Source organism: Pseudomonas germanica, from assembly GCF_019614655.1.
GTDB lineage: Bacteria > Pseudomonadota > Gammaproteobacteria > Pseudomonadales > Pseudomonadaceae > Aquipseudomonas > Aquipseudomonas neuropathica.
Genome location: NZ_CP071586.1, coordinates 5,922,501 through 5,978,979, shown reverse-complemented (window position 1 = coordinate 5,978,979; position 56,479 = coordinate 5,922,501). Strand labels below are relative to the sequence as shown.

The window sequence follows — 56,479 nt, the reverse complement described above, 5'->3', positions numbered from 1 at the left end:
GAGGGTGGCGTCAGCGAGGCGCCGTTCGACAGCCTCAATCTGGGCGATCATGTCGATGATCGTCCTGAGGCTGTGGCCGAGAACCGTCGGCGCCTCACCGATCACTTCTCTATACAGCCTGCCTGGTTGCAGCAAGTGCACGGAATTGCCGTGGCGCATGCGGATCCGGGCATTGTTGCGACCGCAGACGCCAGCTGGACAGCAACGCCGGGTATCGCCTGCGCGGCGATGACGGCGGATTGCCTGCCAGCATTGTTCTGCGATCGTGCCGGCACTCGTGTAGCGGCGGCTCATGCCGGTTGGCGGGGTCTGGCGGCGGGTGTGCTGGAAGCTACCCTCGACAGTCTCGATGTTCCGGCCGCAGAAGTGCTGGTCTGGCTCGGCCCTGCCATTGGCCCCAAAGCCTTTGAAGTCGGCCCGGAAGTACGGGAAGTCTTCATCAATCAACTGCCTGAAGCAGCAGAAGCCTTCGTACCGAGCGACAATGCCGGCAAGTTCATGGCTGACATCTATAAGCTGGCGCGCCTGCGTCTGGCTGAACGTGGTGTCACAGCGGTTTACGGCGGTGGTTTCTGCACCGTGACCGATCCACGCTTCTTCTCCTATCGCCGTGCGTCACGCACCGGTCGCTTTGCCTCCCTCGTTTGGCTCACCCGCTAAACTGTCTGATCTGCATCAACCCTCTGACGCTTGAATCTTGCAGAATCGACCGCATCTATAGCGGTATCTGGCAGGTTTCTTTATTCAGGATGGTTTTTAGGTCCGGCCTGCTCAAAAGGAAGGTGACTTATGCGAATAGACCGTTTAACCAGCAAATTACAGTTGGCCTTGTCCGACGCCCAGTCGTTGGCTGTCGGCCACGATCATCCGGCGATTGAGCCGGCGCACTTGATGCAAGCCATGCTTGAACAGCAGGGTGGTTCGATCAAGCCTCTGCTGATGCAGGTGGGCTTCGACGTCAACAGCTTGCGTAAAGAGCTGACCAAAGAGCTCGACCAATTACCGAAAATCCAGAACCCGACCGGCGACGTCAACATGTCGCAGGATCTGGCGCGCCTGCTCAATCAGGCTGACCGTCTGGCCCAGCAGAAGGGCGACCAGTTCATCTCCAGCGAACTGGTGCTGCTCGCCGCAATGGACGAGAACAGCAAGCTCGGCAAGTTGCTGCTCGGCCAAGGCGTGAGCAAGAAGGCCCTGGAAAACGCGATCAACAACCTGCGTGGCGGCGAAGCGGTAAACGACGCCAACCACGAAGAGTCGCGGCAGGCGCTGGATAAATACACCGTCGACCTGACCAAGCGCGCCGAAGACGGCAAGCTTGACCCGGTGATTGGCCGTGACGACGAAATTCGTCGCACCATTCAGGTTCTGCAACGCCGCACCAAGAACAACCCGGTGCTGATCGGTGAGCCTGGTGTGGGTAAAACCGCGATTGCCGAAGGTCTGGCCCAGCGCATCATCAACGGCGAAGTCCCGGACGGCCTTAAAGGCAAGCGTCTGCTCTCGCTGGACATGGGCGCGCTGATTGCCGGTGCCAAGTATCGCGGTGAGTTCGAAGAGCGCCTGAAATCGTTGCTCAACGAACTGTCGAAGCAGGAAGGGCAGATCATTCTGTTCATCGACGAACTGCATACCATGGTCGGCGCCGGTAAAGGCGAAGGCTCGATGGATGCCGGCAACATGCTCAAGCCTGCGCTGGCTCGCGGTGAGTTGCACTGCGTTGGCGCGACCACGCTCAACGAGTACCGCCAATATATAGAGAAGGATGCGGCCCTCGAGCGACGCTTCCAGAAAGTTCTGGTGGATGAGCCGAGCGAAGAAGACACCATTGCCATCCTGCGTGGCCTTAAAGAGCGTTACGAGGTTCACCACAAGGTGGCAATCACCGACGGTGCGATCATTGCTGCTGCCAAGCTCAGCCATCGCTACATCACTGACCGGCAGTTACCGGACAAGGCCATCGATCTGATCGACGAGGCCGCCAGCCGCATCCGCATGGAAATCGACTCCAAGCCGGAAGTGCTCGATCGTCTGGAACGTCGCCTGATTCAGTTGAAGGTGGAATCCCAGGCGCTGAAGAAAGAAAGCGACGAAGCGGCGATGAAACGTCTGGAGAAACTCCAGGAAGAAATCGTCCGCCTCGAACGCGAGTATTCCGATCTGGAAGAAATCTGGAACTCGGAAAAAGCCGAGGTGCAGGGTTCTGCGCAGATTCAGCAGAAGATCGAGCAGTCGCGGCAGGAACTGGAAGCCGCGCGCCGTAAAGGTGACCTCAACCGTATGGCTGAATTGCAGTACGGGGTGATCCCGGATCTGGAACGCAGCCTGCAAATGGTCGACCAGCACGGCAAGAGCGAGAACCAGTTGCTGCGCAGCAAGGTGACTGAAGAAGAAATCGCTGAAGTTGTGTCGAAGTGGACCGGCATCCCGGTGTCGAAAATGCTCGAAGGCGAGCGCGACAAGCTGATGAAGATGGAAAGCCTGTTGCACAAACGGGTGATCGGTCAGGAAGAGGCCGTGGTCGCCGTCGCCAACGCGGTACGCCGTTCGCGTGCCGGGTTGTCCGACCCGAATCGTCCGAGCGGCTCGTTCATGTTCCTCGGCCCGACCGGTGTCGGTAAAACCGAGCTGTGCAAGGCGCTGGCCGAATTCCTCTTTGATACGGAAGAGGCGATGGTGCGGATCGACATGTCCGAGTTCATGGAGAAACATTCCGTGGCTCGCCTGATCGGTGCACCACCGGGATACGTCGGCTACGAAGAGGGTGGTTACCTGACTGAGGCGGTGCGTCGCAAGCCTTATTCGGTGATCCTGCTGGACGAAGTCGAGAAGGCGCACCCGGATGTGTTCAACATCTTGCTGCAAGTGCTCGAGGATGGTCGCCTGACCGACAGCCATGGCCGTACGGTGGATTTCCGCAACACCGTGATCGTCATGACTTCGAACCTGGGGTCGGTACAGATCCAGGAACTGGTCGGTGATCGTGAGGCTCAACGTGCTGCAGTCATGGATGCGCTGACGTCGCACTTCCGTCCGGAGTTCATCAACCGGGTCGACGAAGTGGTGATCTTCGAGCCTTTGGCGCGGGATCAGATCGCGGGCATTACCGAGATCCAGTTGGGCCGTCTGCGCAGCCGTCTGGCCGAGCGCGAGCTGAAGCTGGAACTCAGTCCAGAGACGATGGATAAGCTGATCGCCGTTGGCTACGACCCGGTGTATGGCGCACGTCCTTTGAAACGGGCAATTCAGCGCTGGATCGAAAACCCGCTGGCGCAGTTGATCCTCTCGGGTCACTTCATGCCGGGCGACACGGCAACCGGCACTGTCGAGAACGACGAAATCGTTTTCAACTAAGCCTGAGCGCCAATGAAAAAAGGAGGGCCCCACATTGTGGGGCCTTTTTTTTCGTTAGGCTGTTGAACTCAAAGGAAAAGGCTTGTAAAGTGCGCCCCGCAGTCAGTCGCCAAGACGGTCTCAGCTCACTGAGTTGAAATCTGAAATAAGTTGCAAATCATTAACTTGAAAGCAATTTAGGGGGTTGACAGAGGTGTTCTAGGTTGTAGAATAGCGCGCCTCAGACACACGAACGCAGCGATGCGAACGAGTGGCTAGATGCAGTAAGTTTCACCGTTGTAAATTGAAATATGTAGTTCCGTGATAGCTCAGTCGGTAGAGCAAATGACTGTTAATCATTGGGTCCCAGGTTCGAGTCCTGGTCACGGAGCCAATTTCAAGCCGGGGTATAGCGCAGTCCGGTAGCGCGCCTGCTTTGGGAGCAGGATGTCAGGAGTTCGAATCCCCTTACCCCGACCATTTTTGGGTCGTTAGCTCAGTTGGTAGAGCAGTTGGCTTTTAACCAATTGGTCGTAGGTTCGAATCCCACACGACCCACCATTTTTGAAACCAGTTTGCGCTGGGATCGAATCTTAAGATCAGAGGCCAAAAGCGCTGATCGAAGAAGGCGATCTTTGAAAGGTCGCCTTTTTTTTACCGGGGTATAGCGCAGTCCGGTAGCGCGCCTGCTTTGGGAGCAGGATGTCAGGAGTTCGAATCCCCTTACCCCGACCATATTAAAAATCCTCGTATCGAAAGATACGGGGATTTTTTTTGTCCGACAAAAACTCATTTCCCCTTCAAGTCATCATACAACCTGCCGATAGCCCGCTAACACGAGGGGACTGCCATGGCTTTCGCCCCTTGAATCTGGCCAATACAAGAATAAGGGCGTTCGTCATGTTGCTTCGTCAGTTGAATATTGCTCCCCGGGCGGCCCTGGGGTTCGCCCTGATCGCGGTGTTGGTGGCCTTGCTCGGCGTGTTTGCGCTCGGGCAGATGTCGAGTATTCGCGACAGTGAAGTCGCGGTGGAAAATCAGTGGCTGCCGAGTATTCGTGGCGGCGACGAGATTCGCGAGATCATGCTGCGCATCCGCACCATCTCGCTGCGCATGGCGCTGGATCAGGATCCGGCCAACATTGCGACTTACCGCAGCCAGATGGACACCCGCGACAAGGAGCTGAGCGAGAAAATCGCCGCCTACGACAAACTGGTCAACACCCCGGAAGGCCAGCAGCTATATGACCAATTCAAAAAGACCTTCGCCGCTTATCGCAGCGGTATCGCTCAATCCTTCGCCCTCGCCGAGCAAGGCAAACGTGATGAGTTGACCCGGTTGTTGCTGGTCGACATGAAAACCGTCGTCGATGGCTCCGGCAAGCAACTCAACGACCTGGCAGACCTGTTCGCCAAACAGGTCGCCGCCGAAAGCCAGAAGTCCGCTGCGCACTATGAAAACTCGCGCACGATTGTCAGTTTGTTTATTGCGTTGGCCGCGCTGGCCACGGTGGCACTGGCGATGATGCTCACCCGCAGTATCGTTCGTCCGCTCAGCAGCGCCGTCAGCGCAGCTGAAAGTGTCGCGCAGGGGGATCTGACCCGGCCGATCGAAACCCATGGCAACGATGAAGTCAGTCGCTTGCTCAAAGCCTTGGCGACCATGCAGCAAAACCTGCGAGAGACGCTGCAAGGCATCAGCGGTTCGGCCACGCAACTGGCGACCGCTGCCGATGAACTCAATGCGGTGACGCTCGACAGCACCCAGGGACTGCAACAACAGAACAACGAAATCGAACAAGCCGCGACGGCCGTCAACCAGATGACGGCAGCAGTGGAAGAGGTCGCACGCAATGCGGTGTCGACGTCTGACGCGACCCGTCAATCCAGCGAGTCGGCGCATCTGGGCCAGGTGCGGGTCAGTGAGACTGCCACGGCCATCAATGCACTGGCCAGCGATGTGCAACAGACCGGTGAGTTGGTGCAATCACTGGCCAATCAATCGCAGGACATCGGCAAAGTGCTGGACGTGATTCGGGCGATTGCCGAGCAGACCAATTTGCTGGCGCTCAACGCGGCGATTGAGGCGGCGCGGGCCGGTGAGAGCGGGCGAGGCTTTGCCGTAGTCGCCGATGAAGTGCGGGCCCTGGCGTATCGCACGCAGCAATCGACGCAGGAGATCGAGCAGATGGTCCAGGGCATGCGCAGCGGTTCGAGCCTGGCGCTGGATTCGATGCAGGCCAGTACCGCGCGGGCGACGACCACGCTGGCCTTGGCTGAGCGCGCCGGTGAGGCGCTGCAAACCATTACCGCGTCGGTGCATGAGATCCATGAACGCAATCTGGTGATCGCCAGCGCAGCTGAAGAACAAGCGCAAGTAGCCCGGGAAGTGGATCGCAACCTGGTGAATATTCGTGATTTATCGGTACGTTCTGCCGCAGGTGCTGACCAGACCAGCGCGTCCAGCCATGAGTTATCGCAACTGGCCAATGCCTTGCAGGGCATGGTACGGCGCTTCCAGTTGTAAACGGGCAGACGTGAAAAAGCCGCGTTTCTTTCAGGAGAAGCGCGGCTTGTTTTTTATTGTCGATCAGGCGCCGTCTTGGTCTTTCAGGTGTTCGAACAGGCCTTTCGGCATCTTCTTGCCGTTGGCTTCAAAGTTGGCCTTCACGTTGTTGTAGGCCTCTTGCTCGTCGATGAAACCGTCATGGTTGGTGTCGATCTTGTCGAAGTCGGACTTCGGCGCGACTTTCAGAAATTCGGCGCGCGAGACCTTGCCGTCACCGTCGCTGTCCGTCTTGGCCATCGAAGCATCGCCACATTTGCCTTCACCGCATTTGCCTTCCGGCGCTTTCAGCGAGGTTTCCGCCGAGGCAACCATGTAGCCCTGCGCCAGTGGCTGAGCGGCAAACACCGAACCGGACAACATCAGGCCGCCCGCCAGCGCGGCGCCGATCAGGCCAATGGATTTTTTACCGAGGGTCGAAGTACGGGACATTTACATTCTCCTGGGCTGCACTGCGCAACCACACGTTAAGGACGATTGCCTGAGCAGGTGTTGCTCGGGTGTGGCCATTAAGCGGTGGCGGTGTATCGCGACTGTGTCGCGGAGCGGGGGAGTTTGTAAGCGAAGGAGGGAAAAGCGGGGCGGGGATACAGTAAGAAACAGATCTTTCGATCAACACAAAACATTGTGGGAGCGAGCCGGCTCCGGGCAGCGATCCGACGAAGATGTTGTATCAGTCGACATTTTTGTCGTTTGACACGCCGCATTCGTCGGATCGCCGCCCGGAGCCGGCTCGCTCCCACAGGTTTTAGTGCAGTTTCAGACGCGGTTCAGTACCACGGCCAATCTTGCTGCCCAGCATCAGCATCGCTGTGCGGAATGGCCCGTACAGCGCCATCTGGTGCATGCGATACAGCGACACGTAAAACATCCGCGCCAGCCAGCCTTCGAGCATCACGCTGCCGGTCAGGTTGCCCATCAAGTTACCCACCGCCGAAAAACGCGACAGCGAGATCAGCGAGCCGTAGTCGGTGTACTTGTACTCCGGCAAGGTCTTGCCTTCGATGCGCAGTTTCAGCGATTTGGCCAGCAGCGACGCCTGTTGGTGTGCGGCTTGGGCACGCGGCGGCACATTGCGATCGGTACCCGGTTGCGGGCACGCGGCGCAGTCACCGAAAGCAAAGATGTTCTCGTCGCGGGTGGTTTGCAGTGTCGGCAGCACTTGCAGTTGATTGATGCGGTTGGTTTCCAGGCCGTCGATGTCCTTGAGGAAACCCGGCGCGCGAATGCCCGCTGCCCAGACTTTCAGGCTGGCCTTGATCTCGTTGCCATCGGCGGTGATCAGGCTGTCGGCGGTCACTTCGCTGACCGAAGCGTTGGTCATCACGTTGACCCCGAGTTTTTCCAGGGTCTTGTGCACCGGCCCGCTGATGCGCTCCGGCAGGGCGGGCAACACCCGTGGACCGGCTTCGATCAGGGTGATATGCATGTTTTCCGGTTTGATCCGGTCCAGGCCATAAGCCGCCAGTTCATGGGCGGCGTTGTGCAGTTCTGCCGCCAGTTCAACGCCTGTGGCGCCGGCACCGACAATCGCCACGCTGATCTGCTCGACCACATCGGTTTGCCCGGCGTGTGCACGCAGATAGTGATTAAGCAATTGCTGGTGGAAGCGCTCGGCCTGTTTGCGTGTGTCGAGGAACAGGCAGTGCTGCGCCGCGCCCTGAGTGCCGAAGTCGTTGGTGGTGCTGCCGACGCTGATCACCAGCGAGTCGTATTGCACTTCACGTGCAGGCACCAGTTCTACGCCGTTTTCGTCGTAGGTGGCGGCGAGCTGGATTTTCTTCTGTGCGCGATCGAGCCCGCTCATGCGCCCTAGCTGGAACTCGAAGTGGTTCCATTTTGCCTGGGCAACATAGTTGAGTTCGTCTTCGGAGGAGTTCAGCGATCCGGCGGCTACTTCGTGCAGCAGGGGCTTCCAGATGTGCGTCAGGTTCGCGTCGACCAGCATCACACTGGCCGTGCCGCGCTTGCCCAGAGTCTTACCCAGACGGGTAGCCAACTCCAGACCGCCGGCGCCGCCGCCGACAATAACAATACGATGGGACATAGGGATAACTCGCAAGGTTTTTAAAGGAAATCTTTGTCGTCATTACCCAAGCGAGCGCCAGGCTGCTCATAGCGTCAGGTAACTGATAAATCGGCTCAACAGGCCCAGACCAATGGTCACTGCCAGCACCAGCACGAGGAGCATCCACGGCCGGAAAGGCCGGCGCTCGACTCGGTGTTGGGACAGTTGCAGGTACTCTTCGACATGTTTCTGGTCTTCGGGGTTCAGGCGGCTGGTCATATTTGCCTCGTCAGGTAGACGTTGCTGAATGGGCAGAAGCTACAGCGGTTTTTATCCGGGGTTGAACGCAGCATAGCCGCTGTCCGGAACCGGTTCGACGCTCACCCGATCTTCGAGGCGAATGATCCCGCTTTGTAACACCCGCGCGGTAATTCCGCCATGGCCGCGCACCGCTTGAAAGGTGCCCGGGCCGAGGTTGTTCTGCAGGCGTGCGCAGGGCTGACACCAGCCCGTGGTTTCGAATATTGCCTGACCGATGCGAAAGCGCCGACCCTTGAGGCTAAACAAATTGATACCGCTGACAACCAGATTGCGCCGCAGATCTTCAGGCCTGACGGGTTGATCGTCGGGGCGACCCATCAAGGCGCTGATTACCGCCAGATGTTCCCACTGGATCAGGGTCACCTGTCGCGCGTTACGCACACCGGGACGGGCGTGATCGCCGGTCAGTCCAGCTTCCAGCCGCGCCTCGACGGCATCGAGTTCGATCATCGGCCCGCGCGACTCGGGGCGCACGCCAATCCAGCGCACACATCCGGTCTGCGGTACATCGGCGATCAATTGCTGAAGGGGGGTCACAGGCTGATTCCCACATCAAAAACGATGCTGCGACCGAGGTTGCTGCGCAGAAAATCCGGCGCGTCCGGGTGGGCGAACAGCACGCGGGCGAAGGTCGGGCCGACGAGCGACAGCGAGCGCCAGCCCTGACGTAGGTATTCGGTGGGCGGGGGGAAATGGCTGTTCAAATCCAGTACTTCTCGTTTGAGGCTGGCGAAGGCGATGATGTCCAGTTCGCCGAGATCCATGCCGCGCTCTTTGTAGTTGTGTGCTTTTTTGCGCAGGGTCGGCGCCAGTCGCAGCAGGAATTCATTGGCCGGGATTCGTTTCGGCTTGGCTTCACGGCGGACCAACTGACTGAGAGAAAAGGCGCTACGCCGCCGCTGCAATTCATCGCGCCATTCGTCGTTGAGCCGGCGCCCCTCGTCGAGCACGAAGAACACCTCGAAATTGGCATCGCGAAACAATACGTCCGGCGGCTCGCCGGCCGGCGCGAATTCATCGGCGCGGTAGGGAATGTTCAGGCCTTGCAGCAGGCGCTGGCAAACCCAACGCTCACGCTCCCATTTGCGGGCATTGGACAGAAAGGCGTTGGCCTGCTCGGCCGCGATGGTCAGCAGGCGTAAATAATCTGAGTCATCCATAAGCCCAAGCTTAGCGTTCAAATGCGACAAGCTGAAAGCGTTCCGCGGCAAAGTGCATCAGTGGGTAGTGGAGAAGGGCGGTGTAGACTCATGGAAATCGATTATTTGCGCCAAACCGTGAGGACTCATCGTGAAATTTCGCTGGCTGCTGCTGTTTGCTGTTTTTCCGCTGTGTGCCCATGCACTCGAAACCGGTGAGCAACTGGCTCCCTGGACGTTGCTCGATCAGTACGAGCAACCCTTCACCCTCGACAACAGCACCACCACGCTGCTGGTGGCACGGGATATGGACGGCGCCAAGCTGATCAAGGAAGCGTTGAAGGACCAACCCAAGGGCTATCTGGAGGCCCGTCACGCGGTGTTCGTTGCCGACATCCAGCGCATGCCGGCGCTGATTGCCAAAATGTTTGCCGTACCGGCCATGCGCGACTACCACTATCGGGTCATGCTGGATCGAGAAGGACGGGTTGCGTCGCGCTATCCCGGCGCGGAAGGCCAGGTGTTGTGGTTGCAACTCAAGGACGGTCGATTGCTCTCGCAACGTGAGTACGCCAACGCGGGTGACCTGCGCGAGGCACTGGAGAAGGCGCGCCCATGATCGGCGTTGAGGTGCTGGCGACCGAAAGTCTGTTGCTGGGCTGGCTGATTTATCTGCCGGTGCTGCTTTGGGCGATCGTGCGGGCGCCGTGGGTCGAGTTGTTCAGCGACAGCCGGCGTCAGCATCTGCTGTTCGGCACCGTGTTTGCGTTGTTTCTCTTGTGGTTGATGCGCAGGGATTTCGACACAGGCGTGTCGTATCACTTCCTCGGCATGACGGCGGTAACCCTGTTGCTGGACTGGCCGCTGGCGATCGTTGGCGGACTGGTGGCGCAAATCGGCCTGGTACTGCTCGGGCGTCAGGATCTTGCGGCGATGGGGGTCAATGGCGCCTTGTTCATTTTGCTGCCGGTGCTGGTCACCGAGTGCGTGGCAATCCTTGTCGAGCGTGCTCAACCGCGCAACCCGTTCGTGTACATCTTCTGTTCCGGTTTTTTTGCCGCCGCGTTGTCGGCCTTGTTGTGCCTGATCCTCAGCCTGACGCTGCTGTGGTACGACGGCCTTTTCGCCATGCCGGAGTGGCTGGAAGACTTCATCGGTTACGTGTGGCTGATCATTTTCCCCGAAGCGTTCATCAACGGCATGATCATCAGTGCGCTGGTGGTATTCAGCCCGGAGTGGCTGGAGACCTTCAACCGCACGCGCTACCTTTCGGCGCCGTGGAAGGACGACGATCCGAAGTCTTGATCCACATCAAATCCGCCACGCGCGGGAAATTTCATGCTCGCGCAAATCCCTTCAGGAGCAGCGGCATGAGTGTTTACGAGTGGGCAAGGCAGGAGACCCGGCAGAGTCTGGACATGGCGCAGGAGGTGGGCTTTGACCCGGGGTTGAGTTTGCGTGCCTTGCTCAGTGCGGTGGTGCAGCAGAGCAAGGCCGTGCGCAACGCCGAAGACCTGGCCGACGAGTTGCGCTTTCTGGCGGAAAACCTCGACGACGATCAGGACTACGGCTTTATGCGGCCCTGATCGAGATCAGTGACGCGGATCGAAGTCGCCGGAAAACAGTTCGTCCTCGGCATCCGGTGCGACCGGAATCTTGTGTTCTTCCGACGCCCAGGCGCCGAGGTCGATCAGCTTGCAGCGATCAGAGCAGAACGGCCGAAACTTGTTTTCGGGGATGAATTCCACGGGGGCGCCGCAGGTCGGGCATTCAACGGTGGGGATCTGGCTCATGCTTGGCCTCCGGATAAAGTCAGGTAAAAGTGATGCAGACGCTCGACTTCGCTGTGCAGCCAGGCGAGGTCGCGGTCGTTGACGACCACGTCGTCGGCGCGGCTCACACGCTCTTCGCGGCTCGACTGGGCCTTGAGGATCGCCTGAACCTGCTGCTCGCTGGTCTGGTCACGCTGCAAAGTGCGTTCGATCTGCAATTGTTGCGGAGCGTCGATCACCAGAATGCGCTGGGTCATCGCGTATTGCCCGGATTCGATCAGCAGCGGCGACACAAGAATCGCATAAGGCGATTTTGCCTGCGCCAGGTGATGAGCGATTTCCTCGGCGATCAACGGATGCAGCAGGGCTTCGAGCCAACGGCGTTGCTCCGGCTCTTCGAAGATCAGTTTGCGCAGGGCAGCGCGATCCAGCGTGCCATCGGCCTGCAACACGTCGGGGCCGAAGTGTTCGGCAATCTTCGCCAGCGCCGGGCGCCCCGGTTCAACCACCCAGCGCGCCGCGTGATCGGCATCCACCACGTGGATACCCAGATCAATGAAGTGCTGAGCCGCCGCGCTTTTGCCGCTGCCAATGCCGCCGGTGAGGCCGAGAATCCAGGGTTTTTGCACAGGGGTATTCATTTCAAACCGACAAACTGCCAATAGAAGGCGGTTATTTGACCACCCCAGAGCAAGGCAATCCAGCCGGCAATTGCCAGATAAGGGCCGAAGGGGATTGGCGTCGAGGTTTTTTGCTCTCGCAGGCGCAACAAAATCACCCCGATAATGGCGCCGACCAGTGATGACAACAGAATCGTCAGCGGCAGAATCTGCCAGCCGCCCCATGCCCCCAGCAGCGCCAACAGCTTGAAGTCACCATGACCGATGCCATCCTTGCCGGTCAGCAGCTTGAACAGCCAGAACACTGACCACAGCGCCAGATAACCGGCCACCGCGCCCCACAACGCATCGTGCAAGGTCACGAACAGGCCGAAACTGTTGACGATCAACCCCAGCCACAGCAACGGCAACACCAGCACATCAGGCAATAGTTGATGCTCGGTGTCGATCAGACTCATCGCCAGCAGACCCCAGGTGAGGACGATCAGCAAGCACGCCGGCCAACCGAAACCCAAGTGCCAGGCGATGAAGGCCGAGAGCAGCCCACAGGCCAGCTCGGTCAACGGATAACGTTTGCTGATCGGTGCGGAGCACGCTGAGCAGCGCCCACGCAGCCACAGATAACTGAGCAGGGGAATGTTTTCCCACGGGCGAATACGGTGGGCGCAATGGGGGCATTCGGAGTGCGGCAGCATCAGGTTGTAGACGGGTTGCGAGGCTTCGCCGGGCAAACCGAGCACATCGTGTGCCTGCTGGCGCCAGTCGCGTTCGAGCATTTTCGGCAGGCGCCATATCAGCACATTGAGGAAGCTGCCGACCACCAGGCCCAGCAGCAGGGCGGTGCCGACAAACGCTAGCGGATACACGGCAAACAGTTCGTCGATAGGCATGTCAGATCGCTGAGCCGAGTTGGAAGATCGGCAGGTACATGGCCACCACCAGCCCGCCGACGATTACCCCCAGCACGACCATGATGAACGGCTCCATGAGGCTGGTGAGGTTGTCGACCATGTTATCCACTTCTTCCTCGTAAAAGCCCGCAACCTTGTCGAGCATGTCATCCAGGGCGCCGGACTCTTCGCCAATCGCGGTCATTTGCACGGCCATGCTGGGAAAGACCCCGGTGCTGCGCATCGAGAAATTCAGCTGCATACCGGTGGACACGTCCTGGCGAATGCGCAGCACGGCTCGCTTGAAGACCACGTTGCCGGTGGCGCCGGCCACCGAGTCAAGCGCTTCGACCAACGGCACACCGGCGGCAAACGTGGTGGACAAGGTTCGAGCGAATCGCGCCACGGCGGACTTGTACATCAGCGTGCCCACCAGTGGCAGTTTCAGCAGCCAAGTGTCTTTGCGATCGCGCAGTGCCTGGGAGGTTTTCAGCGCGTGGCGGGTGCCGAAAATGGCCGCGACCAGCGCAGCGAGAATGGCCCACCACCATTGCTGCATGAATTCCGACAGGCTGATCACCATCAGGGTGAACGCCGGCAGTTCGGCGCCGAAACCGGAAAACACTGACTGAAATTGTGGCACTACTTTGACCAGCAGAATCCCGGTGACAACAGCCGCGACCAGCACCACGGCGGTGGGATAGGTCATGGCTTTCTTGATCTTGGCTTTGAGGCTTTCGCTTTTTTCCTTATAGGTCGCGACGCGTTCGAGCAAGGTGTCGAGGGCGCCGGACTGTTCGCCGGCATCGACCAGGTTGCAATACAACTCGTCGAAATACTGCGGTTTCTTGCGCAGGGCTGCGGCGAAGCTGTTACCGGCCGCGACCTCCTGTTTCACGTCGTCCACCAGTTTGCGCATGGCCGGGTTATCAAAGCCTTCGCCAATAATGTCGAACGACTGCAACAGCGGTACGCCGGCTTTCATCATGGTCGCCATCTGCCGGGTGAACAGGGCAATGTCCCGGGCCTTGATGCGTTTGCCAAAGCTCAACAATGACGCGGATTTCTTGCGCACCTTGCCGGGATTGATCCCCTGTTTACGCAATTGTGCCTTGATCAGCGCCGGGTTCTGTCCGCTCAATTCACCGGTGACTTTGCTGCCTTTTCTGTCCGTGCCTTCCCAGGCATAAATACTGATTTTTGCTGCCTTGACCGCCATGTTCAGTCCTTGGTGACCCGGTTGATTTCTTCAAGACTGGTGATGCCTTGCATGGCCTTGTGCAGTCCGGAGGTGCGCAGGTCGTCGAAGCCGTCGCGGCGCATCTGCAGGTCGATTTCCAGCGAATTGCCTTCGGCCATGATCAAGCGTTGCAGCTCCGGTGTGTTTTTCACCACTTCATAAATCCCCACGCGTCCTTTGTAACCGCCGTTGCAGTGATCGCAACCGACCGGCTCGTAGATCGTGAAATGGCCGATGCGTTCCTCGGGGAAGCCTTCCTTGAGTAAGGTTTCGCGCGGGATCTCGATGGCTTTTTTGCAGTGGCTGCACAGTTTGCGCGCCAGGCGCTGGGCGATGATCAGGCTGACCGAGGTAGCGATGTTGAAACCGGGAATACCCATGTTGTGCAGGCGCGTCAGGGTTTCCGCAGCGCTGTTGGTGTGCAGGGTCGAGAGCACCAGGTGACCGGTCTGCGCAGCCTTGATCGCAATCTCGGCAGTTTCCAGATCACGAATCTCGCCGACCATGATCACGTCCGGGTCCTGACGCAGAAACGAGCGCAGTGCCTGGGCAAAGTCGAGCCCTTGCTTGGGATTGACGTTGACCTGGTTGATGCCTTCCATGTTGATTTCCACCGGGTCTTCGGCGGTGGAGATATTGATGTCGACGGTGTTGAGGATGTTCAGGCCGGTATACAGCGAAACGGTTTTACCCGAACCGGTCGGCCCGGTGACCAGAATCATGCCCTGTGGCTGCTTGAGTGCGGCCATGTACAGGTCTTTCTGCTCTGGCTCATAGCCGAGCGCGTCGATACCGATCTGCGCGCTGGACGGGTCGAGAATCCGGATCACCACTTTTTCGCCCCACAGGGTCGGCAGCGTGTTGACCCGGAAATCGATCGACTTGCTTTTCGACAGGCGCATCTTGATCCGCCCGTCCTGAGGTTTGCGCCGTTCCGAAATATCCAGGCTGGCCATGACTTTCAGGCGTGCGGCGATGCGCCCGGCCAATTGAATCGGCGGTTTGGCAACCTCGCGCAGGATGCCGTCGGTGCGCACCCGCACCCGGTAGTTTTTTTCGTAAGGCTCGAAGTGCAAGTCGGAAGAGCCACTCTTGATCGCATCCAGCAACATCTTGTGCACGAAGCGCACCACCGGCGCATCGTCGGCGTCGAGCCCGCCGATGGCGTCCTGCTTGCTGTCGTCGACGGATTCGACATCGACCCCGTCGAGATCGACATCGGCCATGTCCTCCAGACCGCTGGTGTGGGTGTCGAAGAATTTCTCGATGGCATCGGTAAGTTTGTCGTCCTCGACCAGAATGGCTTCGGTGCTCAGCCCGGTACTGAACTGGATGTCGTTGATTGCTTGATGATTGCTCGGGTCGGAAATGCCCACGAACAGCTTGTTGCCGCGACGCCACAAGGGCATGGCGTGATGCTGACGCACGAGTTTTTCGCTGACCAGGCCTTTGGGCTGGGTTTCCTTGTCCAGGCAGTTGAGATCAAGCAAGGCCATGCCGAAATGCTCGGAGGCGATCTCGGCGACCTGTGAGCTCTTGACCAGTTTGTTCTGCACCAGATAGCTGACCAGCGACAGACGATTGCGTTGGGCCTGTTGCCAAGCTTGCTGGGCGCTTTTTTCCGTGAGCAGTTCGGCCTGGACCAATTGCTTGGCCAGACCGCTCAGAGCGATGTCATTCATGGGGATTCCGCACGCTTGCCGTTCATGACTTATAGCCTAGTCAAGTGACAGCGCCAAACACGGCGGGTGCAGGTGACAAAAAGTGTCAGATAGTGCGGTTGCAGGTTGTAGGAATTGGCGTTGCAAGCGCTTCGCGCCCCAATGGGCGGGTCTTGAAGGCATTGGCATGGCCTATGCTGCGTCACTTTCAGATCATGAGATTTCGACTCATGCATGGAGCGTGTCTATGAAAAAACAACAAGGGTTTACGCTGATCGAACTGCTGATCGTGGTGGCAATCATCGGGATTCTGGCGACCATCGCCTTGCCGCAGTATTCCAAGTATCAGGCGCGGTCGAAGGTGACGGCGGGGCTGGCGGAAATCAGTGCGATGAAAGTGCCGTTTGAGGATGTGATCAATCAGGGCACCGATCCTACCAATACAAACGTGGCTGGCAGTGCAACTGTTTTAACCTCCAACTGCTCAGTGTCTGCAACAGGTACCGCATCTTCGGGTGCAGGTTCGATCGTCTGCACGATTAAAAATGCGCCAGGTCCGGTGCTGGATAAAACCATCACGCTTACTCGTTCCTCCGGAACCGGTGCGGGCGTATGGACTTGCGGTACGACCGTTGCACCGGACTATTCGCCAAAAGGATGTACTGCCAGCGGTACCTGAGTTGTTGATGGACTGCCAAATGCCCCGCAATGCGGGGCATTTTTCTTGGTTCACACTTCTAAAAAGCTTCAATAATTTCAGCGTCTTAGGAACTTTCCCAAAAACCGCAACTTGCATGCGAACATTGGCCAGTTCATGCAAATTGCATGATTTCGGAAATTGGTGATATCTGTAAGTTATTGATTATTAAGAATATTGTTCGTTCGAAAAAGTTGGCACAGCGTTCGCAACTACCTTGGTAACCCTGCTGACAAGACAACCAGCAGACTTTCCAGAAAAACAGGAGTTACTCGTATGAAGAAGTTCGCTATCACTGCCGCTGCTGCTACCGCGCTGACCCTGACCATGGCTTCCGGTGCATTCGCACAATCCACTCAGGCTACCCAGGCTCCAATGACTCTGGCTGCCGGTGAAGTCACCCAGGCGAAAGAAGCTACTTCCGACACTTGGATCACTACCAAAGTCAAAGCTGACCTGGTAACCGAAAAAGGCATTCCAGGTACTGACATCAAAGTAGAAACCAACAAAGGCGTTGTATCGCTTTCGTCGACTACTGCTGTAACTGAATCGCAGAAAGACGTTGCTGTTGCGATCGCTAAGAAAATCAAAGGCGTTAAAGCGGTCTCCGCTGACGGCCTGAAAGCCGAGTAAGGCATGACTTCTCGCCTGGACCGGGAGAAGGCGCGACAGACGGGCCGAGCAATACGTCTGCCGCAACTTTAGAGTTCATGCGAACGGTCACACGGAGGTGACCATTACGGGCCCCGGCACTTGTGTCGGGGCCTGTTCTATTTCAGGGACGAAAGAATCAAATGGCACCACAAAACAACTGTAGGAGTGAGCCTGCTCGCGATAGCGGTGTATCAGCCGATTAATGTGTTGACTGACACACCGCTATCGCGAGCAGGCTCACTCCTACAGGGGGGATCGGTTTCGGGTCAGTTACCGCGTTTGCTGTTGATCTGCCGCAGGCGATTGCCTTCGAAGCGCAGGTATTGGTACATACCGTTGCTCGGGCCGTAGGTCCACTCCTCGACCTGAAACTCCTCGCGGCGGTTGGCGCTGCGCTTGTAACCCAAGACATCACGGCTGACCGGCTCACCACACTTTTGCAGGACTTCGCTGGGCCGGTCGCCAAGGCTGATCAATTGACTGCCGCAGCGCAGCGTATCGGACGCCGAGGCGTGACTGGCCGCGAAGGTCATTGCGATCAAGGCCAGCCACTGCAGTTTCATCACTCGGCATCCAGATGCATTTGCGTGACCACGCGGCCATCGCTTTCGGCCTCGCCCAGGTTGGCGTCGATGAAGTACACGCGGTCGTCTGCCAGTTGGCCTTTATCGACCAGATAATCCTTGATGCTGCTGGCACGGTCCTGACCCAACTGACGCAGCAGCACATCGCTGCCACTCCAGAACTGGATCACGCCTTCACGCATCTTCGCCGTGCGTTCTTCCTTGCCCAGATCCTTCCATTCGGCTGGCGGCTGGGTTTTCAGACGGGTGCGGTAAATGCCTTCGAGCAGTGGACCTTTTTCGCTGTCTGGCACTTGCAGCAACGAAGCTTGGGCCGGGACTTTATCGCCGCGACGTTGGAGCATCTTGTAGTAGTTGTACTGGTATTCACGTTCCAGACGTTGCTCGGCGAGTAACGGGCCGTCACTGCTTTTGGCGGCAGTGCCTTCGATCTCCAGACGCAGTGCCGGACGCTCCTTCAGCGCTTGAGACAGTTTGATCAGCGCCGCTTCGGCATCCTTGCTCAACTCGCTGGAACCCGGAGCAAACGACACGGTGCCAAGGTCTTGCGAACTGCCACCACTGATCAGCCCGCCAATCATTTTGAAGGGGGCGGCAGCGGCTTTGACGATGAGATTGCGCAGGGTCTGCCAGACAATCGGCATCACGCTGAATTGCGGGTTGTTCAAGTCGCCGGTCACCGGCAACTCGATGGAGATCTTGCCGTCGACGTCCTTGAGCAAGGCAATCGCCAGTTTCAGTGGCAGGCTCACAGCATCCGGGCTGTCGACTTTCTCACCGAGCTGCAATTGCTCGACCACCACTTTGTTTTCGGCTTTTAGCTGGCCCTTGGTAATCAGGTAATGCAGGTCGAGGTTGAGCCGGCCCTTGCGGATGCGGTAACCGGCGAATTTGCCGGAGTAGGGCGTCAACGTGGTCAGCTCGACGCGTTTGAAACTGGTGGCGATGTCGAGGCTGGCCATCGGGTCGAACGGATTGACCGCGCCCTTGATGGTCACTGGAGCATAGCGATCGACCTTGCCTTTGATGTCGACGCTGGCCGGTTTCGCCTGACGGCTGTCGATGGTGCCGATCTGGCCGTTGAGCTGCTGCACGGCGGTGGCGAAGTTCGGCGTCAGGCTGAAGTCGGCGAAGTTGGCAGAGCCGTCGTTGATCGCGATGCCACCGATGTGAATGCCCAACGGTTTCTCGTTGCTGGCCTGTTTCGCTGCGGTGCTTTTCGCGCCACTGTCGGCCGGTTGCGGGATCAGCAGGTCGTCGATGTTGGTGGTGCGATCGTCGTTGATCATGAACCGCACATAAGGCTGGAACAGGTTGACCTTGTCAATCGACAGGCTGTCGCCGTGCTGATAGTTCAAGCCTTCGACCACCACCTGCTGCCACTTGAGGAAATCGCGGGTTTTCAGGGTGTCGAGGGTGTGCAGTTGATCGATCTGCGCGCGCCCGGTGACGCTTAGGGCCAGCGGCTCGGTGCTCTTGAGATTGACCTTGAGATCACTGCCGAGCATGCCGCTGCGCAGTTCCAGGCGAATGAATGGGTTGATGTAGGACTGCGCGACGCGCAGGTCGATGTCCTGGGTTTTTACATTGAGCTGGGCGTTGACCGGGGCGAGATTGACCGTGCCGTCAGCCGTGATCTTGCCTTGTTTGCCCACGCCGCTATCGAGCTTGAGCTTGAAGGGCGAGCCGTTGAGGCTGTCGAAATCCTGCAGATCGACATTCAGCGGGGTGATGTCCAGTGCTACTGCCGGTTTGGCCGAGCGGTCGGCCAGATGCACGGTGTAATTGCGCAATTGCACGTCTTTGAGCAGCACCTGCCACGGTTTGCTCGGCGCCGGTGGGGTTTTCGGCGAGTCGGCAGCTGCCGGTGTGTTCGCCGGTTCGGCAGCCGCTTTGGCAGCCGGTTTCGATGGCTGGCTGGCAAACAGTTTCTGCCAGTCGAGTTGGCCGTCGGCTTCGAGCGCCGCCCAGGTTTCCAGTTTGTTGCTGCGGATCTTGCCGACTACGACTTGTTGTTTGGCCAGATCCACCGAGGTCTCGCTGACGTCGAGGCGTTCAAGTTTCGCCAGTGGCCGCCCGTCCGGAGCCTTGATGGCGAATGGCGCGATGCTCACTGCGACATTGTTCAACTGCAGTTCGGTTTCTTTCGACAGATTGAGTTTGTATTCGCTGCTGAGGCTAATCACACCATCTTCGAGTACCAGCGGTACCGAGTCACGCACGTAGGGCCAGAACGCTTTCATCTTGCCGTCGGTGACTTTCAGGGTGCCTTCGGAAGTGAACGGGATCAGGCTGAAATTGCCACTCCAGTCGATCCGGCCACCGGCCGGGCCGATGGCGACCAGGGTCATGTCGGCGCTGTCTTCGGGCAGGGTGCTGAGGTTTTTCAGCTCGAAGCTGAGGTCATCGTAGAGAAACTCGATGGGTTCGCTGGGGCGCACGTCCTCAAAGTGCACGACGCCGCCGGCCAGTTTGATGTTGTCGATGCGCAGCGGGAAGGGCTTGGCGTCCGGGTCGGCCGGTGTCGGCTCGCTGGCCGGGACATTGAACAGGCCGAGCAGGTTGAGCTTGCCGTCTTTGGCGAAAAGGATTTCGGTCTTTGGCTTGTCCAGCTCGATGTTCGCCAGATGCAGAGCTTTGGTCCACAGACTGTCGATTTGCAGGTCGGCGTACAGGCGATCGAAACCGACCTGCTCCTTGCCCGGCTCGCCGATCACCAGTCCCCACAAGGTAACTTCAAGGCTGAACGGGTTGAGCTCGATACGCTGGATATGCGCAGGCACCGTTGCGTAATTGGCCAGTTGTTGATTGGCCACACGCAGGGCGATGCCCGGCAAAATCAGAAACCCCAGCAGGCTGTAGAGGGCCAGAGCAGTCAACAAGGCGCCAATCGCGCGAATCAATCCTTTGGGCATGTGCGGCTTCATCTGTCTGAATCGGAGTGCCTTGGAGTATGGCACGCGATTCTGGTTCCGAAGTACCTCGCGTGGGGCAGGATTGTTCAGATTTGTCTCAAAACACAGAACCCCTGTGGGAGCTGGCTTGCCAGCGATGAGGCAATACCAGTCGACAACTTTGTTGACTGACCCACCGCAATCGCTGGCAAGCCAGCTCCCACAGGGTTGTTTATAGCTGGAGGATCAGGGTTTTCAGCGGCGGTTGCTGATCCATCGACGGGAAGTCGGCGCCTGGGGTCATCACGCTCCACTCACGCACCGGTCGCCCGGCCTTCTCGGCGCAGCGCAGCACTTGCTCGCGCCAGTCGTCCATGCTGACTTTCGCCAGATTGTTGCAGCAGATCAACACGCCATTGTCGGCGGTGGTCAGCAGGGCCGGTTTGAGCAGGCTCTGATAGTCGCGCAGCAGGTCGACGGTGCCGAATGCGCTCTTGGCCCAGGCGGGCGGGTCGAGCAGGACCAGATCATATTGGCGCTGATCGAGGCGCTGGTAGCTCGGCAGTTTCTGTCCACGGCGCTGACTGATCGGCAGACCGGCGAGTTGCCGGATCGCCGGAAAGTAATCGGACTGAATGAACTGCATCTCGGGCAACTGCGGATTGAGCAGACCGTTTTCGCGACCGACCGCCAGATTACCCTCGGCGAAATCCAGGTTGCACACTTCGCGCGCGCCACCTGCGGCCGCACTGAGGCCAACGCCGCAGGTGTAGGCGAATAGGTTGAGCACGGATTTGCCTTGGGCGTGATCCTTGACCCAGCCACGGGTGTTGCGCAGGTCGAGGAACAGCAGCGGATCCTGTCCAGCATGGCGTCCGCGCACCCGATAGTTGAGGCCCCATTCGTGGCCGACCAGATCGGCCAGTGCCGCGTCTTCAGCTTTGTAGACGCTGTCTTCCCGGTCGATGCGCGAGTTGCCACGGGAACGGTCGTTGTAAACCAGCAAGGTTTCCATCCCCAGGCTCTGATTAACCATGGCGTGCAGTTGCAGCAGGTCGTCACGCTCCAGCGTCTGGTGAAAGCTTTGCACCAGCAGTTGCGGGCCGTAGCGGTCGATGGTCAGGCCGCCGGCGCCTTCCTGGCTGCCGTGGAACAGCCGATAGCAATCGGTGCCCTGGCTGTGCAGCTCAGCGAGCAAGTCCTGGCGTTGATCGAGGGCGGCGCGCAGCGCCTGATTCAAGGAAGACATGCGGGCGCCTTGCTGGTGAGAATTGGGGCGCGGGAGTTTAGCAGCTTGGCGGGCAATCGAGTTGCGCCCTTCGCGAGCAGGCTCGCTCCCACATGGGAATGCATTCCAAATGTGGGAGCGAGCCTGCTCGCGAAGCTTTTAGGTCAGCAAACCCATTCGTCGTTTAGCCCGTTGCACCGAACCATTGCGCATCGCCCAGCGCAGCATCGGTGCGCTGCGCCGGACGCTGGCGCGAATCAGTTGCCGTTGCAGCGAACTCTGTCGCACATCAAGCATGTCGCTGGCCCAGTCCGGCAACAGGTCGATACCGGCCTTCATCATCAGATCGCCAAACGGCCGGGCCAGAACACTCGGCGCCGGCGCGTCGAGCAGCAGGCGCAAGACTTCGCGGCTGCGCTCGTCGCACAGCAACTGCGGGCGCATGCGTTGCAGATACTCGGCCACGGCTTGCCGCGATTTCGGCACATCCCGCGCGCCCAAACGTTCAGCCACCACGGCGATTTCCGCGTAATAGCGATCCTGATCCATGCCTGACAACTGCGGGTTGCGATAGCGCAAATGCGCGGCAAGAAAGTTGCTGACTTCCGCCACATGCACCCAGGTCAGCAAATCCGGATCGCTGGCCGCGTAAGGTCGTCCGTCCGGCGCGGTGCCGACCACTTGCAGGTGAATGGTGCGCACTTTCTCGATCAGCCAGTCGGCGTCTTTTCTTGAGCCAAACGTAGTGCCGGAGACGAACTGACTGGTACGCCGCAAGCGCCCGAGCATGTCTTCACGAAAGTTCGAATGATCCCAGACCCCGGCCAGTGCCAGCGGATGCAAAGCTTGCAGCAACAGCGCGCTGATGCCGCCGATCAACATGCTGCTGAAATCGCCGTGCACCTGCCAGCTGATCGAATCCGGGCCGAACAGGCCGGGATCGCCCTTGGGGTTTTCCAGGTCGAGCTGACCGAGCGACAGCCCGGTCAGGCTCATGAGTTGCTGTTCGATACGGCTGCGGATGAATTCCATGAACACTCAGTGAAGAAGGGAGGGCGCGGCCGATGGACCGCGCCCGGGGTGTTACTGATTGAGGCGCTTGTCGATCAGGCCTTGCACCACACTCGGATCGGCCAGGGTCGAGGTATCACCGAGGCTGTCGAGTTCGTTGCAGGCGATCTTGCGCAAGATGCGCCGCATGATCTTGCCTGAACGGGTTTTCGGCAAGGCCGGCGCCCACTGGATCAGATCCGGTTTGGCGAAGCTGCCGATTTCCTTGCTGACGTGGGCCAGCAATTCTTTCTTCAACTCGTCATTGGGTTCGGTGCCGTTCATGGGTGTGACGAAGGCGTAGATGCCCTGACCTTTGACGTCGTGGGGGTAACCAACCACGGCGGCCTCGGCGATGCTGTCGTGCAATACCAGTGCGCTTTCCACTTCGGCGGTACCGATGCGGTGGCCGGAGACGTTGATCACGTCATCGATGCGCCCGGTTATCCAGTAATCGCCGTCCTCATCGCGGCGTGCGCCGTCGCCGGTGAAGTAGTAGCCGGGGTAGGGTTTGAAATAGGTGTCGACCATGCGCTGCGGGTCGCCATAGACGCTGCGGATCTGCGCTGGCCAACTCGACTTGATCGCCAGCACGCCACTGCCGGCGCCTTTGATTTCCTTGCCGTGCTCATCGAGCAGCACCGGTTGCACGCCGAACATCGGTTGCGTGGCGCAGCCAGGCTTGATTCGCTGGGCGCTGACCAGCGGGCTGAGCATGATGCCGCCGGTTTCGGTCTGCCACCAAGTGTCGACGATGGGGCAGCGCTGTTCTCCGACGACATTGAAATACCATTCCCACGCTTCCGGGTTGATCGGCTCACCGACGCTGCCGAGTAATCTGAGGCTGGCGCGCGAGGTTTCCTTCAACGGTTCGGCACCTTCACGCATCAACGCGCGCAGGGCGGTCGGCGCGGTGTAGAAGATGTTGACTTTGTGTTTGTCGATCACCTGCCAGAAACGTGAACTGCTCGGATAGCTCGGCACGCCTTCGAACATCAGCGTGGTCGCACCATTGGCCAGCGGGCCGTAGACGATGTAGCTGTGGCCGGTAACCCAGCCGACGTCAGCGGTGCACCAGAACACTTCGCCGTCGCGGTAATCGAGCACGTACTTGAAGGTCATCGCCGCTTGCAGCAGGTAGCCGCCGGTGGTGTGCAGCACGCCTTTGGGTTTGCCGGTGCTGCCGGAGGTGTAGAGGATGAACAGCGGGTCTTCGGCGTCCATCGGCTCCGGTGGGCAATCGTCGCTGACCTCGCGCACGGCCTGGTGATACCAGAGGTCGCGACCCTCGACCCAATCGACTTTGCCCTGGGTGCGTTCGACCACCACGACAGTACTGACGTCGGGGCAACTTTGCAGGGCTTTATCGACGTTCTGCTTCAGCGGCACGAACTTGCCACCGCGCACGCCTTCATCGGCGGTGATCACCGTGCGGCAGTCAGCATCAAGGATGCGGTCACGCAGGGAATCGGGGGAGAAACCGCCAAACACCACCGAATGGATTGCGCCGATCCGCGAACAGGCAAGCATGGCATATGCGGCCTCGGGGATCATTGGCATGTAGATGCACACCCGGTCGCCTTTCTTCACACCACGGCTTTTCAGCACGTTGGCCAGGCGGCAGACGTGGTGATGGAGTTTTTTATAAGTGATTTGCGCTGATTCTGCCGGGTCGTCGCCCTCCCAGAGCAGGGCGGTCTGATCTCCGCGCTTGTCCAGATGGCGGTCGATGCAGTTGTAACTGACGTTCAGCTTCGCACCGACAAACCAGGCGGCTTCACCGGTTTTCAGGTCGTAGCGCTGAACGGTCTGCCACGGCGTGCTCCAGTCGAGGAACCGCGTGGCCTGTTCGGCCCAGAAGGTGCTGGGGTGTTCAATGGATTCGCGGTACAGGCGCCGATAGTCATCCTGACTCAATTGCGCAGCCCGGCGGACGGCATCGGCTTTGGGGAACGTGCTGATATCGAACATGACGGTTCCTTATTCTTGTTGTGCGACAAGAGGGGAGCTGTACGACCCTCGTAGGAGCTGCCGAAGGCTGCGATCTTTTGATCTTGTTTTTTAAGGTCAAGATCAAAAGATCGCAGCCTTCGGCAGCTCCTACAGGGATCGTGTACGCCACCGATTCTGCGATTAGCCCGGTGCCGTGGAACTGTCGATGTTGCAAGCTGTAGGGGCAGGCAAACCGCCCCTTCAGCCTATCACCCGCGGTGACGACCGCGGAAGTAGTTGATCAAGCCCTGAGTGGAAGGGTCATCAGCAGTGCTTTCATCGCTGCCGACCAGACGGTTGTAAACGCCTTTGCCCAGTTCCTTGCCCAGTTCCACGCCCCATTGGTCGAAGGCGTTGATGCCCCAGACCACGCTTTGCACGAACACTTTGTGTTCATACATCGCCACCAGTGCGCCGAGACGACGCGGGCTGATGCGCTCGACCACGAGGGTGTTGCTCGGACGGTTGCCCGGGATCACCTTGTGCGGCGCGAGCTTGTGCACTTCATCTTCGCTCATGCCCTTGTCGCGCAGTTCCTGCTCGGCTTCCGGCAAGGTCTTGCCGAGCATCAGCGCCTGGCTCTGCGACAGGCAGTTGGCGTACAGCCACTGGTGGTGGTCGGAGACCGGGTTGAAGCTGACGATCGGCACGATGAAATCGGCCGGAATCAACTGCGAACCTTGATGCAGCAACTGGTGGTAGGCGTGCTGACCGTTGCAGCCGACGCCGCCCCAGATCACCGGACCGGTATCGGTCGACACCGGCGTGCCGTCCTGACGCACGCTCTTGCCGTTGGATTCCATGTCCAGCTGTTGCAAGTGCTTGGTGATGTTACGCAGATAGTGGTCGTACGGCAGGATCGCGTGGCTTTGCGCGCCCCAGAAGTTGCCGTACCACACACCGAGCAGGGCCAGCAGCACCGGCATGTTCTGTTCGAACGGTGCGGTCTGGAAATGCTGGTCCATGGTGTAGGCGCCGGACAGCAGTTCCTTGAAGTTGGACATGCCGATGGCCAGGGCGATCGGCAAACCGATGGCCGACCACAGCGAATAACGACCGCCGACCCAATCCCACATCGGGAAGATGTTTTCTTCGCGGATACCGAACGCAACGGCCGCTGCGTTGTTGCTCGATACGGCGATGAAGTGACGATACAGCTCGGCTTCCGAACCGCCCTGCGCCAGGTACCAGGCACGAGCAGCCTGAGCGTTCTTCAGGGTTTCGAGGGTGTTGAACGACTTCGACGAAACGATGAACAGTGTGGTCTCGGCGCGCAGTTTCTGCGTCAGCTCGTGGAATTCGCTGCCGTCGATGTTCGCCAGATAATGGCAACGCACGCCTTTCTGCGCGTACGACAGCAGCGCTTCGGACACCAGCTCAGGGCCGAGGAACGAGCCACCGATGCCGATGTTCACCACATCAGTGATCGGCTTTTCGGTGTAACCACGCCACAGACCGTCGTGAATGCGGCCAACCAGATCGGTGATCTGGTTCAAGACCTTGTGGACTTCCGGCATCACGTTGACGCCATTGACCGACAGTTTGTCTCCTACCGGGCGGCGCAGGGCGGTGTGCAGCGCCGGGCGGCCTTCGGAGGTGTTGACGATTTCGCCGTCGAACAGCGCTTTGATCGCGCCCTTCAGATCGACTTCATTGGCCAGACCGACCAGCAGGTTGCGGGTCTGGGCGTTGATCAAATTCTTCGAATAATCGAGAAACAGTCCGCAGCTGCTGAGGGTGAATTGATTGAAGCGCTGCGGATCGGCGTTGAAGGCTTCGCGCATGCTGAAATCCTGCATGGCTTGGCGGTGGTCTTTCAACGCTTGCCAGGCGGGCAGAGCGGTAACGTCTTGAGGAGTGAGGTAATACGCCATCGCTGCGGTTTTCCTTTTTACTTGAACGGCCTTTTGAACACTGAACAGACCCGGCACGCCATGTTTGGGCATGGGATCAACTGCGTCGACACGATTTCTGGACACAGGGCGAATACAGTAAACCTCGCGCTGCGTTCTGTCTTGACTTTGTCTGACCAGATCCCTGTACTTTTTTAACATCGAGGCCGGGAACTGGCCGACAAACGGAGGGGGCGGGGCGAAATCGGGATCAGGCGAGCTGAACCGGGATGGCGTTGCTGGTGTGGCTCAGTTCATTGCCTGGCGCCATGTAAAGCATGCGCGGCTTGAAATTGACCAGTTCCGCTTCGCTGTAATGGGCGTAGGCACAAATGATCACACGGTCGCCAACCTTGGCTTTGTGCGCTGCGGCGCCGTTGACCGAGATCATCCGCGAACCTTCTTCGCCACGGATCGCGTAGGTGGTGAAACGCTCGCCGTTGTCGACGTTATAAATCTGGATCTGCTCGTATTCACGAATGCCGGACAAGTCCAGCCACTCACCATCGATGGCGCACGAACCTTCGTAATCGAGCACTGCATGAGTGACTTCGGCGCGGTGCAGTTTGGCCTTGAGCATGATCGCGTGCATGAGGGTTTTCCCGGGTTGGAATCGAACGGCGGGCAGTGTGCCCGAAGGCTTTAGGGGCGGCAATAAGGCTTGAAACGCAATTTTCATAACACCGAAAACCACTGTAGGAGTGAGCCTGCTCGCGATAGCGGTGTGTCATTCAACACTAATGCTGACTGACTCACCGCTATCGCGAGCAGGCTCACTCCTACAGGGGGTATTACGGTGTTTTTAAGCGGGTGTATCGAGATTCAGGTGCAGGTTGTCGATCAACCGAGTAGTGCCAAGAAACGCCGCCACCAGAATCACCAGATCGCGATCCTCCGCCGTCGCCGGACGCAAGGTCAGTGCATGGCGTATTTCCAGGTAATCCGGACGCAGGCCCGCCGCTTCCAGCTGCTGTACCTGGGCACTGATCATTGCCGGGAAGTCGCGTTGGCCTTGCTTGATCGACTCGGCAATGTTGCTCAGCGAGCGATAGACCACCGGAGCCACCGCGCGCTGTTCCTCGTTGAGGAAGCCATTGCGCGATGACAGCGCCAGGCCATCGGCTGCACGCACGGTCGGTTCGCCAATGATCTGGATCGGCATGTTCAGGTCATGCACCAGCGCGCGGATCACCGCCAGTTGCTGGTAATCCTTCTGACCGAAAATCGCCAGATCCGGCTGGACCATGTTGAACAGTTTGCTGACGACGGTCGCCACACCCTCGAAATGCCCCGGACGGCTGGCGCCGCACAGGCCTTCGGACAACTGCGGCACGCTGACCCGAGTCTGTCCGGCCATGCCGTCGGGGTACATTTCTTCGACAGTCGGCGCGAAGAGGAGAGAACAACCGGCTTCGAGCAGCTTCTCCTGATCCGCTGCCAACGTGCGCGGGTATTTATCGAGGTCTTCGCCGGCGCCGAACTGCAGCGGGTTGACGAAAATACTCGCGACCACGAAGTCCACACGTTGGGTGGCTTTGGTGATCAGTGCAACGTGACCGCTGTGCAGGTTGCCCATGGTCGGCACAAAGCCGATGCGCTTGCCTTCGCTGCGGGCGCGGGCTACGGCGGCGCGTAGTTCGCGTACGGTTTTAACGGTGTTCATGCAGAGAATCCGTGTTCGATGCCAGGGAACGTGGTGGCTTTGACTTCGTTGACGTAAGCCTTTAGCGCGGACTGGATGCTGTCCTGGCCGTGCATGAAGTTTTTGACAAATTTCGGCACGCGACCGGTGATCGACAGGCCGAGCATGTCGTGCAGTACCAGGACCTGGCCGTCGGTGGCGTTACCGGCGCCGATGCCGATGACTGGAATCTTCACCGCCTGGCTGATTTCGGCAGCTAGTTCGCTCGGTACGCATTCGAGCAGCAGCATGGCGGCGCCGGCCTGTTCCAGCGAGATCGCATCGGCACGCATCTGCCGCGCCTGGTTCTCGTTGCGACCCTGCACTTTGTAGCCGCCGAGGATGTTCACCGCTTGTGGGGTCAGACCCATGTGCGCGCAAACCGGTACCCCGCGCTCGGCAAGCAGACGGATCGACTCGGCCAGCCACAACTGACCTTCGACCTTGACCATGTGCGCACCGGCCTGCATCAGCATGGCGCTGTTAGTCATGGTTTGTTCAAGGGTGGCGTTAGCCATAAAGGGCAGGTCGGCCAGAATCAGGGCATCAGTGTTGCCGCGTTTGACGCACGCGGTGTGGTAGGCCATTTCTGCGGTGGACACCGGCAAAGTGCTGTCGTGACCTTGCAGGACCATGCCGAGGGAGTCGCCCACCAGCAGCACTTCGACACCAGCTTCGTTGCAGGCGTGGGCGAAGGTCGCGTCATAGCAGGTCAGCATGGTGATCTTTTCACCTTTCTGCTTGAGGCTCTGGAGCGTGGTCAGGGTGATGGCTGGCATGTAAAAAATCCTCGTTCAGGCGCTCTGGAAACTACTGCGAGTAACGCGCGTGATTCTTCATCTACTCAGGCGCACGCTCTTTTGTCGTGCTTATAAGGCCTGGATTGCGCCCGTATGTGCCGGGTTGGCGGCAGCGGGACGCCTATAGTCGTGATGAGCCAACAGGAAGTCAATTGCGTGTGTTACCGCATTGTTACGAGGGGAGTGTTACCGGCGTTACTGATGCGATTCAGCGCTGCGGCGGGGCTGATTTGCGGGGTTTTTGTCGGACAATAAATCTGGATGTGGCGCAATCCCTGTGGGAGTGAGCCTGCTCGCGATAGCGTTCTGTCAGCTAAAGATTTATTGGCTGATCCACCGCTATCGCGAGCAGGCTCACTCCTACAAAGGGCGGATTTATGTCAGGCGTGGGGGAGGCGTTCCAGGCCGACGAACGGGCAGGCGGCGAGCAGATCAGACAGGCTGCGGCCATCGACCAGACGCAGATCTTGCGGCGCCAGTTCGGCAAGGGGATAGAGCACGAACGCACGTTCCTGAATCTGATAATGCGGGACTTTCAGGCGCGGTTCGTCGATCAGTCGATCACCGAACAGCAGAATATCCAGGTCCAACGTGCGCGGGCCCCAGCGCTCCAGGCGCTCGCGGCCCTGATCATTCTCGATGGCTTGCAGCGCGTCGAGCAGTTCAATCGGCGCAAGATCGCTGTCGAGAGCAGCGACCGCGTTGGTGTACCGCGGTTGGCCTGGCAGCAACGAGTCGCTTTGATAGAAGGCGGAAACGCCCGCGAGTGTGGTCTGCGGCAATTGCCCAAGCGCTTCGACGGCGCTGCGTAACTGTTCGGCCGGGTCAGCGAGGTTGCTGCCCATGCCGATGTAGATGCGTTCCATGCCTTTATTCGCCTGTAGCGCTCGGGGCGCCGGCGCGTTTGCGCTTGGAGCCGCCGCTGCGGCGACGTTTACGTGGCGCGCCGCTAGCGTCATCGCCCTTGCCGCTGAGGTCGCGGATCATGTCGCGACGTTCGCTGTCGTTGGCGTCCTGATAATCAGTCCACCATTCGCCCAGGCCGTCCGTTTCTTCGCCCGCGCTTTCACGCAGCAGGAGGAAGTCGTAACCGGCGCGGAAACGCGGATTGTCCAGCAACAGGTCGGCACGTTTGCCGCTGCGGCGTGGCAGACGCTCCTGCATGTCCCAGATCTCGCGGATCGGCATGGTGAAACGTTTCGGAATCGCGATGCGCTGGCACTGTTCGGCGATCAGCTCGTGGGCGCCTTCCTGCATCGCCGGGATCGGCGGCATGCCACGTTCCTGCAAGCGCAACACGCGAGCCGGCAGGGCAGGCCACAGCAGCGCGGCAAACAGGAACGCCGGGGTCACCGGTTTGTTCTGCTTGATGCGCAGGTCAGTGTTGGTCAGCGCTTCGCTGATCAGTGTGTGGGTGTATTCCGGGTTGTGTTCCAGCGCATCGGCACTGGCCGGGAACAGCGGGGCGAACAGTTGCAGATCGACCAGCATTTCGAAGGTGATTGCGCCGTGTCCCGAAAGGAACAGCTTGAGCACTTCTTCGAACAGGCGTGCCGACGGGATCTCGCGCAGCATCGGCGCCAATTCACGGATCGGTTGCACGGTGTGCTTTTCGATGCCGAAGTTGAGCTTGGCGGCAAAACGCACGGCGCGCAGCATGCGCACCGGGTCTTCCTGGTAGCGCTGCTTCGGATCACCGATCAGACGGATCAGGTGATTGCGGATGTCGTGTACGCCATTGGCGTAATCGAGGATGCGCTCACTGACCGGATCGTAATACAGGGCGTTGATGGTGAAGTCGCGGCGTTGCGCGTCTTCTTCCAGGGTGCCGTAAACGTTGTCGCGCAGAATGCGCCCGCTCTCGTTACGCGAAGACTGGTTGCTGTCTTCGTCGTCTTCGTTGACCGGGTGATTGGCGCGGAAGGTCGCGACTTCGATGATTTCGCGACCGAAATGGATGTGCACCAGTTTGAAGCGACGGCCAATGATCCGCGCATTGCGGAATTCGGCACGGACTTGCTCGGGGGTGGCGCTGGTGGCGACGTCGAAATCCTTGGGCGTGATGCCCAGCAGCATGTCACGCACGCAACCGCCGACCAGATAAGCCTGGTAACCGGCACCTTGCAGGCGTTCGACAATATTCACCGCATAGCGGCTGAATTGCGTTTTCTGCAGCGAATGTTGACCGCTGTTGAGCACTTCAGGGGTGCTGCGGATGTGTTGCGTACGACGCACGGGAGTTCGGAATGACTGGAACAACTTCTTCAGCATGGGATGCACTGTTTGAAGGAATGTTCGGCCATACCAAAGAATGACCGCATGATGGGCGCAGATTCTAGCATTTAGTCGGGGGATGGTGTAGGACACGGCCGATTTGAGCTGCAAGCCGCAGGCTACAGGCATCGCGCGCGAATAAAATGGAGGATTTTACCAGGGAGGAGAAACTACAAGGGGAGCCGAAGCTCCCCAAGAAGTAGTTGCGTGCTCTTTTTATTATTGATTCGGGCTTCTTGTTTTTGTTGAGTGCCCTCGCCACGAAGTGTGTCCTTCGTGACCCTCCCAATCGGGAGCCAAGAGCAAACGGATTGCTTTGGTCGCTGAATTGCAGTGATCTCTCGATCCAACCAGTACAGGCTCTGTCTTAGGACAGTTTTTGTTGTTCTCGGCCTGGTCGTGGGGCAAGCCCCAAATACAACGCCTCTCCAAAAGAATCAGTTAGCTGCGCCTCTCGCCGTCTTGTTTTTATTGTGCGTGAGTCGATTCGTCTTATTTTTATTGTCTTGTGCATTGCTTGTTATTGTTCTTGTACCAAACATATAGCAGGGGGCGTGCCAACTTTTGCGAAGCCCAATAAAACAAGGGGTTAGGTCGATATAACCGTTTTGTCGGGGCGAAAAAAAGCCGGGGTTTCGTTACCGATAACCCCGGCTTCTGTTACGTGAATCGACTGAGGTAACAGTTTTTTCACATCTTCAAGCGTTACCCGCACACTCGACAGGTAACGTTCAGCTCTCGCTGGCGACCCCGGTCTTGCGCCGTGGGATGCCTAGACGCTGACGGCGCTCCCACAGACATTTACGGCTGACGCCCAGTTTGCGCGCCAGTTCGGTCTCGGTCATGTGGTCCTGATGCTCGAGAACGAAGTGCTGGAAGTAGTCTTCCAGCGACAGGTCTTCGGTCGGCTCATGGCTGCTGTTGCTGGCGTTACCCGCCGTTTGTGGCGGCAGACCGATGAACTCGTCGTCTTCCAGATCGCTCAGTTCGATGTCGATGCCCAGCAGGTCGGCGGAGATTTCCGGGCTCTCGCTCAGAATCACTGCGCGCTCGACCGCGTTCTCCAGCTCACGTACGTTACCCGGCCAGGAATAATGACGGATCGCCTGTTCGGCATCCGCGGCAAACTTCAGGTCGGTACGGTTGATGCGTGCGCTCTGACGAGCGAGGAAGGCAGTAGCGATTTCGTTGACGTCAGCGCCGCGCTCGCGCAGGGCCGGTAGTTTCAGTGCGATCACGTGCAGACGGTAATAAAGGTCTTCACGGAACTGGCCGATTTTCGCCAGGCTCTTGAGATCCCGGTGAGTGGCCGCGATCAGGCGTACATCGACCTTCTGCGACTGCACCGAGCCAACACGGCGAATTTCGCCTTCCTGCAACACACGCAGCAGGCGAGCCTGAGCTTCCAGCGGCAGTTCGCCGATTTCGTCGAGGAACAAGGTGCCGCCGTCCGCCGCTTCGACCAGACCGGCACGCCCGGCGCTGGCGCCGGTGAATGCGCCTTTCTCGTGGCCGAACAGTTCGGACTCGATCAGGCTTTCCGGAATGGCTGCGCAGTTCACCGAGATCATCGGCGCCTTGGCGCGTTTCGACAGGTTGTGCAGCGCGCGGGCCACCAGTTCTTTACCGGTGCCGGACTCGCCCTGGATCAACACATTGGAATCGGTTGGCGCGACTTTGCGGATCTTGCTGTACAGATCCTGCATCGGTGGGCAGGAACCGATGATGCCAATCTCGCCATTGCTGTTGTCGACGGCAGATTTGCCGCTGCCATTGGCCGGTTTGCTGGCAACCGCTTCGCCGGCCGCCGGTGCCGATTGGCGATCACGCAGGATCCGTGCGACAGCCTGAAGCATTTCATCGTGGTCGAAAGGCTTGGCGATGTAATCCACCGCGCCCATCTTCATCGAGTCGACCGCCGAGCGCAGGCTGGCGTAACTGGTCATGATCAGCACCGGCGTGCCCTGGCCGAGCTTGATCAGCTCGGTGCCCGGAGCGCCCGGCAAACGCAGATCGCTGACGATCAGATCGAACGTAGGAATGGTGAAGCGTTCTTGTGCTTCCTGCACTGAACCGGCTTCGCTGACCTGGTACTGGTTGCGTTCCAGCAGGCGGCGCAAGGCGGAGCGGATAATTGTTTCGTCTTCGACGATCAAAATGTGCGGCATTGATTCGATACTCTCGACGGTCTCAGTTCACAGCGGACGTCGCTTCGACATGACGCGGTAAGGTCACCCGGATACGGGTGCCGCGTTGGCTTTGTACATCAGCCGGGCTGTCGATGGTGATTTGTCCATAATGCTCTTCAACGATGGAATAGACCAGTGCAAGGCCCAGACCGGTGCCTTCGCCAGGATCCTTGGTGGTGAAGAAGGGTTCGAACAATCTGTCCATGATGTTCTTCGGAATACCGCTGCCTTCGTCTTCGACGATCAGATCGACCGTGTGTTCGCCGGCTTCGCTCTTGACCCGTACCGCACTGTGCGGCGGTGAGGCGTCGCGGGCGTTGGAGAGCAGATTGATCAGTACCTGGGCAAGTCGCTGCGGATCGCCCTCGACCCAATGATCAGGATCGCAGAGGTTGTAGAACTGCACTTCGAAATTGCGTCGGTTCAGCGCCAGCAGACCAATCGCATCCTGCGCCACTTCGGCCAGGCAAACGGGCTCGTCACTGTGCTGGTGGCTGCCGGCGTGGGCGAAGCTCATCAGCGACTGGACAATGCGCGAGACGCGTTTGGTCTGTTCGAGAATCTGTCCGCTGATTTCCGTCAGCTCGCCGTCGTCTTCACGTTCTTCGCGCAGGTTTTGCGCAAGACAAGCGATGCCGGTGATCGGGTTGCCGATTTCGTGAGCCACACCCGCCGCGAGACGACCAATGCTGGCCAGACGCTCGGAGTGCACCAATTTGTCTTCGAGCATCTGCGTTTCGGTCAAATCTTCGACCAGTAGCACCAGGCCGCTGTTACCCGGTGCCAACGGTTCGTCGATTGCCGCTTTGTGCAGGTTCAACCAGCGGGTTTGGCCATCGAGGGCCAAATGCTGTTTGTGCAAATGCTCGTCCGGCAGATCGATGAAACCTTGCAGCAGGCCTTTCCATGGCTCGCCGATGGTACTCAGGCGCGAACCGACCACGCGCTGTGCGGCGATTCCGGTGAGTTCTTCCATGGCCTTGTTCCACATCAGGATCTCTTGATCCTTGGCCAGCGAGCAGACGCCCATCGGCAGTTCTTGCAAGGTTTGGCGGTGGTAACGACGCAGGGCATCGAGTTCGGCGGCCAGGCCTGTGAGGCGCGAGTGGTAATCCTCGAGGCGGCTTTCGATGAAGTGGATGTCTTCGGTCACGTAGTTTTCGCCGCCGGCCTTGTATGGCAGGAAGGTTTCCACCATGTCCTGGGCCACGCTCGGGCCCATCAGGCCGGAGAGGTTGGCTTCGATGCGGTCACGCAAACGGCGCAAGGCGTACGGACGGCGTTCGTCGAACGGCAGATAAAGATCGCGCAGGGCCTGCTCGACTTCTTTCTGCGCAGCCTTGGCGCCCAACGGTTTCGCCAGTTGTGTGGCGAATTCCTGTGGCGAAGCGGCATGCAGCTCACGCCGCTGCGGGCGACGAACGTTATCCACAGCGCAGGCTTCGGCAGCGCTGGCCTCTTCGGGACTGGCGTTGGTGAACAGCGAGATCAGGGTGAACATCAACACGTTGGCAGCGAGCGAAGCGATGGCCGCCATGTGCCAACTGGTGTCGTCGAGCACGTAAATCATGTTCAGCAGCGGGATGTAGAAACCCTGCAGATTGCCGACCAGCGGCAGCAGCATGGTCACCACCCAGACCAGAATCCCCGCCAACAGACCGGCGATAAAGCCGCGACGGTTGGCAGTCGGCCAATACAGTACCGACAACACCCCGGGCAGGAATTGCAGGGTCGCCACAAACGCGACGATGCCGAGGTTGGCCAGATCCTGCTCGGCGCCAAGCATCAAGTAGAAACCGAAACCGGCCATGATGATCGCGACGATCAGCGCGCGGCGGGTCCACTTCAGCCAACGGTAGATGTTGCCTTCGGCCGGCGGCTGGTAGAGCGGCAAAACCAAGTGGTTCAGCGCCATGCCCGACAGCGCCAGCGTGGTGACGATGATCAGCCCGCTGGCCGCCGATAAACCGCCGACATAGGCGAGCAACGCCAGCGGTTTGCTGTTGGCGGCGATGCCGATGCCGAGGGTGAAGTATTCCGGGTTGGTTGTGGCGCCGAGTTTGAGGCCGGCCCAGAGAATCAGCGGCACCGCCAGGCTCATCAGCAGCAGGAACAGCGGCAGGCCCCAGCTCGCACTGACCAGCGAGCGCGGATTGAGGTTTTCGGTAAAGGTCATGTGATACATGTGCGGCATCACGATCGCCGAGGCAAAGAACACCAGCAACAACGTGCGCCACGGGCCTTCCTGCAACGGCGTGTGCAGAGCGGCGAGGGCGGTCTGGTTTTGCAGCAGCCACAGTTCCAGCTGTTGCGGGCCATCGAACACGCCGTACAGCGCATACAGACCGACGCCGCCGAGAGCGATCAGTTTGATCACCGACTCGAAGGCAATCGCAAACACCAGTCCTTCGTGCTTCTCACGAGTGGCGATATGCCGGGAGCCGAAGAAAATCGTGAACAGGATGATCAGCGCACAGAACGCCAGCGCCACGCGACTCTGGATCGGCTCGCCGGTCAGAATGCCGATGGAGTCGGCCACCGCCTGAATCTGCAACGCCAGCAGCGGCAGCACACCGATCAGCATGAAAATCGTGGTCAGCGCGCCGGCCCAGGTGCTGCGAAAGCGAAACGCGAACAGATCGGCCAGCGACGATAATTGATAAGTGCGGGTGATCTTCAGAATCGGATAGAGCAACACCGGCGCCAGCAGAAATGCGCCGGACACGCCGAGGTAACTGGACAGAAAGCCGTAGCCGTACTGATAGGCGAGGCCGACCGTGCCGTAGAACGCCCACGCACTGGCGTAAACCCCCAGCGACAAGGTGTAGGTCAGCGGGTGGCGAATGATCGCCCGCGGGATCATGCCCCGTTCGCTGATCCAGGCGACGCCGAACAGCACCGCCAGGTACGCGGCGCTGATCAGGATCATCTGGGTCAGGCTAAAGCTCATCGGCATCTTTTTGGCTCTGCAGGATGAAGGTCACGACAATCAGGATCAGCCAGAGCAGATAGGGGCGATACCAGGCGCCCGTAGCGTCGATCCACCAATCCATGATGGCGGGGGAAAACAGGTAGATCCCCACGACTAAAAGCAGGACCAAGCGATAGATGTACATCCCGGCCTCTCTTTTTTATGCGCGTGCCCGAAAACGTGCGGCGATGGTAACGGATGGGCGCACGACTGCAAGTGTCGTCATAGCAGTTGCGCTTCGGGCAGGGTCAGTGTGCGCGGGATCTTCGTGGCATCCCAGTGTGTGCTGCCCCACTTGAGTAATTCTTGCGGTGAGGCGTGGGCCAGTTCGGCGCCAGGGTTTTGCCCCAGAGCACGCAGGGCGCGCAGCAATAACGGTGTCGCTTGATCGGCTTGCAGCGGCGGCGAGCGATAGGACTTGCCGAGTTTGTTGCCGTCCGGTTGGGTAATCAGCGGCAGGTGCAGATAGCGCGGCTGGCGCAACCCCAGCAACTCTTGCAGATAGAGTTGGCGCGGCGTCGAGTCGAGCAGGTCGGCACCACGCACGATGTCGGTGATACCTTGCCAGGCATCGTCGAGCACCACCGCCAGTTGATAGGCGTAGAGACCGTCACGGCGACGGATCACGAAATCGCCGACGTCGCGACCCAGATGCTGGCGGTATTCGCCTTGCACGCGGTCGATAAAGTGGTATTCCAGTTCGGGTACGCGCAGGCGGATAGCGGCGTCTTGCTGATCGTGGCCGGCATTGCGGCACAGGCCCGGATAAATCCCGTTATACGCTTCGAGCTGTTTGCGCGAGCACGTGCAGGCGTAGGCCAAGCCGTGATTGAACAGGCTGTTGAGCACGTCCGCGTAGGCGTCGTGGCGATCGCTCTGGCGCACCATGTCGCCGTCCCACTCGAAGCCGTAACTTTCCAGCGCCTTGAGAATCGCCGCTTGTGCGCCGGGTTCTTCGCGGGGTGGGTCGAGATCTTCCATGCGCACCAGCCAGCGACCGCCGACCGAGCGAGCGTCGAGGTAAGAGGCGAGGGCGGCAACCAGCGAACCGAAGTGCAAGTGGCCACTGGGGGTTGGGGCGAAGCGGCCGATGTAGGCGGGGGATGTTTTGGCAGTCATGGAGACGAAGCTACTTTTCAGGCTATAGGCAGGTCAACCTGTGGGAGTGAGCCTGCTCGCGATAGCGGTGTGACATTCAACACCGATATTGACCGACCCACCGCTATCGCGAGCAGGCTCACTCCTACAAAAGGCAAAAGGCAGAAACAAAAACGGAGCGTTCGCACGCTCCGTTTTTCGTTCAGGTCGAGGTTACTTGCCGACCTGCTTTTCCTTGATCTCAGCCAGGTTCTTGCAGTCGACGCACATGTCGGCGGTAGGACGGGCTTCAAGGCGCTTGACGCCGATCTCGATGCCGCACGAATCGCACCAGCCGTATTCGCCGTCTTCGATCAGTTGCAGTGTCTTGTCGATCTTCTTGATCAGCTTGCGCTCGCGATCACGGGCGCGCAGTTCAAGGGCGAACTCTTCTTCCTGACTGGCACGGTCGGCCGGGTCGGGAAAGTTGGCCGCTTCGTCCTTCATGTGATCAACAGTTCGGTCGACTTCCTGCATCAAGTCCAGTTTCCACTTGGTCAGGATCTTGGTGAAGTGCGCGCGCATGGGTTTGCCCATGTACTCTTCGTCTTTGGCCTGAACGTAAGGTTCGAAGCCACTGATCGCCGTTTGCTGCTGTTGCTTTGCTTGGGTGGGCATGAAATGGACCGCCTCTACTCTTGTAATCCATTGCGCAGGATTGCTCCATCACCGACACCTGCCGGCCCTGCGGCTGCAAGCGGGCGAACTTACCAGATCAATTCGGCCTGCGCTACTCCCGGATGTCGAGGCCCCGGCGGGTGGCGCTTACAAATGTTTGGCAAGCCGTGTCTGGTGGTGCTGAAGACCTGTTCAATCACTGATTTTAGTCAATCCTGGAGCGTACGCTCATATCGTTACAGTCCAGCGTTCTTGAGGCTGTGACCGCTGCGGGTTCTCGCTCGTTCCGGCAGATGGGTAGAATCGTCTCTTTTTCCCTGCCGAAGGAAAACCAATGGCTCAGCCCTACAGTGCGCGCAGTCGTGCGATCGAACCGTTCCATGTGATGGCGCTGCTGGCGCGGGCCAATGAATTACAGGCTGAAGGCCACGACGTGATCCACCTGGAAATCGGCGAGCCGGACTTCACTACTGCCGAGCCGATCATCCGTGCCGGGCAGGCCGCTTTAACGGCGGGCAAGACCCGTTACACCGCTGCGCGCGGCATTCCTGAATTGCGCGAGGCGATTTCCGGTTTTTATCAATCGCACTACGGCTTGAACATCGATCCACGGCGGATTCTGATCACGCCGGGTGGTTCCGGTGCGCTGTTGCTGGCCAGCGCTTTGCTGGTCGATCCAGGTAAACACTGGCTGCTGGCGGATCCGGGTTATCCGTGTAACCGGCATTTTCTGCGCCTGGTGGAAGGTGCGGCGCAGCTTGTTCCTGTAGGGCCGGACGTGCGCTATCAGTTGACTCCGGATCTGGTCGAGCGTCATTGGGATCACGACAGCGTCGGTGCATTGGTCGCTTCGCCAGCCAATCCGACCGGCACCATCCTGACCCGCGATGAACTGGCCGGGTTATCCACCGCCATCAAGGCCAGGCACGGACATCTGGTGGTGGACGAGATCTACCACGGTTTGACTTACGGCACCGATGCCGCCAGCGTACTGGAAGTCGACGACAGCGCTTTTGTATTGAACAGTTTCTCCAAATATTTCGGCATGACCGGCTGGCGTCTCGGCTGGCTGGTGGCGCCGGACGCTGCCGTCAGCGAGCTGGAAAAACTGGCGCAGAACCTCTACATCAGCGCGCCGAGCATGGCGCAGTATGCGGCGTTGGCCTGTTTCGAACCGGACACCATCGCCATTCTGGAAGAGCGCCGCACCGAATTTGGTCGCCGCCGTGATTTCCTCCTGCCAGCGTTGCGCGAGTTGGGTTTCAACATCGCCGTGGAGCCGGAAGGCGCGTTCTATCTTTACGCCGATATCAGCCAGTTCGGCGGCGATGCCTTCGCGTTCTGCCGTCATTTCCTTGAAACCGAACATGTAGCGTTCACCCCGGGTCTGGATTTCGGTCGCTATCAGGCCAGCCACCATGTGCGTTTTGCCTACACGCAAAACCTCCCTCGCCTACAGGAAGCAGTGGAGCGTATTGCCCGTGGCTTGAAGAGCTGGCAAGGCTGATGCGCTTTTATCCTGCTCTGGAAGAGGCGCGACTGATCCGTCGTTACAAGCGTTTTCTCGCCGATATCGAAACCGTTGACGGCGAGTTGCTGACCATTCACTGCCCGAACACTGGTTCGATGCTCAACTGTCAGGTCGAAGGCGGGCAGGTCTGGTTCAGCCGCTCAAATGACCCGAAACGTAAATTACCGGGCACTTGGGAAATTGGTGAAACCCCGCAGGGTCGGTTGTTTTGCGTGAATACCGCACGGGCCAACGGTTTGGTCGAGGAGGCGCTGCAGGCCGGCGTCATCAGCGAGTTGAACGGCTTTACCGCATTGAAACGTGAAGTCGCGTACGGGCAGGAAAAGAGCCGAATCGACTTCCGCCTCGAATACCCGAGCGGCCCGGCTTATGTTGAAGTGAAAAGCGTCACCCTCGGTTTCGACGGCACTGCCGTGGCGGCGTTTCCCGATGCGGTGACCCAGCGCGGCGCCAAGCATTTGCGTGAATTGGCGCATCTGGCGCGGGACGGAATTCGGGCAGTGCAGTTGTATTGCGTCAATCTGACCGGGATTGACGCGGTGCGACCGGCGAGGGAAATCGATTCGGCCTACGCCGATGCGCTTCTCGAAGCGGTGGCTTGTGGCGTTGAGGTGCTGGCGTATGGCGTGCGGCTGGACCATGAAGAGATGGTCATCGACCGGCGTCTCGAGGTGCTGCTTAACGGTTAAACATCGATCCACAGCCCTTGCACGTCTTCCCGGCAAGGAATGGCGGTGAGTGCTTGCCCGGCGCAGGGGCCGGCGACGCATTCACCGTCCTCGATCAGAAACAGTGCGCCGTGGGTGGCGCACTGGATCAGGCTGTTGCTCGGGTCGAGAAACCGGTCGGGTTGCCATTCCAGACCCACGCCCCGGTGCGGGCAGCGATTGAGGTAGACATAGGCCTGACCATTGCGACGCACGGCAAACAGCTTTTTTCCGTCGATCTCGAAACCACGACTTTTCGCTTCGGCCAGATCGGCGCCCGCGCAGAGAAACTTCATGGCTATCCTCTAGTGTCCGCTCGTGTCTGGATATGTCCGAGCTTGACGTTTAAATGCAAACAATTATCAAATGGCGGCCTTCACCCGCAGGCATCTGGCAGATGTCGAGGATACTTGGCCTGCCATCCGGATGCCCGGGAAAAAACCTTATTCAAGGAAGCTGTTTATGCGCCTGAGTACCCGCGTTGCCGTGCTGTGTGTCGGACTTTTGGTCAGCCACCAGGCTGTAGCGGCCGATTTGCCGCAACGTTGGGTCAGTGCTGGCGGTGCGCTGTCGGAGTGGGTGAGTGAGTTGGGGGGCGAGTCGAAACTGGTCGGTGTCGACACCACCAGCCAGCATCCGGAGTCGTTGAAGGCGCTACCGAGTATTGGTTATCAGCGCAGTCTGTCCGCTGAGGGCATTCTCAGTTTGCGCCCAGATATCCTGATCGGCACCGAAGAAATGGGCCCGCCACCGGTACTGTCGCAGGTAAAAGCGGCCAGGGTTCAGGTGGCGTTGTTTTCGGCTCAGCCAGATCTGCCAACGCTGGAGAAAAACGTTACTCATTTGGCCCAATTGCTCGGCGCACAGGCTCAGGCCGCGCAACTGCTGCAAAGTTATCAACAGCAACTCGATGCGCAGAAGGCTCGGGTTACTGAAGTGCAGACTAAACAAAAAGCGCCGGGTGTGCTGCTGTTGCTTGGACATGCCGGTGGCAAGCCATTGATTGCTGGCAAGGACACCGCCGCCGACTGGTTGCTGCAACAGGCGGGCGGACATAACCTGGCGACGCACACGGGTTACAAGCCGTTTTCCGTGGAATCCCTCGCCAGTCTCGATCCTGAAGTGCTGGTGTTCGCCGACCGTGCATTGACCGGTGAGGCGGCGAAAGCGGCGCTGTTCAAGGAAAACCCTATTCTCAATTCAAGTCGCGCCGCGAAGACCGGGCGTGTGCTGGAGCTGGATCCGACCCTGCTGGTCGGTGGGCTCGGGCCGCGTTTGCCGGCAGCGCTGAAAACCCTGACTGACGGTTTCTACCCGGCCAAGAGCGGCCAATGACCACACTGGTAAAACCCCGTGGCTTGTTCATTGGCCTGACGCTCCTGTGTTTATTGGCGATCTGGCTATCGTTGGCACTCGGGCCCGTCAGTCTGCCGTTGTTCGACACTTTGCGTGCTGCGCTACGCATGCTTGGTGTGCCGTTGGCACCGGACGGACTGGAGCAGGCTGAACTGATCCTTGGGCAGATTCGTCTGCCGCGAACGCTGCTGGGACTGGCAGTGGGCGGTGTGCTGGCGTTGTCCGGCGTGGCGATGCAGGGCTTGTTTCGTAATCCGCTGGCCGATCCGGGACTGGTCGGTGTTTCCAGCGGCGCGGCATTGGGCGCAGCGATTGCGATTGTCGGCGGTGCTTTTTTTGGCGGCCTGCCGGAATGGTTCGGGCCGTACCTGCTGTCGGTCTGCGCGTTTCTCGGCGGCCTCGGCGTGACGGCGCTGGTGTATCGACTGGGTCGCCGTAATGGCCAGACCAACGTCGCGACCATGTTGCTGGCGGGCATCGCACTGACGGCGCTGGCCGGTTCGGCGGTGGGGCTGTTCACTTATCTGGCGGATGACGCGACCTTGCGCACGCTGACGTTCTGGAATCTCGGCAGTCTCAACGGCGCTAGTTACGCGCGGCTGTGGCCATTGCTGATCATCAGCGCCGGCGTGGCGTTGTGGTTGCCACGTCGCGCCAAAGCGCTGAATGCCTTGCTGCTCGGGGAATCCGAGGCTGGTCATTTGGGCATTGATGTCGAGCGGCTCAAGCGTGAATTGGTGTTTTGCACGGCGCTGGGGGTTGGCGCAGCAGTGGCGGCAGCCGGGATGATCGGTTTTGTCGGGCTGGTGGTGCCGCATCTGGTGCGCTTGCTGGCGGGACCGGATCACAAAGTGTTGCTGCCGGCCTCAGTGCTGGCGGGGGCGAGCCTGTTGCTGTTGGCTGATCTGGTCGCGCGGCTGGCGCTGGCGCCGGCAGAGTTGCCGATCGGCATCGTCACCGCGTTTATCGGTGCGCCGTTCTTTCTCTATTTGCTGCTGCGAGGGCGTGCCTGATGTTGCGTGCGCAGAATCTGCACATCCTTCGGGGTCGCAAGGCTGTGCTCAGCGATGTCTCGTTGCAGGTCGAACCGGGTGAAGTGCTCGGTGTGCTTGGGCCGAACGGTGCTGGCAAAAGTACGTTACTCGGTGCCTTGTGCGGTGAGCTGGCAGCGAGCGCGGGCGGGGTTTCGCTCGACGGGCAAGCGTTGAGCCACTGGACTGGCCCGCAGCGCGCGCAACGACTGGCGGTGTTGCCTCAGGTGTCGACCCTGGATTTTGCTTTTCGCGTTGAGGAAGTGGTCGGCATGGGCCGCTTGCCTTGGCAAAGCGGGTGGATGCGGGATGCCGAAATCATCGCACAGGCATTGACGGCAGCGGATGCCGGGCACTTGAGTGGTCGCAGTTATCTGGCGCTGTCCGGGGGCGAGCGTCAGCGTGTGCATCTGGCGCGGGTGCTCGCGCAGCTTTGGCCGGGGCAGGCCGGGCAGACACTGTTGCTGGATGAGCCGACTTCGATGCTTGATCCGCTGCATCAACATACGACACTGCAGGCCGTACGCGAGTTCGCCGATCGTGGCGCGGCGGTGTTGGTGATCCTGCATGATCTGAATCTGGCGGCGCGTTATTGTGATCGCATTCTGTTGCTGGAGGGTGGGCGTCCGGTGGTGCTGGATACACCGCAGCAGGTTTTGCGTCCGGACACGCTTCAGGCCGTATTCGGTCTCGAAGTGTTGGTGCAGCCGCACCCGGAGCGCGGGCATCCGCTGATCATCGCCCGCTGACAGGATCCTTGAGGTGATGGCATGCGTGGGTTGTGGTTGTTGGCGGTGATGTTACTTGCGGGGTGTCAGCATGTTGCGGCGCCACCGCCGATCAGTGGCGAGATTCGCGACCTGCGCAACGGTCAGGTGCTGACGGCACAGCAGTTGCTGACGCGTCTTGTCGAGTCTGAACGGCTGATTATCGGTGAACAGCATGACAACGCCGATCATCACGCCGCGCAATTGTGGCTGTTGCGTTCGCTCGGTGAGCAGCGGCCGCAGGGCAGCCTGTTACTGGAAATGCTCACGCCGGATCAGCAGCCTCGCATTGATCAAGTGCGCCAGGCTGCAACGCCGCCCGCGGACTTCCCAGCCGCATTGGCCTGGAAGGACGGCTGGGACTGGAATCTCTATGGACCCATTGTCCGCTTCGCGCTGACTCAGCCGTATCCACTGCTGGCGGCGAATTTGAACAGCGCTGAAATCCGCACCTTCTATCGTGATCCGCCTGTGCTTAACGGGGAGAGCAGCAATACAGCATCCGTGAAAGCTGTTTTGCTGGAACAGATCAGCGATTCCCATTGTGGCCTGCTGCCCGAATCACAGATGCCGGCGATGCTCGCCGTTCAGCAACAACGTGATCGGCGTATGGCCGAGCGTCTGCTGGCGGCTCCTTCACCTTCAGTCCTGCTGGCCGGTGCGTGGCATGCGCGCAAGGACGTCGGCGTGCCGTTGCATGTTGTTGATCTGGGCGCCGCCCAGGCACCCACCGTGTTGCTGTTGGCGGAGCATGGCTCCGAGGTAACGGCTGCGATGGCCGATTACGTTTGGTACACGCCGGCCACGCCAAAACAGGATTACTGCGAGCAGATGCGTAAACAGTTCGGCAAATGACTTTTCCACAGGCAAAAAAAGACCCGGTAAAAACCGGGTCAAATAACCGTGATTAGCCTGATGAGGAGATAATCTGAGAGTCCGAACCAAGGGCTTTTCAGAATATCGACTGATCTCGCGACCAGTTGTGATAATCATAGCGATTCTCATTACCGAGTCAACAACTGTTTTTCCGTTTCTTTGAAATCGTCCGGAAAATGGTCGGTACGCCCCGCAAACAAAGACTTTTAGCGTTGACCTTCAGTCGGTGTCATTTGCGTGATCTGCCGATTCAACTGGCCGATCCGCCGTGCCATGCTCTCGATCAGGCTGTGGGCGATCTTTGGATTGGTGCGGGTCATGCTCAAAAAATGATCACCGGGAATCAGCATCACCGTGCTCGGTTCTCGTGCTATCACCGTGGCATTGCGTGGCTCGCCGGTAAACACGGCCATGGCACCGAAAATCTCGTCTTTGGCCACATCTCCCACCTTATGCCCGTCGACAAACGCTTCGGCATGCCCGTCGATGATCACGAACACGTGATCAGCCGCGTCCCCTTGGTTAATCAGGATTTCACCCGCCTCGACCCGTTTGAAGCCATTGGTGCTGCGAAACTCACGCGGTTTCAGTTCCGCGACGGCATGGGCGAGGATCGCCATCTGCCCCAGCAGATACTCTAGAAACTGGTCTGTCCGATGAGCGTCGGCATACACATGCTGGAAAACCTCACGGCGCCAATAGGGCGTCAAGCGCAACGCCCCGTCACTGCACAAACGGCAATCAGCCCAGTCCTCACCTTGCTGAAGGCCGATCAAATCGCCGTCCTGCCAATAAAACAGCGGACGGGCGCCGATACAGCCGTTGATCATCCCTTCATTCAGCATGAATAGCTGATCGGCGGGTAACTGCGTCAGCAAATCATCCGCCGCCTCCAGTTCCAGCATCGGCCCGCAAGGCGCCAAATCGCGCAGCCACAGTGCGGGCAAGCTCTGCAAACGGTTGATCAAGGCATCGGCGTAGGCCGATTGTTCCCCCAGTAAATACATGACGGTCAATGCCCGTTCAGTTCTTGTGCCGCGAGGAAATGGCTTCGAGTTGCTTGTTGAGGGCGTCCTTGCGTTCGGCGGGGATGTCGTTCCAGTGCACATCCATCAGCGCGCCTTCGATCGCATACAGCAACACCTTCGATGCGCGAAACCCGCGGGTACGCACGGCCCGGTAGGCGTCCACCGCGCCCAGGCGACGCAAGTCCGAGGCGCTGTGGATGCCCACGGCATGCAGCCATTGCGCCGACGTCTTGCCAAGATTCTTCAGGTGTTGCAGTTCATCATTCATCAAGCCTCCTTGCGACGGCCGAATGGTGCGTGGGCGAGCTTCTCAGGAGTGTAGCCATCAGTAGGAAAAGCGTGATTGTTTGGTCGGATTCAACGCAAACGCTTCTAAGAAAGGGCGCTTGAAAGGCCTGCGAACGCAGAAAGAAGGGGAAAAAACACATATCAATGTAGGAGTGAGCCTGCTCGCGATAGCGGACTGGCAGGCACACATGTGTTGAATGTTAGACCGCTATCGCGAGCAGGCTCACTCCTACAGGGTGGGCGTCGTGTCAGAGGGGAGGCAACTATCAGCGGGTGCGATAGCGCAGGCGCGTGCCGAAATTCATCGACATCAGAATCTCGTCAGCGCTCAGTTCCGGCGGGAAGTAAGCCCCGGAAATCTGCGCGTGAGCCAGGCTCGCGCCTTCCAGCGACGCATTGCGGAAATCGATGCCTCGCAGATCGGCAGAACGGAAATACGCGTCCCTGAAATCCACGCCATCGGCATTCAGTTCACGCAAATCAAGACCACGGAAATCGCCGCCGACCATGTCGATCGGGCCATCTTGTGGGCGCTCTTTGTTGAAACCTGTGATGTCGTCTTTGTGCAGCAAGGCATATAGCGGGGTGTCGAGAAGTTTCGGCTGGCTCATGTCATATCACCGTTGGTTTTATGACGCCAGTATAGTGCCACTATTTGACGGCCGTGAAGCAAGCGAGGGCTTCACGGCCGAAATAGTTTCTTACAGGCCTGGCAGGCGCTGACGAATCTGCGCGACCACGGTGTCCAGCGTGCCGGACTCATTGGTCTGTACGCGTTTGCTGCGCAGGATTTCTTCCGGCGTCAGCGCTTCGCGATTGGCCTGCTGCGCTTCGATCACCGCCAGGGTGGCGTCGGACGGATCCTTTTGGTCGGCCTGACGGATCGCCAGCCAGCTTTCGATCACCGCTTGTGGCGCGTTGCAATCGAGGATGAGGAATGGCGTGCCGGTGGCTTCGGCGATCTTTGCCGCGTTGTCGCGTTGTTCGCGTTTGAGGTAAGTCGCGTCAATGACCACCGGGAAACCAGCGTGCAGGATCACTTCAGCGATTTCATGCAGACGCGCGTAAGTGGCGGCGCTGGCGTCGGCACTATAGATACCGGCCTGCACGTCGTTGGCAACGGTTTGCTCACCGAACAGACGCTTGCGCTCGACATCGGAACGCAGGCGAATCGCGCCCAGCGCTTCGACCAGACGCATGGCCACGTGGCTCTTGCCGACAGCGGAAACGCCGTGGGTAATCGCCATGAAGCGCGAAGGAATGGTGCTGTAGCTTTCGGCCAGGTTGGCGTAGTTGCGGTACTGGCGCAGGGTGGTGGCGCGCTGCACCGGGGTCGCGTCCGCCGGCATGCTGAACAGGGCAACCTTGGCGCGCACCAGTGCACGGTAGGCTTTATAGAAGTTCAGCACTTCCAGGCCCTGATAGTCGCCAGTCAGTTCCAGATACTGGCTGATGAAGCGGCGCGCCAGGGATTTCAGACCACGGTCTTCCAGGTCCATCGCGAGGAAACCGGTGTCGGCCCAGACGTCAGTGAAGCGGAACGGTTCGTTGAACTCGATGCAGTCGAAGATCACCACTTTGCCGTCGATGACCGTGGCGTTGCCCAAGTGGATATCGCCGTGGCATTCACGGGTGAAACCCTCGGTCTTGCGCTGAGCGAACAGTGGCTTGAGACGTTCGAAGCTGCTTTCGGCCCAGGCTTTCAGTGCATCGAGTTGCAGCAGATCGTTTTTGTCGCTGAGAAACGGCAGGATCTGTTCGAAGTTTTGCGAGACCGGCGCCATCACGCTGTCCGGGGTGCCGGCGTCGTGTTCGGCCGGGACCTTTGGCGCGGTGAGGTGGAAGCGTGCGATCTGCTCTGCCATCTCGTCGATGTGCCGAGTCGTCAGCTCACCGTTGGCTTGCAAGGTGCTGAGCAAACCGCTCTGCGGGAATTGACGCATTTTCAGTACGTATTCGATGGCCGGACCGTCGCCGCCCAGTTGCGGTGCTTCAAGGCTGCCGGTGACTGACAACACTTCCAGATACAAATCATCGGTCAGGCGCTGGTTCAAACGCAGCTCTTCCGCACAGAAATGCGCGCGCGATTCGAGGCCAGTGAAGTCGAGGAAGCCGAAATTAACCGGCTTCTTCATTTTATAAGCGAAGGGACCGGTGAGGATCACCCACGAGATATGGGTTTCGATGACCTGAAACCCTTCGACAGGGTGCGGGTAGAGGGCCGGGTTTTGCAGGGCAGCGATCAGAGACTGGCTCACGGGCGATCCTTCAGAGACTGGGGGAAATTCGAGGCCGCCATTATGGCCGCTCGCCAGCCCGACGCAAACCTCGGAGCGCTCCTGTTGAGGATGAATAAAGTGCGTATAATCCGCCGCCATGACTCGAACTCGATCCCCCCGTACCAAGAAAAAACCACCCTCCAAGGGCCTTAGCCCATGGTTGAGCTGGGCCATTAAACTCAGTCTGGTCGGCCTTGTCGTGCTGGCTGGCTTCGCCGTTTACCTCGATGCCGTGGTGCAGGAGAAGTTCTCCGGCAAGCGCTGGACCATCCCGGCCAAGGTTTACGCGCGGCCGCTCGAGCTGTTCGTCGGACAAAAGCTCAGCAAGGACGATTTCCTTACCGAGCTCGATGCCCTCGGTTATCGTCGCGAAGCCGTGAGCAATGGTCCCGGCGCGGCAGCCGTTAGCGGCAATACCGTCGATCTGAATACCCGTGGCTTCCAGTTCTATGAAGGCTTGGAGAAACCGCAGCCGGTGCGCGTGCGTTTCTCTGGCGATTATGTGGCTGAGCTGTCGGCGACCAACGGATCGAAATTGTCTGTGGTGCGCCTCGAACCGCTGATGATCGGCGGTATTTATCCGAAGAATCTTGAAGACCGCATTCTGATCAAGCTTGATCAAGTGCCGCCGTATCTGCTCGAAACTCTGATCGCTGTCGAAGATCGCGACTTCTATAGCCACTGGGGCGTGTCGCCGAAGTCGATTGCCCGGGCTATCTGGGTCAACACCTCGGGCGGCAAGATGACGCAGGGCGGCAGTACGCTGACCCAGCAGTTGGTGAAAAACTTCTACCTGACCAATGAACGCAGCCTGACCCGCAAGCTCACCGAAGCGATGATGGCGATGCTGCTGGAGCTGCATTACGACAAAAAGGAAATCCTTGAGGCCTACCTCAACGAAGTCTTCGTCGGGCAGGATGGTCAGCGCGCGGTGCACGGCTTCGGTCTGGCCAGCCAGTTCTTCTTTGGCCAGCCATTGTCCGAGCTGAAGCTGCATCAGGTGGCGATGCTGGTCGGCATGGTCAAAGGTCCGTCCTACTACAACCCGCGTCGCAATCCTGAGCGCGCGCTGGAGCGGCGTAACCTGGTGCTCGACGTGCTTGAGCAGCAAGGCGTGGCGACGGCCGAACAGGTTGAAGCGGCGAAGAAAATGCCGCTGGGCGTGACTACTCGCGGCAAGCTCGCCGACAGCTCGTTCCCGGGCTTTATCGATCTGGTCAAACGCCAGTTGCGTGAAGACTATCGCGACGAAGACTTGACCGAAGAAGGTCTGCGCATCTTCACCAGCTTCGACCCGATCCTGCAGATGAAAGCCGAGGCCTCGGTAAACGACACCTTTAAACGTCTGTCCGGGCGCAAGGGCTCCGACGATGTCGAAGCGGCGATGGTCGTGACCAATCCGGAAACCGGCGAGGTCCAGGCAATGATCGGCAGTCGTCAGGCCAGTTATGCCGGTTTCAACCGCGCACTGGATGCCGTGCGACCGATCGGCTCGTTGATCAAGCCTGCGGTTTATCTGACTGCGCTGGAAAAGCCGAGCCAGTACACCCTGACCAGTTGGCTGTCTGATGATCCGTTGTCGGTCAAAGGCGCGAACGGTCAGGTGTGGAAACCGCAGAACTACGACCGTCGCTCCCACGGCACCGTGTTCCTCTATCAAGGCCTGGCGCATTCCTACAACCTGTCGACCTCGCGTCTGGGCCTGGAAGTGGGCGTACCTAACGTACTCAAGACCTTGGGTCGTCTGGGCGTAACGCGTGAGTTCCCGGCATTCCCGTCGATGTTGCTTGGCGCCGGTGGCATGACCCCGATCGAAGTCGCGACCATGTACCAGACGCTGGCCAACGGTGGTTTCAATACGCCGATGCGCGGCATTCGCAGTGTGCTGACCGCCGAGGGCGAACCGCTCAAGCGTTATCCGTTCCAGATCGAGCAGCGTTTCGATCCGGCGTCCATCTATCTGATCCAGAACGCCATGCAGCGCGTGATGCGTGAAGGTACCGGCAGCTCGGTTTATAACGTGCTGCCCAAGACTTTGACGCTGGCGGGCAAGACCGGTACCAGTAACGATTCCCGGGACAGCTGGTTCGCCGGCTTCAGTCAGGATCTGCTGGCGGTGGTCTGGTTGGGGCGCGATGACAACGGCAAGACGCCGTTCACCGGGGCCACCGGTGCGTTGCAGGTCTGGACCAGTTTCATGCGCAAGGCCGATCCGCTACCGCTGGACATGCCGCAGCCGGACAATGTCGTACAGGCTTGGGTCGATTCGCGTACCGGGCAGGGTTCCGATGCCAACTGTCCGGGGGCGGTGCAGATGCCGTATATTCGCGGCAGCGAACCGCCACCCGGCGCCGCGTGTGCGGGCGAAACGCCTGCCTCCGGCGAGTCGGTGATGGATTGGGTCAAGGGCTGGATGAATTAAGCAAAGAGGGTTTCAAGTGAACAAGTGGTTGATTCCAGCGGTGACCGCCGTGGCTTTGCTCAGCGGCTGCTCTACCGTACAGCGTGGTTCGATTCCAGTGGTTGACTCCGGTACTGCGGTGTCCAACAGCGAACGTATTTCGGCCAATGGCGGCTTCCGTCAAACGACGGTGAAGCGTCCAGCACAGGGCCAGACCCAGGCGATTCCGCAAGGTGACACTGGCGTGGTGGTGATGGTGCCGGGTGGCGGCGCGACGACTTCTGCGCCGATCAGCTCCTCGCCAATCGTGCCGGGTCCGGCGTCCGGTGGTATCACGCCTGGGCCGTACAACCCATCAGCAGTTGAATCGGCGCCGATCAACTCGGGCACTTACAACATGCCTTCGACGCCGAGCGGAATTCCTTCGGCCAGCAGTGGCGGTGGACTTTCCGCCGACGAGCAACTGGATGGTCCGGTGCTCGCCTTGCTGACCACAGCGCAGCAGCAACAGGCCGGCGGCGACCTCAACGGTGCGTCCTCCAGCCTGGAGCGTGCTCAGCGAGTTGCCCCGCGTGAGCCGCAAGTGCTTTATCGCTTGGCGCAAGTGCGCATGGCCCAAGGTGATGCGCCGCAAGCCGAGCAGTTCGCCCGTCGTGCGCTGACCATGGCCAACGGTCGTCCGGACTTGCAGGCCAACCTGTGGGAAGTCATCGCTCAGTCCCGTGAGAAACAAGGCGATTCAGCGGGCGCCGCTCAGGCCCGTCAGAAGGCCAAGGTTTCGCTGTGATGGATGCCCGTTTCCCGAAAATCGCCGATCAGCTGTTGCTGATCGAGCGTGAACTGCGCACTCAAGGCTGGTGGGACGAGGTTCCGCCGTCGGCGGAAGCGTTGAGCAGTGTCGAGCCGTTTTCGGTCGATACGCTGGATTTCGAGCAGTGGCTGCAATGGATCTTCCTGCCGAAGATGAAATACATCCTTGAGGAGGATCTGCCATTGCCGAATGCCTCGGGGATTCAGGAAATGGCTGAAATGGTCTTCGCCCAGCGCAACCTGGGTGGCAAGGATCGGCAGCTTCAGGTGCTGCTTAAAGAGTTTGACCTGCTGATCACTGCCTCGCGCTAATACCGATTCTGTGTAGGAGCTGCCGAAGGCTGCGATCTATTGATCTTTAAAGTCAAAAGATCGCAGCCTCATTTCACTCGACAGCTCCTACAGTCCTGCAGATGCCTATTGGCAATTCTCGGCTATCTGTTTCTGAGCCTCGACAATGCGTTCCTGACGCTGCGCATCATCCAGCCGTCGCATCTGTCCCTCCACCTCTTCCCTCAAACGCGGATTGTTCTGCAATTGCGCAAGGTTCGTGCGTGCTTGCTCGCAAAACTGTTTGAGCTGCGCCTGTTGGTCGGCCACCTGTTTCTTCACCCTGTCATCAATCGCCTTCTGATCGCCCAATACATCGCTGCCCGGCATTGCCGCCGGTTTCGGTGGGGGCGAGGAGGGCGTCTGCAAGGTTGTCGACTGCTGACCCGGTGGCGGCTGCGCATCGAAGTGCGTGACCCCCTGGGCATCGACCCATTTGTAGATTTGAGCGGCCATGCACCATGGGCTGAGGCCGATCAGCAGAGTAAGGAGGAGCGTTCGCATGCTGATTCCTTGGCAAAATTGCGCAATTGACACTAACAGAGTAGCGGTTTTCAGGTTTTTTCTTGCGTTCTCATGTGCTTACCCACAATTAACCACACAGACGACTTGACTTGGAGAGGGCGAAACAGAAGAATCCAAAGTCCGCTGTAGAGGGACTGCCAGAAGCAGACCCACTCGGTAGATCATGAGGCGCACATCCGCGCCGACCTGTTACACCCGCAACGCGTTACCTCGCGCTGGGTGGGAAAGGCCCGCAACACTTGGGACGATCCCAATACTTGCTCAGTCAGTGCTGACGTAGTCGGCGACCACCGTCGCTCATGCTCTGCCGAGAAGTAAACCTATTAAGACCCGCCCCTTTTTTGTGGACGGTATTCTGGCGTTTTAGAGGTGAACAACGTGGAGCTTTTATCTGGCGGTGAGATGCTCGTCCGCTTCTTGCGTGACGAAGGCGTCAAATATATCTACGGGTACCCGGGTGGTGCTCTCCTGCATGTTTACGATGCCCTGTTCAAAGAACCGGAAGTGACTCACATTCTGGTTCGTCACGAACAAGCGGCAACCCATATGGCTGACGGTTATGCCCGTGCCACCGGTAAAGCCGGCGTGGTATTGGTGACGTCCGGTCCTGGCGCCACAAACGCCATTACCGGTATCGCGACCGCCTATATGGACTCGATTCCAATGGTGATCATTTCCGGTCAGGTGCCAAGCACCATGGTCGGCACCGACGCGTTCCAGGAAACCGACATGATCGGTATCTCCCGGCCGATCGTGAAGCACAGCTTCATGATCAAGCACGCCTCGGAAATCCCGGAAGTCATGAAGAAGGCCTTCTACCTGGCGCAATCCGGTCGTCCGGGGCCGGTCGTGGTCGATATCCCGAAAGACATGACCAACCCGGCCGAGAAGTTCGAATACATCTTCCCGAAGAAAGCCAAGCTGCGTTCCTACAGCCCGGCCGTTCGTGGTCACTCCGGGCAAATCCGCAAGGCAGCAGAAATGCTCCTGGCGGCCAAGCGTCCGGTCATGTACTCCGGTGGCGGCGTAATTCTCGGCAACGGTTCCGCACCGCTGACCGAACTGGCGAAAATGCTCAACCTGCCAGTGACCAACACCTTGATGGGCCTGGGTGGTTTCCCGGGGACTGATCGTCAGTTCATCGGCATGCTCGGCATGCACGGCAGTTACACCGCCAACCTGGCGATGCACCATGCTGACGTGATCCTGGCTGTCGGCGCACGCTTCGACGATCGCGTGATCAATGGCGCAGCGAAGTTCTGCCCGAACGCCAAGATCATTCACATCGACATCGACCCGGCTTCGATTTCCAAGACCATCAAGGCCGACGTGCCAATTGTTGGTCCGGTTGAGAGTGTTCTGACCGAAATGGTCGCGATTCTCAAGGAAATCGGCGAGACCCCGAACAAGGAGTCCGTGGCCAGTTGGTGGAAGCAGGTGGATGAATGGCGCGGTGATCGCGGCCTGTTCCCTTATGAAAAGGGCGACGGCAGCCTGATCAAGCCGCAGACCGTGATCGAAACCCTCTGCGAAGTGACCAAAGGCGATGCCTTCATCACTTCCGACGTGGGTCAGCACCAGATGTTCGCTGCGCAGTACTACACGTTCAACAAGCCGAATCGCTGGATCAACTCCGGTGGTCTGGGCACCATGGGCTTCGGTTTTCCGGCGGCCATGGGCATCAAGTTGAGCTTCCCGGATGACGACGTTGCCTGCGTCACCGGTGAAGGCAGTATCCAGATGAACATCCAGGAACTGTCGACCTGCCTGCAGTATGGCTTGCCAGTGAAAATCGTCATCCTCAACAACGGTGTTCTGGGGATGGTTCGTCAGTGGCAGGACATGAGCTACGGCAGCCGCCACTCACACTCCTACATGGAATCGCTGCCTGACTTCGTCAAGCTGGCTGAAGCCTACGGCCACGTTGGCGTACGCATCACCGAATCGAAAGATTTGAAGTCGAAGATGGCAGAAGCGTTCGCCATGAAGGATCGCCTGGTCGTGATCGATATTTCGGTCGACACCAGCGAGCACGTCTATCCGATGCAGATCAAAGACGGCTCGATGCGCGATATGTGGCTGAGCAAGACGGAGCGTACTTAATCATGCGGCACATTATTTCCTTGCTTCTGGAAAACGAACCCGGCGCTTTGTCTCGCGTAGTCGGCCTGTTCTCGCAGCGCAACTACAACATCGAAAGCCTGACCGTGGCCCCGACCGAAGACCCGACCCTGTCGCGTCTGACGCTGACCACTGTGGGCCACGATGAAGTCATCGAGCAGATCACCAAAAACCTGAACAAGCTGATCGAAGTGGTCAAGCTGGTGGACCTCTCGGAAAGCGCTCACATCGAGCGCGAACTGATGCTGGTCAAGGTCAAGGCCACTGGCGCCCAGCGCGCCGAGATCAAACGCACCACCGATATTTACCGTGGACAGATCGTCGACGTCAGCGCCAGCGTGTATACCGTTCAATTGACCGGTACCAGCGACAAGCTCGACAGCTTCATTCAGTCCATCGGCACCGCATCGATTCTGGAAACCGTCCGTAGCGGCGTGACCGGCATTGCCCGCGGCGACAAAGTACTCAGCATCTAAACCAAATTAGCGAATGGCCTGAACGGCCTGGATATAAAGGGGAAATTCATGAAAGTTTTCTACGATAAAGACTGCGACCTGTCGATCATCCAGGGCAAGAAAGTTGCCATCATCGGTTACGGTTCCCAGGGCCACGCCCAAGCGTGCAACCTGAAAGACTCCGGTGTCGACGTTACCGTTGGTCTGCGTAAAGGTTCGGCCACTGTTGCCAAAGCTGAAGCTCACGGCCTGAAAGTGACCGACGTTGCTTCCGCTGTTGCTGCCGCCGACCTGGTCATGATCCTGACCCCGGACGAGTTCCAGTCCTCGCTGTACAAAAACGAAATCGAGCCGAACATCAAGAAAGGCGCCACCCTGGCCTTCTCCCACGGCTTCGCGATCCACTACAACCAGGTTGTTCCGCGTGCCGACCTCGACGTGATCATGATCGCGCCGAAAGCTCCGGGTCACACCGTACGTTCCGAGTTCGTGAAGGGCGGCGGTATCCCTGACCTGATCGCTATCTACCAGGACGCCTCGGGCAACGCCAAAAACGTTGCGCTGTCCTACGCCGCTGGCGTTGGTGGCGGTCGTACCGGCATCATCGAAACCACCTTTAAGGACGAGACCGAAACCGACCTGTTCGGCGAACAAGCCGTTCTGTGCGGCGGTACCGTTGAACTGGTAAAAGCCGGTTTCGAAACCCTGGTTGAAGCTGGCTACGCGCCGGAAATGGCCTACTTCGAGTGCCTGCACGAACTGAAGCTGATCGTTGACCTCATGTACGAAGGCGGTATCGCCAACATGAACTACTCGATCTCCAACAACGCTGAGTACGGCGAGTACGTGACCGGTCCGGAAGTGATCAACGCCGAATCCCGTCAGGCCATGCGCAACGCCCTGAAACGTATTCAGGACGGCGAATACGCCAAAATGTTCATCAGCGAAGGCGCAACCGGCTACCCTTCGATGACCGCCAAGCGTCGTAACAACGCCGCTCACGGTATCGAAGTCATCGGCGAGCAACTGCGCTCCATGATGCCGTGGATCGGTGCCAACAAGATCGTCGACAAAGCCAAAAACTAAGTCGTTGTCCCTTGTATGAAAAAACGCGGCCTCGGCCGCGTTTTTTCGTTTGAGGCGGTGGTTCTGGTATAAAGCTGCAGCGTTTGTGGCCGAACTGTCGTCCTCAAGCATCTGTCGAATTTTCTTCAAACCGTTGCAAGGTAATGTCCATGAGCGAACGTCCCGAAGAGCCGAACAAGGCTTCTGACGCCGAAAGCCTGTTGCCCATCGATGAACACATCGAAGAAGGGCACGACGCAGAAGGTCGTAAAGTCCGGCATCGTGGTATCTATCTGCTGCCGAACCTGTTCACCACTGCAAACCTGTTCGCAGGGTTTTACTCCATCATCAACTCGATGAGCGCCCAGGCTGCGTTGAGTGCCGGTGATTCGGCGAACGCGAGCAAGTATTTCGCGTTCGCCGCGATCGCGATTTTCGTCGCCATGGTGCTCGACGGCCTCGACGGTCGTGTCGCGCGCATGACCAATACGCAAAGTGCCTTTGGCGCCGAGTACGACTCGCTGTCGGATATGGTCGCGTTCGGTGTTGCACCGGCGTTGCTGGCATTCGGTTGGGCGTTGGGCGACATGGGCAAGGTCGGCTGGATGGTTGCCTTCATCTATGTAGCAGGCGCGGCGTTGCGTCTGGCGCGTTTCAATACGCAGGTTGGCACGGCGGATAAACGTTACTTCATCGGTC

The 56,479-nt window shown here is 59.0% G+C and carries 53 protein-coding genes, 4 tRNA genes and 1 pseudogene (2 of these 58 only partly in view); 26 read left to right on the top strand and 32 right to left on the bottom strand.

The window, feature by feature from the left end:
• The 8 genes and pseudogenes from pgeF to J0G10_RS30420 all read left to right on the top strand — a co-directional run.
• Positions 1–660, top strand: partial view of a peptidoglycan editing factor PgeF gene (pgeF, locus tag J0G10_RS26485; protein ID WP_095048691.1) — the 3' portion only. The gene continues 63 nt to the left of window position 1, outside the view; only the last 660 of its 723 coding nucleotides appear in the window; the start codon falls outside the window, past its left edge; the stop codon is at positions 658–660.
• Positions 661–789: 129 nt separating this feature from the next.
• Positions 790–3,354 (top strand): ATP-dependent chaperone ClpB, encoded by a 2,565-nt coding sequence (clpB, locus tag J0G10_RS26480; protein ID WP_095048690.1) that lies wholly within the window; start codon positions 790–792, stop codon positions 3,352–3,354.
• Positions 3,355–3,651: 297 nt separating this feature from the next.
• A tRNA-Asn gene (locus J0G10_RS26475) sits at positions 3,652–3,727 on the top strand.
• Between the two features lie 9 nt (positions 3,728–3,736).
• Positions 3,737–3,813, top strand: a tRNA-Pro gene (locus tag J0G10_RS26470).
• A gap of 5 nt (positions 3,814–3,818) precedes the next feature.
• Positions 3,819–3,894 (top strand) — tRNA-Lys (locus J0G10_RS26465).
• 97 nt (positions 3,895–3,991) lie between these two features.
• Positions 3,992–4,068 (top strand) — tRNA-Pro (locus J0G10_RS26460).
• A 165-nt stretch (positions 4,069–4,233) separates the two neighbouring features.
• Positions 4,234–5,004 (top strand): annotated as a pseudogene (locus J0G10_RS30425) (MCP four helix bundle domain-containing protein); the annotation flags it as partial.
• Entirely contained in the window at positions 4,996–5,859 is an 864-nt protein-coding gene (locus J0G10_RS30420; RefSeq protein WP_371044025.1) for a methyl-accepting chemotaxis protein, read from the top strand. The pseudogene J0G10_RS30425 and the gene J0G10_RS30420, both read left to right, overlap by 9 nt.
• Positions 5,860–5,922: 63 nt before the next feature.
• On the opposite strand, the gene J0G10_RS26450 is transcribed toward J0G10_RS30420, so the two are convergent.
• The 5 genes from J0G10_RS26450 to J0G10_RS26430 all read right to left on the bottom strand — a co-directional run bounded on the left by J0G10_RS26450 (position 5,923) and on the right by J0G10_RS26430 (position 9,387).
• Entirely contained in the window at positions 5,923–6,330 is a 408-nt protein-coding gene (locus J0G10_RS26450) for an HvfA family oxazolone/thioamide-modified RiPP metallophore (RefSeq protein ID WP_220557009.1), read from the bottom strand.
• Positions 6,331–6,646: 316 nt separating this feature from the next.
• On the bottom strand, positions 6,647–7,945 hold the full coding sequence (locus J0G10_RS26445) for an NAD(P)/FAD-dependent oxidoreductase (RefSeq protein WP_016986237.1): 1,299 nt from the start codon (positions 7,943–7,945) through the stop codon (positions 6,647–6,649).
• Positions 7,946–8,011: 66 nt separating this feature from the next.
• A complete protein-coding gene (locus J0G10_RS26440; RefSeq protein WP_007909875.1) occupies positions 8,012–8,185 on the bottom strand; it encodes a DUF3094 domain-containing protein in 174 nt (57 codons plus the stop codon).
• A gap of 51 nt (positions 8,186–8,236) precedes the next feature.
• A complete protein-coding gene (locus J0G10_RS26435) occupies positions 8,237–8,764 on the bottom strand; it encodes an MOSC domain-containing protein (protein ID WP_220557008.1) in 528 nt (175 codons plus the stop codon).
• Complete coding sequence (locus J0G10_RS26430; RefSeq protein WP_007909887.1) at positions 8,761–9,387, bottom strand: DUF1780 domain-containing protein; 627 nt, start codon at positions 9,385–9,387, stop codon at positions 8,761–8,763. The genes J0G10_RS26435 and J0G10_RS26430 overlap by 4 nt, the downstream gene beginning before the upstream one ends.
• Positions 9,388–9,517: 130 nt before the next feature.
• Between J0G10_RS26430 and J0G10_RS26425 the strand changes: the two genes are divergently transcribed.
• From J0G10_RS26425 to J0G10_RS26415, 3 genes are all read left to right on the top strand, one after another.
• Positions 9,518–9,985: an FAD/FMN-containing dehydrogenase gene (locus J0G10_RS26425; RefSeq protein ID WP_220557007.1), complete on the top strand. Its 468-nt coding sequence runs from the start codon at positions 9,518–9,520 to the stop codon at positions 9,983–9,985.
• The gene (locus J0G10_RS26420) at positions 9,982–10,671 is read left to right on the top strand and encodes an energy-coupling factor ABC transporter permease (protein WP_095048686.1); all 690 of its coding nucleotides are present in this window, start codon (positions 9,982–9,984) and stop codon (positions 10,669–10,671) included. The genes J0G10_RS26425 and J0G10_RS26420 overlap by 4 nt, the downstream gene beginning before the upstream one ends.
• Positions 10,672–10,736: 65 nt before the next feature.
• Positions 10,737–10,952: a hypothetical protein gene (locus J0G10_RS26415; RefSeq protein ID WP_007909901.1), complete on the top strand. Its 216-nt coding sequence runs from the start codon at positions 10,737–10,739 to the stop codon at positions 10,950–10,952.
• A gap of 6 nt (positions 10,953–10,958) precedes the next feature.
• Here J0G10_RS26415 and yacG read toward each other — a convergent pair whose 3' ends face one another.
• Genes yacG through pilB form a run of 5 tightly spaced genes read right to left on the bottom strand, consistent with a single transcriptional unit; the run spans position 10,959 to position 15,570 of the window.
• Positions 10,959–11,159 (bottom strand): DNA gyrase inhibitor YacG, encoded by a 201-nt coding sequence (gene yacG, locus J0G10_RS26410; protein WP_095048684.1) that lies wholly within the window; start codon positions 11,157–11,159, stop codon positions 10,959–10,961.
• Positions 11,156–11,779 (bottom strand): dephospho-CoA kinase, encoded by a 624-nt coding sequence (coaE, locus tag J0G10_RS26405; protein WP_095048683.1) that lies wholly within the window; start codon positions 11,777–11,779, stop codon positions 11,156–11,158. Before coaE ends, yacG begins: the two co-directional genes overlap by 4 nt.
• Positions 11,776–12,648: a prepilin peptidase gene (locus J0G10_RS26400; protein ID WP_095048682.1), complete on the bottom strand. Its 873-nt coding sequence runs from the start codon at positions 12,646–12,648 to the stop codon at positions 11,776–11,778. Before J0G10_RS26400 ends, coaE begins: the two co-directional genes overlap by 4 nt.
• A gap of 1 nt (position 12,649) precedes the next feature.
• Positions 12,650–13,867, bottom strand: coding sequence for a type II secretion system F family protein (locus J0G10_RS26395; protein WP_093434875.1), 1,218 nt, complete (start codon positions 13,865–13,867; stop codon positions 12,650–12,652).
• A gap of 2 nt (positions 13,868–13,869) precedes the next feature.
• Entirely contained in the window at positions 13,870–15,570 is a 1,701-nt protein-coding gene (pilB, locus tag J0G10_RS26390) for a type IV-A pilus assembly ATPase PilB (protein ID WP_095048681.1), read from the bottom strand.
• Between the two features lie 226 nt (positions 15,571–15,796).
• On the opposite strand from pilB, the gene J0G10_RS26385 reads away from it, so the two are divergent.
• Together J0G10_RS26385 and J0G10_RS26380 are read left to right on the top strand one after the other, a co-directional pair.
• Positions 15,797–16,228 carry a pilin gene (locus tag J0G10_RS26385; protein ID WP_095048680.1) on the top strand — a complete coding sequence of 144 codons (432 nt, stop codon included), beginning with the start codon at positions 15,797–15,799 and terminating at the stop codon, positions 16,226–16,228.
• 294 nt (positions 16,229–16,522) lie between these two features.
• Positions 16,523–16,879, top strand: coding sequence for a BON domain-containing protein (locus J0G10_RS26380; protein WP_047600285.1), 357 nt, complete (start codon positions 16,523–16,525; stop codon positions 16,877–16,879).
• A 287-nt stretch (positions 16,880–17,166) separates the two neighbouring features.
• Here J0G10_RS26380 and J0G10_RS26375 read toward each other — a convergent pair whose 3' ends face one another.
• The 16 genes from J0G10_RS26375 to dksA all read right to left on the bottom strand — a co-directional run bounded on the left by J0G10_RS26375 (position 17,167) and on the right by dksA (position 38,210).
• On the bottom strand, positions 17,167–17,463 hold the full coding sequence (locus J0G10_RS26375; protein ID WP_220557006.1) for a DUF2845 domain-containing protein: 297 nt from the start codon (positions 17,461–17,463) through the stop codon (positions 17,167–17,169).
• Complete coding sequence (locus J0G10_RS26370; protein ID WP_220557005.1) at positions 17,463–20,411, bottom strand: DUF748 domain-containing protein; 2,949 nt, start codon at positions 20,409–20,411, stop codon at positions 17,463–17,465. The genes J0G10_RS26375 and J0G10_RS26370 overlap by 1 nt, the downstream gene beginning before the upstream one ends.
• Before the next feature lie 199 nt (positions 20,412–20,610).
• Positions 20,611–21,627, bottom strand: a complete 1,017-nt coding sequence (locus J0G10_RS26365; RefSeq protein ID WP_095048677.1) for a class I SAM-dependent rRNA methyltransferase — start codon at positions 21,625–21,627, stop codon at positions 20,611–20,613.
• Positions 21,628–21,765: 138 nt separating this feature from the next.
• Entirely contained in the window at positions 21,766–22,638 is an 873-nt protein-coding gene (locus J0G10_RS26360) for an oxygenase MpaB family protein (RefSeq protein WP_220557004.1), read from the bottom strand.
• Between the two features lie 51 nt (positions 22,639–22,689).
• The gene (gene acs, locus J0G10_RS26355; RefSeq protein ID WP_095048675.1) at positions 22,690–24,627 is read right to left on the bottom strand and encodes an acetate--CoA ligase; all 1,938 of its coding nucleotides are present in this window, start codon (positions 24,625–24,627) and stop codon (positions 22,690–22,692) included.
• Between the two features lie 230 nt (positions 24,628–24,857).
• Positions 24,858–26,522, bottom strand: a complete 1,665-nt coding sequence (gene pgi / locus J0G10_RS26350) for a glucose-6-phosphate isomerase (protein WP_095048674.1) — start codon at positions 26,520–26,522, stop codon at positions 24,858–24,860.
• Between the two features lie 229 nt (positions 26,523–26,751).
• Positions 26,752–27,132 carry an aspartate 1-decarboxylase gene (gene panD / locus J0G10_RS26345; protein ID WP_003205654.1) on the bottom strand — a complete coding sequence of 127 codons (381 nt, stop codon included), beginning with the start codon at positions 27,130–27,132 and terminating at the stop codon, positions 26,752–26,754.
• A 210-nt stretch (positions 27,133–27,342) separates the two neighbouring features.
• Positions 27,343–28,203, bottom strand: a complete 861-nt coding sequence (gene panC / locus J0G10_RS26340) for a pantoate--beta-alanine ligase (protein WP_220557003.1) — start codon at positions 28,201–28,203, stop codon at positions 27,343–27,345.
• A complete protein-coding gene (gene panB, locus J0G10_RS26335; protein ID WP_095048671.1) occupies positions 28,200–29,000 on the bottom strand; it encodes a 3-methyl-2-oxobutanoate hydroxymethyltransferase in 801 nt (266 codons plus the stop codon). The genes panC and panB overlap by 4 nt, the downstream gene beginning before the upstream one ends.
• 401 nt (positions 29,001–29,401) lie before the next feature.
• Positions 29,402–29,887: a 2-amino-4-hydroxy-6-hydroxymethyldihydropteridine diphosphokinase gene (gene folK, locus J0G10_RS26330; protein WP_220557002.1), complete on the bottom strand. Its 486-nt coding sequence runs from the start codon at positions 29,885–29,887 to the stop codon at positions 29,402–29,404.
• 4 nt (positions 29,888–29,891) lie between these two features.
• Positions 29,892–31,292 (bottom strand): polynucleotide adenylyltransferase PcnB, encoded by a 1,401-nt coding sequence (locus J0G10_RS26325; protein ID WP_095048669.1) that lies wholly within the window; start codon positions 31,290–31,292, stop codon positions 29,892–29,894.
• A gap of 734 nt (positions 31,293–32,026) precedes the next feature.
• Positions 32,027–33,463 (bottom strand): sigma-54-dependent transcriptional regulator, encoded by a 1,437-nt coding sequence (locus J0G10_RS26320; protein ID WP_095048667.1) that lies wholly within the window; start codon positions 33,461–33,463, stop codon positions 32,027–32,029.
• Between the two features lie 22 nt (positions 33,464–33,485).
• On the bottom strand, positions 33,486–36,440 hold the full coding sequence (locus J0G10_RS26315; protein WP_176471287.1) for a sensor histidine kinase: 2,955 nt from the start codon (positions 36,438–36,440) through the stop codon (positions 33,486–33,488).
• Entirely contained in the window at positions 36,424–36,600 is a 177-nt protein-coding gene (locus J0G10_RS26310) for a hypothetical protein (protein ID WP_003176118.1), read from the bottom strand. Before J0G10_RS26310 ends, J0G10_RS26315 begins: the two co-directional genes overlap by 17 nt.
• Before the next feature lie 77 nt (positions 36,601–36,677).
• Positions 36,678–37,574 (bottom strand): tRNA glutamyl-Q(34) synthetase GluQRS, encoded by an 897-nt coding sequence (gene gluQRS, locus J0G10_RS26305; protein WP_095048665.1) that lies wholly within the window; start codon positions 37,572–37,574, stop codon positions 36,678–36,680.
• A 192-nt stretch (positions 37,575–37,766) separates the two neighbouring features.
• Positions 37,767–38,210, bottom strand: a complete 444-nt coding sequence (gene dksA / locus J0G10_RS26300) for an RNA polymerase-binding protein DksA (protein WP_007909922.1) — start codon at positions 38,208–38,210, stop codon at positions 37,767–37,769.
• 334 nt (positions 38,211–38,544) lie between these two features.
• Between dksA and J0G10_RS26295 the strand changes: the two genes are divergently transcribed.
• Together J0G10_RS26295 and sfsA are read left to right on the top strand one after the other, a co-directional pair.
• Positions 38,545–39,717: a pyridoxal phosphate-dependent aminotransferase gene (locus J0G10_RS26295; RefSeq protein WP_095048664.1), complete on the top strand. Its 1,173-nt coding sequence runs from the start codon at positions 38,545–38,547 to the stop codon at positions 39,715–39,717.
• On the top strand, positions 39,717–40,430 hold the full coding sequence (gene sfsA / locus J0G10_RS26290) for a DNA/RNA nuclease SfsA (protein WP_095048663.1): 714 nt from the start codon (positions 39,717–39,719) through the stop codon (positions 40,428–40,430). Before J0G10_RS26295 ends, sfsA begins: the two co-directional genes overlap by 1 nt.
• Here sfsA and J0G10_RS26285 read toward each other — a convergent pair.
• Complete coding sequence (locus J0G10_RS26285; RefSeq protein ID WP_095048662.1) at positions 40,427–40,744, bottom strand: Rieske (2Fe-2S) protein; 318 nt, start codon at positions 40,742–40,744, stop codon at positions 40,427–40,429. The genes sfsA and J0G10_RS26285 overlap by 4 nt on opposite strands.
• 166 nt (positions 40,745–40,910) lie before the next feature.
• Between J0G10_RS26285 and J0G10_RS26280 the strand changes: the two genes are divergently transcribed.
• Genes J0G10_RS26280 through J0G10_RS26265 form a run of 4 tightly spaced genes read left to right on the top strand, consistent with a single transcriptional unit; the run spans position 40,911 to position 44,457 of the window.
• A complete protein-coding gene (locus J0G10_RS26280) occupies positions 40,911–41,783 on the top strand; it encodes a heme/hemin ABC transporter substrate-binding protein (RefSeq protein ID WP_220557001.1) in 873 nt (290 codons plus the stop codon).
• Positions 41,780–42,817, top strand: coding sequence for a FecCD family ABC transporter permease (locus tag J0G10_RS26275; RefSeq protein WP_095048660.1), 1,038 nt, complete (start codon positions 41,780–41,782; stop codon positions 42,815–42,817). The genes J0G10_RS26280 and J0G10_RS26275 overlap by 4 nt, the downstream gene beginning before the upstream one ends.
• A gap of 2 nt (positions 42,818–42,819) precedes the next feature.
• Positions 42,820–43,584 (top strand): heme ABC transporter ATP-binding protein, encoded by a 765-nt coding sequence (locus J0G10_RS26270; RefSeq protein ID WP_425355405.1) that lies wholly within the window; start codon positions 42,820–42,822, stop codon positions 43,582–43,584.
• 21 nt (positions 43,585–43,605) lie between these two features.
• Positions 43,606–44,457 carry a ChaN family lipoprotein gene (locus J0G10_RS26265; protein WP_095048658.1) on the top strand — a complete coding sequence of 284 codons (852 nt, stop codon included), beginning with the start codon at positions 43,606–43,608 and terminating at the stop codon, positions 44,455–44,457.
• A gap of 227 nt (positions 44,458–44,684) precedes the next feature.
• On the opposite strand, the gene J0G10_RS26260 is transcribed toward J0G10_RS26265, so the two are convergent.
• From J0G10_RS26260 to J0G10_RS26245, 4 genes are all read right to left on the bottom strand, one after another.
• On the bottom strand, positions 44,685–45,485 hold the full coding sequence (locus J0G10_RS26260) for a Crp/Fnr family transcriptional regulator (RefSeq protein ID WP_220556999.1): 801 nt from the start codon (positions 45,483–45,485) through the stop codon (positions 44,685–44,687).
• 16 nt (positions 45,486–45,501) lie between these two features.
• Positions 45,502–45,774, bottom strand: a complete 273-nt coding sequence (locus tag J0G10_RS26255) for a TfoX/Sxy family protein (RefSeq protein WP_003228231.1) — start codon at positions 45,772–45,774, stop codon at positions 45,502–45,504.
• 286 nt (positions 45,775–46,060) lie between these two features.
• Positions 46,061–46,405 (bottom strand): pentapeptide repeat-containing protein, encoded by a 345-nt coding sequence (locus tag J0G10_RS26250; protein ID WP_007909940.1) that lies wholly within the window; start codon positions 46,403–46,405, stop codon positions 46,061–46,063.
• 90 nt (positions 46,406–46,495) lie between these two features.
• Positions 46,496–48,052, bottom strand: a complete 1,557-nt coding sequence (locus J0G10_RS26245; protein WP_220556998.1) for a bifunctional aminoglycoside phosphotransferase/ATP-binding protein — start codon at positions 48,050–48,052, stop codon at positions 46,496–46,498.
• Positions 48,053–48,170: 118 nt separating this feature from the next.
• On the opposite strand from J0G10_RS26245, the gene mrcB reads away from it, so the two are divergent.
• From mrcB to J0G10_RS26230, 3 genes are read left to right on the top strand one after another with little or no spacing between them, the layout of a single operon-like run.
• Positions 48,171–50,495, top strand: coding sequence for a penicillin-binding protein 1B (mrcB, locus tag J0G10_RS26240; protein WP_095048655.1), 2,325 nt, complete (start codon positions 48,171–48,173; stop codon positions 50,493–50,495).
• Between the two features lie 16 nt (positions 50,496–50,511).
• Positions 50,512–51,261, top strand: coding sequence for a hypothetical protein (locus J0G10_RS26235; protein WP_095048654.1), 750 nt, complete (start codon positions 50,512–50,514; stop codon positions 51,259–51,261).
• The gene (locus J0G10_RS26230) at positions 51,261–51,596 is read left to right on the top strand and encodes a YqcC family protein (protein ID WP_095048653.1); all 336 of its coding nucleotides are present in this window, start codon (positions 51,261–51,263) and stop codon (positions 51,594–51,596) included. Before J0G10_RS26235 ends, J0G10_RS26230 begins: the two co-directional genes overlap by 1 nt.
• 105 nt (positions 51,597–51,701) lie before the next feature.
• Here J0G10_RS26230 and J0G10_RS26225 read toward each other — a convergent pair whose 3' ends face one another.
• Positions 51,702–52,118: a DUF4124 domain-containing protein gene (locus tag J0G10_RS26225; protein WP_220556997.1), complete on the bottom strand. Its 417-nt coding sequence runs from the start codon at positions 52,116–52,118 to the stop codon at positions 51,702–51,704.
• Between the two features lie 399 nt (positions 52,119–52,517).
• On the opposite strand from J0G10_RS26225, the gene J0G10_RS26220 reads away from it, so the two are divergent.
• From J0G10_RS26220 to pssA, 4 genes are all read left to right on the top strand, one after another.
• Positions 52,518–54,242, top strand: coding sequence for an acetolactate synthase 3 large subunit (locus tag J0G10_RS26220; protein WP_093434972.1), 1,725 nt, complete (start codon positions 52,518–52,520; stop codon positions 54,240–54,242).
• A gap of 2 nt (positions 54,243–54,244) precedes the next feature.
• On the top strand, positions 54,245–54,736 hold the full coding sequence (ilvN, locus tag J0G10_RS26215; RefSeq protein ID WP_003176102.1) for an acetolactate synthase small subunit: 492 nt from the start codon (positions 54,245–54,247) through the stop codon (positions 54,734–54,736).
• Between the two features lie 48 nt (positions 54,737–54,784).
• A complete protein-coding gene (gene ilvC / locus J0G10_RS26210) occupies positions 54,785–55,801 on the top strand; it encodes a ketol-acid reductoisomerase (protein ID WP_007909969.1) in 1,017 nt (338 codons plus the stop codon).
• A gap of 149 nt (positions 55,802–55,950) precedes the next feature.
• Positions 55,951–56,479 carry the 5' portion of a CDP-diacylglycerol--serine O-phosphatidyltransferase gene (pssA, locus tag J0G10_RS26205; protein WP_016983477.1) on the top strand. Its footprint extends 329 nt past the window's final position, so only the first 529 of its 858 coding nucleotides appear in the window; it begins with the start codon at positions 55,951–55,953; the stop codon falls past the right edge of the window.

Excerpts from the sequence above, each read along its gene's own strand:
- panB (WP_095048671.1), bottom strand. The coding sequence starts at position 29,000 with ATGCCAGCCATCACCCTGACCACGCTCCAGAGCCTCAAGCAGAAAGGT.
- J0G10_RS26310 (WP_003176118.1), bottom strand. The coding sequence starts at position 36,600 with ATGTACATCTATCGCTTGGTCCTGCTTTTAGTCGTGGGGATCTACCTG.
- acs (WP_095048675.1), bottom strand. The coding sequence starts at position 24,627 with ATGTTCGATATCAGCACGTTCCCCAAAGCCGATGCCGTCCGCCGGGCT.
- pgi (WP_095048674.1), bottom strand. The coding sequence starts at position 26,522 with ATGGCGTATTACCTCACTCCTCAAGACGTTACCGCTCTGCCCGCCTGG.
- J0G10_RS26430 (WP_007909887.1), bottom strand. The coding sequence starts at position 9,387 with ATGGATGACTCAGATTATTTACGCCTGCTGACCATCGCGGCCGAGCAG.
- J0G10_RS26450 (WP_220557009.1), bottom strand. The coding sequence starts at position 6,330 with ATGTCCCGTACTTCGACCCTCGGTAAAAAATCCATTGGCCTGATCGGC.
- clpB (WP_095048690.1), top strand. The coding sequence starts at position 790 with ATGCGAATAGACCGTTTAACCAGCAAATTACAGTTGGCCTTGTCCGAC.
- folK (WP_220557002.1), bottom strand. The coding sequence starts at position 29,887 with ATGGAACGCATCTACATCGGCATGGGCAGCAACCTCGCTGACCCGGCC.
- J0G10_RS26360 (WP_220557004.1), bottom strand. The coding sequence starts at position 22,638 with ATGGAATTCATCCGCAGCCGTATCGAACAGCAACTCATGAGCCTGACC.
- J0G10_RS26265 (WP_095048658.1), top strand. The coding sequence starts at position 43,606 with ATGCGTGGGTTGTGGTTGTTGGCGGTGATGTTACTTGCGGGGTGTCAG.
- mrcB (WP_095048655.1), top strand. The coding sequence starts at position 48,171 with ATGACTCGAACTCGATCCCCCCGTACCAAGAAAAAACCACCCTCCAAG.
- dksA (WP_007909922.1), bottom strand. The coding sequence starts at position 38,210 with ATGCCCACCCAAGCAAAGCAACAGCAGCAAACGGCGATCAGTGGCTTC.
- J0G10_RS26365 (WP_095048677.1), bottom strand. The coding sequence starts at position 21,627 with ATGTCTTCCTTGAATCAGGCGCTGCGCGCCGCCCTCGATCAACGCCAG.
- J0G10_RS26420 (WP_095048686.1), top strand. The coding sequence starts at position 9,982 with ATGATCGGCGTTGAGGTGCTGGCGACCGAAAGTCTGTTGCTGGGCTGG.
- J0G10_RS26375 (WP_220557006.1), bottom strand. The coding sequence starts at position 17,463 with ATGAAACTGCAGTGGCTGGCCTTGATCGCAATGACCTTCGCGGCCAGT.
- panC (WP_220557003.1), bottom strand. The coding sequence starts at position 28,203 with ATGAACACCGTTAAAACCGTACGCGAACTACGCGCCGCCGTAGCCCGC.
- J0G10_RS26250 (WP_007909940.1), bottom strand. The coding sequence starts at position 46,405 with ATGAGCCAGCCGAAACTTCTCGACACCCCGCTATATGCCTTGCTGCAC.
- J0G10_RS26320 (WP_095048667.1), bottom strand. The coding sequence starts at position 33,463 with ATGCCGCACATTTTGATCGTCGAAGACGAAACAATTATCCGCTCCGCC.
- J0G10_RS26255 (WP_003228231.1), bottom strand. The coding sequence starts at position 45,774 with ATGAATGATGAACTGCAACACCTGAAGAATCTTGGCAAGACGTCGGCG.
- J0G10_RS26315 (WP_176471287.1), bottom strand. The coding sequence starts at position 36,440 with ATGCCGATGAGCTTTAGCCTGACCCAGATGATCCTGATCAGCGCCGCG.
- coaE (WP_095048683.1), bottom strand. The coding sequence starts at position 11,779 with ATGAATACCCCTGTGCAAAAACCCTGGATTCTCGGCCTCACCGGCGGC.
- J0G10_RS26225 (WP_220556997.1), bottom strand. The coding sequence starts at position 52,118 with ATGCGAACGCTCCTCCTTACTCTGCTGATCGGCCTCAGCCCATGGTGC.
- yacG (WP_095048684.1), bottom strand. The coding sequence starts at position 11,159 with ATGAGCCAGATCCCCACCGTTGAATGCCCGACCTGCGGCGCCCCCGTG.
- J0G10_RS26445 (WP_016986237.1), bottom strand. The coding sequence starts at position 7,945 with ATGTCCCATCGTATTGTTATTGTCGGCGGCGGCGCCGGCGGTCTGGAG.
- sfsA (WP_095048663.1), top strand. The coding sequence starts at position 39,717 with ATGCGCTTTTATCCTGCTCTGGAAGAGGCGCGACTGATCCGTCGTTAC.
- J0G10_RS26385 (WP_095048680.1), top strand. The coding sequence starts at position 15,797 with ATGAAAAAACAACAAGGGTTTACGCTGATCGAACTGCTGATCGTGGTG.
- ilvC (WP_007909969.1), top strand. The coding sequence starts at position 54,785 with ATGAAAGTTTTCTACGATAAAGACTGCGACCTGTCGATCATCCAGGGC.
- J0G10_RS26415 (WP_007909901.1), top strand. The coding sequence starts at position 10,737 with ATGAGTGTTTACGAGTGGGCAAGGCAGGAGACCCGGCAGAGTCTGGAC.
- J0G10_RS26295 (WP_095048664.1), top strand. The coding sequence starts at position 38,545 with ATGGCTCAGCCCTACAGTGCGCGCAGTCGTGCGATCGAACCGTTCCAT.
- J0G10_RS26400 (WP_095048682.1), bottom strand. The coding sequence starts at position 12,648 with ATGCCTATCGACGAACTGTTTGCCGTGTATCCGCTAGCGTTTGTCGGC.
- J0G10_RS26440 (WP_007909875.1), bottom strand. The coding sequence starts at position 8,185 with ATGACCAGCCGCCTGAACCCCGAAGACCAGAAACATGTCGAAGAGTAC.
- pilB (WP_095048681.1), bottom strand. The coding sequence starts at position 15,570 with ATGAATGACATCGCTCTGAGCGGTCTGGCCAAGCAATTGGTCCAGGCC.
- ilvN (WP_003176102.1), top strand. The coding sequence starts at position 54,245 with ATGCGGCACATTATTTCCTTGCTTCTGGAAAACGAACCCGGCGCTTTG.
- J0G10_RS26260 (WP_220556999.1), bottom strand. The coding sequence starts at position 45,485 with ATGTATTTACTGGGGGAACAATCGGCCTACGCCGATGCCTTGATCAAC.
- J0G10_RS30420 (WP_371044025.1), top strand. The coding sequence starts at position 4,996 with ATGCAGCAAAACCTGCGAGAGACGCTGCAAGGCATCAGCGGTTCGGCC.
- J0G10_RS26325 (WP_095048669.1), bottom strand. The coding sequence starts at position 31,292 with ATGCTGAAGAAGTTGTTCCAGTCATTCCGAACTCCCGTGCGTCGTACG.
- J0G10_RS26275 (WP_095048660.1), top strand. The coding sequence starts at position 41,780 with ATGACCACACTGGTAAAACCCCGTGGCTTGTTCATTGGCCTGACGCTC.
- J0G10_RS26280 (WP_220557001.1), top strand. The coding sequence starts at position 40,911 with ATGCGCCTGAGTACCCGCGTTGCCGTGCTGTGTGTCGGACTTTTGGTC.
- J0G10_RS26370 (WP_220557005.1), bottom strand. The coding sequence starts at position 20,411 with ATGAAGCCGCACATGCCCAAAGGATTGATTCGCGCGATTGGCGCCTTG.
- panD (WP_003205654.1), bottom strand. The coding sequence starts at position 27,132 with ATGCACGCGATCATGCTCAAGGCCAAACTGCACCGCGCCGAAGTCACT.
- gluQRS (WP_095048665.1), bottom strand. The coding sequence starts at position 37,574 with ATGACTGCCAAAACATCCCCCGCCTACATCGGCCGCTTCGCCCCAACC.
- J0G10_RS26395 (WP_093434875.1), bottom strand. The coding sequence starts at position 13,867 with ATGGCGGTCAAGGCAGCAAAAATCAGTATTTATGCCTGGGAAGGCACG.
- J0G10_RS26230 (WP_095048653.1), top strand. The coding sequence starts at position 51,261 with ATGGATGCCCGTTTCCCGAAAATCGCCGATCAGCTGTTGCTGATCGAG.
- J0G10_RS26285 (WP_095048662.1), bottom strand. The coding sequence starts at position 40,744 with ATGAAGTTTCTCTGCGCGGGCGCCGATCTGGCCGAAGCGAAAAGTCGT.
- J0G10_RS26380 (WP_047600285.1), top strand. The coding sequence starts at position 16,523 with ATGAAGAAGTTCGCTATCACTGCCGCTGCTGCTACCGCGCTGACCCTG.